General features: G+C 33.5%; 42 protein-coding genes and 1 tRNA gene. 14 read left to right on the top strand and 29 right to left on the bottom strand.

What is annotated here, in order from left to right; all coding sequences use genetic code 11:
• The coding region (locus VKY41_RS08820) for an FAD:protein FMN transferase (RefSeq protein ID WP_500814079.1) at positions 1–204 on the top strand (204 nt) is incomplete at its 5' end.
• A gap of 18 nt (positions 205–222) precedes the next feature.
• On the opposite strand, the gene VKY41_RS08815 is transcribed toward VKY41_RS08820, so the two are convergent.
• Both VKY41_RS08815 and map read right to left on the bottom strand, forming a co-directional pair.
• On the bottom strand, positions 223–987 hold the full coding sequence (locus VKY41_RS08815; RefSeq protein WP_500814078.1) for a class I SAM-dependent methyltransferase: 765 nt from the start codon (positions 985–987) through the stop codon (positions 223–225).
• A gap of 1 nt (position 988) precedes the next feature.
• The gene (gene map, locus VKY41_RS08810) at positions 989–1,807 is read right to left on the bottom strand and encodes a type I methionyl aminopeptidase (protein WP_500814077.1); all 819 of its coding nucleotides are present in this window, start codon (positions 1,805–1,807) and stop codon (positions 989–991) included.
• 121 nt (positions 1,808–1,928) lie between these two features.
• Between map and VKY41_RS08805 the strand changes: the two genes are divergently transcribed.
• Complete coding sequence (locus tag VKY41_RS08805; RefSeq protein WP_500814076.1) at positions 1,929–3,200, top strand: acetyl-CoA hydrolase/transferase family protein; 1,272 nt, start codon at positions 1,929–1,931, stop codon at positions 3,198–3,200.
• Positions 3,201–3,267: 67 nt separating this feature from the next.
• Here the strand turns inward: VKY41_RS08805 and VKY41_RS08800 are convergent, their stop codons facing one another.
• The 3 genes from VKY41_RS08800 to VKY41_RS08790 form a co-directional block, all read right to left on the bottom strand.
• Positions 3,268–3,681 (bottom strand): BT0820 family HAD-type phosphatase, encoded by a 414-nt coding sequence (locus tag VKY41_RS08800; RefSeq protein ID WP_500814075.1) that lies wholly within the window; start codon positions 3,679–3,681, stop codon positions 3,268–3,270.
• 59 nt (positions 3,682–3,740) lie between these two features.
• Positions 3,741–5,258 carry a 2,3-bisphosphoglycerate-independent phosphoglycerate mutase gene (gpmI, locus tag VKY41_RS08795; protein WP_500814074.1) on the bottom strand — a complete coding sequence of 506 codons (1,518 nt, stop codon included), beginning with the start codon at positions 5,256–5,258 and terminating at the stop codon, positions 3,741–3,743.
• A gap of 107 nt (positions 5,259–5,365) precedes the next feature.
• Entirely contained in the window at positions 5,366–5,809 is a 444-nt protein-coding gene (locus tag VKY41_RS08790; RefSeq protein WP_500814073.1) for a GNAT family N-acetyltransferase, read from the bottom strand.
• 160 nt (positions 5,810–5,969) lie between these two features.
• Between VKY41_RS08790 and VKY41_RS08785 the strand changes: the two genes are divergently transcribed.
• Positions 5,970–6,042 (top strand) — tRNA-Gly (locus VKY41_RS08785).
• A 31-nt stretch (positions 6,043–6,073) separates the two neighbouring features.
• Here VKY41_RS08785 and pepE read toward each other — a convergent pair.
• Positions 6,074–6,781, bottom strand: a complete 708-nt coding sequence (gene pepE, locus VKY41_RS08780) for a dipeptidase PepE (RefSeq protein ID WP_500814072.1) — start codon at positions 6,779–6,781, stop codon at positions 6,074–6,076.
• Between the two features lie 94 nt (positions 6,782–6,875).
• Between pepE and VKY41_RS08775 the strand changes: the two genes are divergently transcribed.
• The 5 genes from VKY41_RS08775 (at position 6,876) to VKY41_RS08755 (ending at position 11,859) form a co-directional block, all read left to right on the top strand.
• Positions 6,876–7,670: a BamP family beta-assembly machinery protein gene (locus tag VKY41_RS08775; RefSeq protein WP_500814071.1), complete on the top strand. Its 795-nt coding sequence runs from the start codon at positions 6,876–6,878 to the stop codon at positions 7,668–7,670.
• 125 nt (positions 7,671–7,795) lie between these two features.
• Positions 7,796–8,560: a hypothetical protein gene (locus VKY41_RS08770; protein ID WP_500814070.1), complete on the top strand. Its 765-nt coding sequence runs from the start codon at positions 7,796–7,798 to the stop codon at positions 8,558–8,560.
• A gap of 60 nt (positions 8,561–8,620) precedes the next feature.
• Positions 8,621–9,124 (top strand): DUF6702 family protein, encoded by a 504-nt coding sequence (locus tag VKY41_RS08765; protein WP_500814069.1) that lies wholly within the window; start codon positions 8,621–8,623, stop codon positions 9,122–9,124.
• 56 nt (positions 9,125–9,180) lie between these two features.
• Positions 9,181–11,487, top strand: a complete 2,307-nt coding sequence (locus VKY41_RS08760; RefSeq protein WP_500814068.1) for a M1 family metallopeptidase — start codon at positions 9,181–9,183, stop codon at positions 11,485–11,487.
• Between the two features lie 87 nt (positions 11,488–11,574).
• Positions 11,575–11,859 (top strand): Sec-independent protein translocase subunit TatA/TatB, encoded by a 285-nt coding sequence (locus VKY41_RS08755; protein WP_500814081.1) that lies wholly within the window; start codon positions 11,575–11,577, stop codon positions 11,857–11,859.
• 50 nt (positions 11,860–11,909) lie between these two features.
• Here the strand turns inward: VKY41_RS08755 and VKY41_RS08750 are convergent, their stop codons facing one another.
• The 9 genes from VKY41_RS08750 to VKY41_RS08710 all read right to left on the bottom strand — a co-directional run bounded on the left by VKY41_RS08750 (position 11,910) and on the right by VKY41_RS08710 (position 20,824).
• A complete protein-coding gene (locus tag VKY41_RS08750; protein ID WP_500814067.1) occupies positions 11,910–12,551 on the bottom strand; it encodes an O-methyltransferase in 642 nt (213 codons plus the stop codon).
• A 54-nt stretch (positions 12,552–12,605) separates the two neighbouring features.
• A complete protein-coding gene (locus VKY41_RS08745) occupies positions 12,606–13,694 on the bottom strand; it encodes an amidohydrolase family protein (RefSeq protein ID WP_500814066.1) in 1,089 nt (362 codons plus the stop codon).
• A gap of 48 nt (positions 13,695–13,742) precedes the next feature.
• Positions 13,743–14,276, bottom strand: a complete 534-nt coding sequence (locus VKY41_RS08740; RefSeq protein WP_500814065.1) for a 3-hydroxyanthranilate 3,4-dioxygenase — start codon at positions 14,274–14,276, stop codon at positions 13,743–13,745.
• Between the two features lie 30 nt (positions 14,277–14,306).
• A complete protein-coding gene (locus VKY41_RS08735; RefSeq protein ID WP_500814064.1) occupies positions 14,307–15,089 on the bottom strand; it encodes an SDR family oxidoreductase in 783 nt (260 codons plus the stop codon).
• A 116-nt stretch (positions 15,090–15,205) separates the two neighbouring features.
• Complete coding sequence (locus VKY41_RS08730; protein WP_500814063.1) at positions 15,206–16,645, bottom strand: aldehyde dehydrogenase; 1,440 nt, start codon at positions 16,643–16,645, stop codon at positions 15,206–15,208.
• Positions 16,645–17,049 carry a RidA family protein gene (locus VKY41_RS08725; RefSeq protein ID WP_500814062.1) on the bottom strand — a complete coding sequence of 135 codons (405 nt, stop codon included), beginning with the start codon at positions 17,047–17,049 and terminating at the stop codon, positions 16,645–16,647. The genes VKY41_RS08730 and VKY41_RS08725 overlap by 1 nt, the downstream gene beginning before the upstream one ends.
• Before the next feature lie 6 nt (positions 17,050–17,055).
• A complete protein-coding gene (locus tag VKY41_RS08720) occupies positions 17,056–18,468 on the bottom strand; it encodes an FAD-dependent oxidoreductase (protein WP_500814080.1) in 1,413 nt (470 codons plus the stop codon).
• Positions 18,469–18,564: 96 nt separating this feature from the next.
• Positions 18,565–19,833 (bottom strand): kynureninase, encoded by a 1,269-nt coding sequence (gene kynU, locus VKY41_RS08715; protein WP_500814061.1) that lies wholly within the window; start codon positions 19,831–19,833, stop codon positions 18,565–18,567.
• A 316-nt stretch (positions 19,834–20,149) separates the two neighbouring features.
• Complete coding sequence (locus tag VKY41_RS08710; RefSeq protein ID WP_500814060.1) at positions 20,150–20,824, bottom strand: hypothetical protein; 675 nt, start codon at positions 20,822–20,824, stop codon at positions 20,150–20,152.
• A gap of 222 nt (positions 20,825–21,046) precedes the next feature.
• Here VKY41_RS08710 and VKY41_RS08705 point away from each other — a divergent pair, with 222 nt between their 5' ends.
• Positions 21,047–21,844, top strand: coding sequence for a class I SAM-dependent methyltransferase (locus tag VKY41_RS08705; RefSeq protein ID WP_500814059.1), 798 nt, complete (start codon positions 21,047–21,049; stop codon positions 21,842–21,844).
• Between the two features lie 26 nt (positions 21,845–21,870).
• Here the strand turns inward: VKY41_RS08705 and msrA are convergent, their stop codons facing one another.
• From msrA to VKY41_RS08690, 3 genes are all read right to left on the bottom strand, one after another.
• Entirely contained in the window at positions 21,871–22,539 is a 669-nt protein-coding gene (gene msrA / locus VKY41_RS08700) for a peptide-methionine (S)-S-oxide reductase MsrA (RefSeq protein ID WP_500814058.1), read from the bottom strand.
• Positions 22,540–22,664: 125 nt separating this feature from the next.
• A complete protein-coding gene (locus tag VKY41_RS08695; protein ID WP_500814057.1) occupies positions 22,665–23,444 on the bottom strand; it encodes a zinc ribbon domain-containing protein in 780 nt (259 codons plus the stop codon).
• Between the two features lie 3 nt (positions 23,445–23,447).
• On the bottom strand, positions 23,448–24,542 hold the full coding sequence (locus VKY41_RS08690; protein ID WP_500814056.1) for a Nif3-like dinuclear metal center hexameric protein: 1,095 nt from the start codon (positions 24,540–24,542) through the stop codon (positions 23,448–23,450).
• Between the two features lie 52 nt (positions 24,543–24,594).
• On the opposite strand from VKY41_RS08690, the gene lpxK reads away from it, so the two are divergent.
• Positions 24,595–25,599, top strand: a complete 1,005-nt coding sequence (gene lpxK, locus VKY41_RS08685; RefSeq protein ID WP_500814055.1) for a tetraacyldisaccharide 4'-kinase — start codon at positions 24,595–24,597, stop codon at positions 25,597–25,599.
• Here lpxK and VKY41_RS08680 read toward each other — a convergent pair.
• The 10 genes from VKY41_RS08680 to VKY41_RS08635 all read right to left on the bottom strand — a co-directional run bounded on the left by VKY41_RS08680 (position 25,596) and on the right by VKY41_RS08635 (position 35,478).
• The gene (locus tag VKY41_RS08680; RefSeq protein ID WP_500814054.1) at positions 25,596–27,821 is read right to left on the bottom strand and encodes an ATP-binding protein; all 2,226 of its coding nucleotides are present in this window, start codon (positions 27,819–27,821) and stop codon (positions 25,596–25,598) included. The two genes, lpxK and VKY41_RS08680, sit on opposite strands and share 4 nt — an antisense overlap.
• A 49-nt stretch (positions 27,822–27,870) precedes the next feature.
• Complete coding sequence (gene gap / locus VKY41_RS08675; protein ID WP_500814053.1) at positions 27,871–28,869, bottom strand: type I glyceraldehyde-3-phosphate dehydrogenase; 999 nt, start codon at positions 28,867–28,869, stop codon at positions 27,871–27,873.
• On the bottom strand, positions 28,869–29,747 hold the full coding sequence (gene lipA / locus VKY41_RS08670) for a lipoyl synthase (protein WP_500814052.1): 879 nt from the start codon (positions 29,745–29,747) through the stop codon (positions 28,869–28,871). Before lipA ends, gap begins: the two co-directional genes overlap by 1 nt.
• Positions 29,748–29,849: 102 nt before the next feature.
• A complete protein-coding gene (locus tag VKY41_RS08665; RefSeq protein ID WP_500814051.1) occupies positions 29,850–30,404 on the bottom strand; it encodes an RNA polymerase sigma factor in 555 nt (184 codons plus the stop codon).
• A complete protein-coding gene (locus tag VKY41_RS08660; protein WP_500814050.1) occupies positions 30,395–31,513 on the bottom strand; it encodes a glycosyltransferase in 1,119 nt (372 codons plus the stop codon). Before VKY41_RS08660 ends, VKY41_RS08665 begins: the two co-directional genes overlap by 10 nt.
• A gap of 9 nt (positions 31,514–31,522) precedes the next feature.
• Complete coding sequence (locus VKY41_RS08655; protein WP_500814049.1) at positions 31,523–31,726, bottom strand: membrane or secreted protein; 204 nt, start codon at positions 31,724–31,726, stop codon at positions 31,523–31,525.
• A gap of 150 nt (positions 31,727–31,876) precedes the next feature.
• Positions 31,877–32,674, bottom strand: coding sequence for an anti-sigma factor (locus VKY41_RS08650; protein ID WP_500814048.1), 798 nt, complete (start codon positions 32,672–32,674; stop codon positions 31,877–31,879).
• A gap of 9 nt (positions 32,675–32,683) precedes the next feature.
• Positions 32,684–33,217: an RNA polymerase sigma factor gene (locus VKY41_RS08645; protein WP_500814047.1), complete on the bottom strand. Its 534-nt coding sequence runs from the start codon at positions 33,215–33,217 to the stop codon at positions 32,684–32,686.
• Between the two features lie 60 nt (positions 33,218–33,277).
• The gene (gene murB / locus VKY41_RS08640; protein WP_500814046.1) at positions 33,278–34,288 is read right to left on the bottom strand and encodes a UDP-N-acetylmuramate dehydrogenase; all 1,011 of its coding nucleotides are present in this window, start codon (positions 34,286–34,288) and stop codon (positions 33,278–33,280) included.
• On the bottom strand, positions 34,288–35,478 hold the full coding sequence (locus tag VKY41_RS08635; protein ID WP_500814045.1) for a pyridoxal phosphate-dependent aminotransferase: 1,191 nt from the start codon (positions 35,476–35,478) through the stop codon (positions 34,288–34,290). Before VKY41_RS08635 ends, murB begins: the two co-directional genes overlap by 1 nt.
• Before the next feature lie 219 nt (positions 35,479–35,697).
• On the opposite strand from VKY41_RS08635, the gene VKY41_RS08630 reads away from it, so the two are divergent.
• On the top strand, positions 35,698–37,026 hold the full coding sequence (locus VKY41_RS08630; RefSeq protein ID WP_500814044.1) for an aspartyl protease family protein: 1,329 nt from the start codon (positions 35,698–35,700) through the stop codon (positions 37,024–37,026).
• A 57-nt stretch (positions 37,027–37,083) separates the two neighbouring features.
• Here the strand turns inward: VKY41_RS08630 and VKY41_RS08625 are convergent, their stop codons facing one another.
• Positions 37,084–37,509, bottom strand: coding sequence for a DUF1573 domain-containing protein (locus VKY41_RS08625; RefSeq protein ID WP_500814043.1), 426 nt, complete (start codon positions 37,507–37,509; stop codon positions 37,084–37,086).
• Between the two features lie 185 nt (positions 37,510–37,694).
• On the opposite strand from VKY41_RS08625, the gene VKY41_RS08620 reads away from it, so the two are divergent.
• The 3 genes from VKY41_RS08620 to VKY41_RS08610 form a co-directional block, all read left to right on the top strand.
• Positions 37,695–40,331: a valine--tRNA ligase gene (locus VKY41_RS08620; protein WP_500814042.1), complete on the top strand. Its 2,637-nt coding sequence runs from the start codon at positions 37,695–37,697 to the stop codon at positions 40,329–40,331.
• 50 nt (positions 40,332–40,381) lie between these two features.
• On the top strand, positions 40,382–41,191 hold the full coding sequence (locus tag VKY41_RS08615; RefSeq protein WP_500814041.1) for a DNA/RNA non-specific endonuclease: 810 nt from the start codon (positions 40,382–40,384) through the stop codon (positions 41,189–41,191).
• Between the two features lie 180 nt (positions 41,192–41,371).
• Positions 41,372–42,335: hypothetical protein (locus tag VKY41_RS08610; RefSeq protein ID WP_500814040.1), on the top strand; the 964-nt coding region annotated here is incomplete at its 3' end.

The following is a 42,335-nucleotide window of genomic DNA, read 5'->3' as shown; positions in this document are numbered from 1 at the left end:
AGTAAAACCAATTTATTAAGTATTTCTGTAATAGCTAAGGATTGTATGACAGCGGATGCTTATGCAACAGCTTTTAAGGCTATGGGAATTGAGAAAATTAAAGAGTTTTTAAAGACACATCCAGAGCTAAAAGTATTTTTGATTTTTGAAAATGACAAAAAGGAGTTCGAAACCTTGGCTTTAAATGGGTTTCCTGAAAATTAATTATTTCCAACCGAAATATTATTTATATACCACCGGAATAATTTCTCCATTAGCAAGGCAATATTTCGTTATTTCATTTTCAGAAAGTTTTGAAGTGTAATCTACTTCTTCAACTTTAAAGCCAATATCTCGAAGTTTATCAAAGTAATCACGACCATAAATTCTTACATGGTCGTATTGTCCAAAAATTTTAGCACGTTCTTTTTTATCTGTTATACTATTGTCTTCAAAAGTTTTTTCTCTACTTAAGTCCTGAGGAATTTGAAACACACCATAACCTCCTGGTTTTAGTATTCTGTATAATTCCTTCATGGCTTTTGTGTCGTCCGGAATATGTTCTAAAACATGGTTACACAGAATTACGTCAAACTCATTGTCCGTAAAAGGAAGGTCACAAATATCTGCTTTTACATCTGCTAATGGAGAATTTAGGTCAGTTGTAACGTATTCCAAGTTTTTAAGCTTTCTAAAGCGTTTATAAAAAGCTTGTTCAGGCGCAAAATGAAGGACTTTTAGATTTTTAGTAAAGAAATCTGTGTCGTTTTTTAAATATAACCACAACAACCTATGTCTTTCCAAACTTAAGGTAGAAGGAGAAAGAACATTGTTTCTTTGTTTGCCATAGCCATAGGGTAAAAAGCTTCTAAAGCCTTTTCCGTCTATAGGATCTTTAAACGTGTTTCCTTTTAAAAATAATTCTAAAACAGGTTTTGCCACATAACTTAATCTAATAAGTAATGGCCTTGGAATGGTGTTTAGGATAAGTTTAAAAAGGCGCTTCATTTTAAAGCACTAATGCTTTCTTACGAAATTCATCCTCTTCATTACTTTCTATTCCTAGTGCTTGGTAGATATAAGCAAATGTTGAAAGTAACTCTGGTTTTCCATCAACTATAGCTACGTCATGCTCAAAATGTGCACTTGGTTTATTATCTAAAGTAGTTATTGTCCAACCATCTCGATGCTGCCTGATTCTTTGTGTTCCCATATTTATCATCGGCTCTATGGCTACAACCATACCTTCAATAAATTTCTTTCCACGACCACGTTTTCCGTAGTTTGGCATTTCTGGGTCTTCATGCATTTTTCTTCCTAAACCATGACCAACTAATTCTCTTACCACGCCATAGCCATGATCTTCACAATATTTCTGAATTGCATAACCAACATCTCCTACACGATTACCAACTTTAAATTCGCGAATACCTATGTATAATGATTCTTTGGTTACGTCTAGTAGTTTTTGTGTTTCTGGAGCAATCTCACCTACAGAAAAAGTGTAAGCATGATCTCCATAAAAGCCATTTTTAATAGCACCACAATCAATGGAAATAATATCTCCTTCTTGTAGGGGTTCATTTGTTGGAAATCCGTGAACAACTTGAGAGTTTGGACTCATGCACAGTGTGTTCGGGAAATCGTATAAGCCTAAGAAACCAGGAATAGCTCCTTGTTCTCTTATAAAGTCTTCTGCTAATTTGTCTAATTGTAAGGTGGTAACTCCAGGTTTTACTTCTTTGGCAAGCATTCCTAAAGTTTTTGAAACAACTAAAGCGCTTTCACGCATTAATTCGATTTCTTCTTTTGTTTTTACTATTATCATCTTGAAAAAAAATATGAGCAAAGATACTTAAAATTAAATGGAATTCTTTTTTCTGAAAGATGACTTTTAACAGTATTTAGGTAATAAATATTAGATATTTTTGCGTTTAAATTGAAACATTATGTATAAAGCAATAAGCGCAGAAGATGCCGTAAAACTTATTAAGTCAAATAGTAAAATTTATATCCAAGCAGCAGCAGCAGCTCCCCAAGTGCTAATTAATGCAATGACTGCAAGACATGAGGAGTTACGAAATGTTGAAATTTGTCAGTTACACACCGAAGGTGATGCTCCATACGCAAATCCGGAATTGAGAGACAGTTTCCATGTTAATTCTTTTTTTATTGGTAAAAATGTAAGACATACTTTAAAGGCTGGTAATGGCTCGTATACTCCGGTTTTTTTAAGTGAAGTTCCCTTGTTGTTTGAAAGAAACATCGTGGATATACATACAGCTTTAATCCATGTATCTGTACCAGATAGACACGGATATTGTTCTTTGGGTGTTTCTGTAGAAGCTACTTTGGCCGCTATTGATAATGCAGATGTTGTAATCGCTCAAGTAAATAAGCAAATGCCAAGAACCCACGGAGCCGGGATTATTCATGTTTCAGAAATAGATGCTTTTGTGGAATGTGATGTGCCATTGCCAGTTCATTTAAATCCTGAGCCATCAGAAATTGAAAACAAAATTGGAAATTATGTTGCGGGCTTAATTGAGGATAGAAGCACGTTACAAATGGGAATAGGAAGCATACCAAATGCTGTGTTGTCTAGACTTACAAATCATAAGGATTTAGGTTTACATACAGAAATGTTTTCTGATGGTGTAATTGATTTAATATTAAATGATGTAATTAATGGTAATTATAAAGGAGTAAATAAAGGGCGAGCTTTAGCTACTTTTTTAATGGGTTCTAAACGTTTGTACGATTATGTAGATGACAACCCATTTATAGAAATGAGGGCGTCCAACTATACCAATGATGTTTCCATCATTAAATTAAATCCTAGAATGGTTGCTATAAATTCAGCAATAGAAGTAGATGTAACCGGTCAAGTTTGTGCAGATTCCATTGGGTCTCACATGTATTCTGGAGTTGGTGGTCAGATGGATTTTATTCGCGGTGCTTCCTTAAGTGAAGGAGGAAAAGCTATTATTGCTTTGCCTTCTGTTACAAAATCTGGAATTAGTAGAATTGTACCTACTTTAAAACCTGGTGCTGGAGTTGTTACTACGCGTGCTCATGTTCATTATGTGGTTACTGAATACGGGATTGCTAATTTATATGGGAAAAACATTAAACAACGCGTTAAAGCTTTGGTAGATATTGCACATCCAGATCATAGAGAAGAAATAGATAGACAATATTTTGAACTGATAGGATATTAATTAATCCGTTTACAAAAATAAGCCACGAGTTCATAAATGTTTTAATGAATGAATTCGTGGCTTTTTATTATTTTCTAAAAAACGAAAACAAGCCTTTCTTTTTTACTTCTTCTAAAGGTTTAAAATTCGGGTCGGATAGTTTTTGATACACTTCTCCCCATCCAATAAACCCACCAATATTTCGGTCGTCAATAAATACATCGGCATGGATTTTTCTACTTTTAGTATCGTCGAATTGCTCTTCAGGAAAACTTTTGTTTACGGCATAAAAAGTGATGCCATTTTCTTTACAAAAATTAACTGCATCATCTAATTTACTACCACTTCTATAGGTCCATAAAATTAGTCTATGTCCATCTTTTTGCAATCTTTTTAATGTTTCGAAAGCAAAAATTTTTGATTTTCCAATTTTCGGGTAGGCATCATCAACGATGGTTCCATCAAAATCTACTGCTATAATAAGTTTGTCGTTAAAATTCATACCAAGTAATTAATTGCAAAAATACATAATTTAAAATGTAATAGTTTCTACCCTTAAGTTTAGATTAACGAATGTCGCGTCATTTTTGCTGGTTGTTCAATGCCCATAAGTTTTAAAATGGTTGGGGCAACATCTCCTAAAACGCCATCTTGGATGGCTTTTAAATCTTTATCAATTAAAATTATAGGAACAGGGTTGGTAGTGTGAGCCGTGTTAGGTGTTCCGTCTGGGTTTATCATGGTTTCGCAATTTCCATGATCGGCAATTAAAATGGTAGTATAATTATTTTCTAAAGCTGTTGTAATTACATTTTTCGCGCAAATATCAACTGCTTCACAAGCTTTTATAGCGGCTTCCATAACGCCGGTATGTCCCACCATATCGCCATTTGCAAAGTTAAGACATACAAAATCCACCTTTCCTTTTTTTAATTCAGGAATTAAAGCATCTGTTAATTCAAAAGCACTCATCTCTGGTTTTAAATCGTAGGTAGCCACTTTCGGTGAATGTCTTAAAATTCGGGTTTCACCATTAAAAACTTGTTCTCTTCCACCAGAAAAGAAAAAAGTAACATGTGGGTATTTCTCTGTTTCGGCAATTCTGATTTGGGTTTTATTGTGTTTTTCTAATACTTCACCAAGCGTTTCTGTTAAATTGTCCTTGTTGTAAACTACGTGGATGTTTTTATAGGTTTCATCGTAATTGGTCATCGTAACATAATACAAGTCTAGCGTGTGCATATTTTGCTCATGAAAATCTTGTTGCGTTAAAGCTTGTGTTAGTTGTCTGCCTCGATCTGTACGGAAATTAAAGAAAACAACCACATCACCATTTTTTATTTTCGCAACGGGTTGATTAGTTTCATCTACCATAACAATAGGTTTGATAAACTCGTCTGTAATATCGTTTTCGTAACTGCTTTGAATGGATTTTAAAGCATTTTTAGAAAGTTCTCCTTCGCCATTCACCAAAGCATCATAAGCTAATTTTACTCTTTCCCAACGTTTATCTCTATCCATAGCGTAATAACGCCCAGTTATTGTAGCAATTTTGGTAGGAGCGTTTTCAATAAATTCTTTAAGGTGTGTTATAAAACCGTAACCCGATTTCGGATCTACATCACGACCATCTGTAAAGGCATGTATGTAAGATTCTGTTACCCCTGAAGTTTGGGCAGCAGTAATTAACCCTTTTAAATGATTGATGTGAGAATGGACACCGCCATCACTTACTAATCCTAAAAAATGTATGGGTTTTTTATTCGTTTTCGCATAGTTAAACGCGTCTATTAACGCAGGTTCTTGGGCTAAAGTGTTGTTCTCTACAGCTAGATTTATTTTAACTAAATCTTGATATACAATACGTCCAGCACCTAAATTCATGTGGCCAACTTCACTGTTTCCCATTTGACCAGCTGGAAGTCCAACATGTAATCCATCCGTTCGTAATTGCGCATTTGGATATTCACTATATAACGAATCGATAAATGGTGTTTGTGCATGGTCTATGGCTGAAACTTTTGGGTCGGGCGATTTTCCCCAACCGTCAAGAATCATTAAAATAACTTTTTTGTTCATGGTGGATAACTTTAACAGTCAAAGATAAAAGTTTAAAAGGCTTTGAGTTTAAAATTGAATAAAAAATTAATGGGGTCCTTAAATGGTTTGTTAGAATTACTGCTTTTTTAAGAAGTTAATTTTTTTGTCATAACATAATGGACTCCAATATCTGGTATGTTAAACGCATCACCAAAAATTAAGTATCCATTGCTTTTGTAGAACTCAAGTGCAACTTCACGAGCATTAAACCAAAGTAAATCTGCTTTTCTTTCATTTAATATGTTTTCACCTTCTTGAATTAATCGTTTTCCCAATCCTTGATGTTGAAAATTTTTTAAAATAGCCATTCCACGTAGTTGATATTGTTTGTCTTCTGAAAATAAATGGAATTTATTGTTCATAAAGGAAGCTACTCCAATAAGTTCTGATTTACAAAATAAGCCAAGATGAAAGGTGTTTTCTTCTAAATCGCCATCAAATATGCAAGTATTTATTGGTTTGCCTTTGCGTAAAATGGATTGCCTTATAACATAGGTTTCTTGTGCTGAAATTTGTTTTATGAGGTGCATAATAGTCTAATTAATATTTGTTTTATAAAAAAAATAAAATTTTCACTACATAAATAGTGCTCATTTTTAAGTGGTTAGTTTAAAATTATTTTTTTTTATTTAAACTTCTAATTTTTTTCTTTTATTAGATGAAATTCTTATTTATATTTGCACCGGAAATGCGAGAGTAGCTCAGTTGGTAGAGCGTCAGCCTTCCAAGCTGAATGTCGCCGGTTCGAACCCGGTCTCTCGCTCTAAAAGCTTCATCTAACCGATGAAGCTTTTTTATTTTAGGGTATTTAGCTCGGTATTTCTTTCAATTTCATAAGGAGTTTTGTTGTATTCAAAAACTCTAGCCGATAATTCGCCTTTTAAAACTATAGAGCTTCCTTTAACTTCTAACCAACTACCTTCTCTTAGTCCAATAACTGGTTGGGTGTTGAATGCATGAAATTCTTTAATTCTAGTTTCTCTGGTTTCTCCCATATGCTTGTTGTCAGGTATGGGATCCAAATAATGAGGGTTTATGTTAAATGGTACTAAACTTAGAGCTTTAAAGCTAGGCGGATAGATTATTGGCATATCGTTCGTTGTATTTATGGTTAAACCACAAATATTACTACCAGCACTTGTACCTAAATATGGAGTTCCTGTCTGAACTGCTTTTTGTAAGGGTTCAATTAATTTGTTTTTATATAATTGATTAAGCAATAAAAAGGTGTTTCCACCTCCAGTAAAAATGGCTTCAGCTTGATTTATCGCCTCAATTGGGTTTGAAAATTCATGAATCCCTTTTAAGTTTTTGTTTATTTTTATAAATGCTTCTTTTGCCTTTTCAGTGTATTCGTTATGAGAAATGCCACTTGGTCTTGCGTAAGGAATAAAAACAATAGATTTTACACCCTTAAAAAAAACAGCTAACTCTTCTAATAAATATTCTAGATAGGTACTTCCGTGTATGGTTGAAGTACTTGCTATGATTAAGTTTTTCATTTACATTAATTTGTTGTAAATTTAAGTAAATACAGTTTCTAACAAAAGTTAATACATCTGTATTTTGTTTCTCTAACCTTCAAAAAAACAACTTATGAAAAATGTATTTTCAATTATTGCTTTTTTTGCATTCATATCTTTTGGTATGGCTCAAAATGACAACAGAATAGAGGTTTCTGGAAAAGTTATTGTGGTTGCTAACGATGTAGAAGGTCTAACTGTAAGTAATTTAACTTCAAATAGAATTGCAGTGACTGATATAGATGGGAAATTTAATATTCGCGTTAAATTAAACGATAAAATTAGAATCTCTGCATTGCAATTGAACAGTGTACTTGTAATAATAACTCAACAAATATTGGACTCGAAAGAGATGACTGTATTTCTTGACGAACATTTAACTCCTTTGGATGAGGTTGTAATCTTACCCTTTAGTTTAACAGGCGATTTGGTAATTGACTTATCAAAAGTGAGATCTTATAATCCAAAATTTGAATCTATTTATTTTGGAGAAATTGATTTTGAACACAATCCCAACGCAGATATATATTATCAAAAAGTGGAAAACACTATTTTAAATCAAGGAAAGTTTTATAATGGGGTAGACTTTGTAAAGATTACCAACTGGTTAATTAAGCCATTATTTGCTACTGAAAAGGTCGTAGACATTGAGGCCTCAAGCTACGAAGCTTTAAGAGATACCTACACCAAGGATTTTATTAGTTCAAGTTTTAATATACCTGAAGATAAAGTAACAGAGTTTATTGGTTTTGCAACTATTAATAATACTGATCCTACTTTATACAATAAAGGAAAAGACCTTGAATTAATTGAATATTTAGTTAATCAGAGTAAATTGTTTCTAGAAGTCGATCCAGGAAAAAAATAGTAAATAGGATTGTGTTTTGATTTGTTTGCCTTTAAAAGAACTTTCATATTTAACATAAGTTTAGTTTGTTGTTATATGGTTTTTAAGATTTGAAATGTTTTCTTTATCAAACTAAATTTCACTATTTGAAGCATTATATAATTTTTACTATCCTTTTATTAACTCTTCATACAGCAATCTCACAGACTGTTGAAATTACAGGAAGAGTTACCACTTCCTTAGATGCCGAAAATATTCATGTGATCAACAAAACAGCCCAAGTTTTCACAACCACCAATGCTTTTGGCGGGTTTAGGATGACAGTTAATCTAAATGACACTTTACAGTTTACATCTATTCAACATAAATTAAAAGAAGTTATAGTGGATGCTAGTATTATAATCCATAAACAACTAGATGTTCATTTAGAAGAATTTACTTATTCTTTAGATGAAGTTGTTGTAGGACGCATGTTAACTGGAGATTTGTTTCAAGATTTGAGTAATGTTGAAGGAGAGCCTATAACTGCTAAACAATTAGGCATTCCGAGTTATCAAGGAAAACCAAAAACACAAAGTGAAAGAAAACTTAATGAAGCCACAACTGGAGGCGGGTTTATCCCGATAAATCCCATTATTAATGCTATTTCAGGAAGAACAAAGAGATTAAAAAATTATATAAAATTAGAGAGAAATGACGACTTGCTTTACACTATTAGAAAAAGAACAGAAGCCATGTTGTTTTCCATGGAAACACTTCCGGAAGTATCAAGGAATGAATTTTTCTATTTCTGTTCTGAAGATGTCAATTTTGTAGCTCGTTGTAAAAATAAGAGCGACCTTGAAATATTGGAGTTTTTAAATGAAAAACTTATTCAATTCAAAAGTAACTCCAAATATGAAACTAATTAAATGTTTATCTTTTCTTATTTACATCTACAAATCCTTAAATTTGCTTAATTAATTTTTTATATGCATCGTTTAAAAACCCTGTTATTAATACTTGTTTTACCTTTATTGTCTTTTTCGGCCGTACATAAATATTATGTAAGTGTTACTCAAATAGAATATGTAAAAGACAAGCAATCGGTGCAAATAATTACAAGAATTTTCATGGACGATTTTGAAGATGTTCTACAACTTCGATACGATGACAATTTACTTCTTGGACCTCAATTGGAAACTAGTCAAGCCGATTATTTTATAGAACGATATTTAAAAGCCAAATTAATCATCAGTATTGATGGTGAAGAAAAGGCCTTTAACTATATTGGGAAAAAATACGATAACGATATTGTTATCTGTTATTTAGAAATTGAAGGAGTAACGGATATTAAGAATATTAAAATTGAAAATTCAGTGCTTTTCGATTTGTTTCCTGAGCAACAGAACATGATAAAAACCAAAATCTATTCAAAAAATAAGAGCTTCATTTTAATAAAAGAAAATGATAAAGCTATGTTAAACTTTAAATAATGGGCTTTCAAAATCTTAAAAATTCGTTAAATTTCAGACTTAATCAAATTATTCCAATGAAAACATTAAAGTATCTTTTTCTCTCGGTTTTGTTTGTTTCTGTTAGTGCCTTTTCGCAAGAACAAGACAAACCAGCACGTAAACCCGGACACACAAACAACAATAAGTTTAAGCAACTATACGACGAGTTTTCTACACCAAACATGTTTCGTACAGCTTCTGGAGCTCCAGGTCCAAATTATTATCAGCAACAGGCCGATTATAAAATGGATATTGTTTTAGATGATAAAAATGCAAGAATATCAGGTTTTGAAACCATTACTTACTCCAACAACTCTCCAGATCAATTAAAATATCTTTGGGTACAATTAGATCAGAATATGAGAGCCAAGGATTCTAAATCTCCGTTAATTGAAGAGGATGGATTTGCTCCAGCGCAACAAGCTTCAACTTTTGCAAGTACCTATATGGCTGAAACTTTTGATGGCGGTTTTAAAATCCAAGAGGTAAAGGAAACTAGTGGGAAGGACTTACCATACATGATTAATCAAACTATGATGCGTGTGGAATTACCTAAGGCTTTAAACCCAGGCGAAAAATTCTCTTTCACCATAAAATGGTGGTACAATATTAACGATCACTTAGTAGATAGAGGTCGTTCAGGTTACGAGTATTTTCCTAAAGATGGTAACAGATCTTATGTAATAGCTCAGTTTTACCCAAGAATGGCTGTTTATAATGATGTGGAAGGATGGCAAAACTCTCAGTTTTGGGGACGTGATGAATTTGCACTTCCATTTGGGAACTTTGAAGTAAATATTACAGTTCCGGCAGATCATATTTTAGATGCAACAGGCAAGCTAATAAATAGAAAAGAAGTCTTTTCTAAAAAGATGATGGAGCGTTTTGAGAAAGCTAAAAAGACTTATGATAAACCAGTGCTTATTGTAACTCAAGAAGAGGCTGAAGCTGCTGAAAAGGGCTTTTCAAATAAAACAAAAACGTGGAAGTTTCATGCAGAGAATGTACGTGACTTTGGTTTTGCTACATCAAGAAAGTTTATTTGGGACATGATGGCTGTAAAAATAGGAGATAGAGATGTTATGGCCGTTTCTATGTATCCAAAGGAAGGAAATCCACTTTGGGAAGAGTGGTCAACTTATGCTGTTGCCTCTACCCTAAAAACTTACTCTAGAATGACTTTCGATTACCCATATCATAAAGCTATTTCGGTTCATGCTAAGGAGCAGGGAATGGAATATCCTATGATTTGCTGGAACTATGGACGACCAGATGAAAATGGAAAGTATAGCGATAGAACGAAATACGGAATGATAAGTGTGATTATTCATGAAGTTGGACACAATTATTTCCCGATGATTGTAAATAGTGATGAGCGTCAATGGACGTGGATGGATGAAGGTTTAAACACATTTTTGCAATTTGTAGCTGAACAAGATTTTGGAGAATGGTATCCAGCAGCCTTGTCTCCTGGACATGACAAGTATCCTTCACGTCGTGGACCAGCAGTAAACATTATCCCTTATATGGGAGGAGATCAAGATTATATTGCTCCAATTATGACCAAAGGGTTAAATACTTACCAATTTGGACATAATGCCTACGGAAAACCAGCTACAGCTTTAAATATTTTACGTGAAACTGTTATGGGACGCGAGTTATTTGACTATGCTTTTAGAGAATACTCAAACCGTTGGATGTTTAAGCATCCAACCCCAGAAGATTTCTTTAGAACTATGGAAGATGCTTCAGCCTTCGATTTAGATTGGTTTTGGAGAGGGTGGTTCTATACCACAGATTACGTTGATATAGGAGTGAAAGATGTAAAGAAATACTACGTGTCATCAGAGCCTAACCAATATGCTAAAGATTTAGCAAAACGTTATGGTATGGAATTATCTGATTTACCTCCATTAGTATTTATGGTTGAAGAAGGTAGTGATGAATTTAATGAGTCGTTGAAAAAAGGAACTTTATTAGATAACTCTAAGCCTTTAAAGGAGTACGTTATGGATAATTTTACAGAAGCAGAGCGAAAAAATATAAAGTCGCCTAAATATTTTTATAATGTAACATTTGAAAAACCGGGAGGTTTGGTAATGCCAATTATTGTAGAATATACCTATGCTGACGGTACCTCTAAAACAGAACACTACCCAGCACAGATTTGGAGATTAAATGACAAAGAAGTGAATAAAGCTGTAGCCTCAGATAAGGAGATTGTAAAAATTACGGTCGATCCTAATTTAGAAACGGCAGATGTGGACACATCTAACAATTCTTGGCCTAGAGAAGTTCAACAAAGTGACTTCGATAAGTTTAAAGAAAAGGTGAATGAATAATTGAAAAGTTAAATTATTGAAAGCCGACCATAAAAATGAGTCGGCTTTTTTTATTCTCATGAATCATCTTACTATATTTGCAATGTGATACAAGCAAGCATATATTTATTCATAGGGACTACTGAAGTCATGTTTATACTATTTATAGTAATCATGGTCTTTGGTGCCGATAAAATTCCTGAAATAGCTAGGGGATTAGGGAAAGGCATGCGTATGCTTAAAGATGCCTCAAACGACATTAAAACGGAGATTACCAAGAGTGCCGAAAAGAATGGTATTGATACAAGTATCACCAAAGATGTTCAAGACGAACTGAACAAGGTTAAAAACGAATTAGAAGATTTTACAGGTTCTGTTCGAAGAAAAATGTAAACGGACGATACTTCTTTATTAATATAAAAATTCCTGCCTAAGCAGGAATTTTATTTTTTTCTACTAATTGTTAATCCGTCTCTAATTGGAAGCATTACGCTTTCTACCCTTTCATCACTTTTTAGTAGTGTGTTATATTCTAATAAGGCTTTGGTTGAGACATCCTTAGGGTTTAACTCTTCAATTACTTTTCCATGCCAAAGAACGTTGTCGGATATAATGATGCCTCCAGGATTTAGTTTTTCTATAATTAAGTGAAAATAATTAGAATAGTTAGGTTTGTCAGCATCTATAAAAACTAAATCAAAGGTTTTGTCCAAGGTTGGAATGATGTCTAAGGCATTTCCTAAATGCTGATAGATTTGTTGGCCATAACTTGATTTATCGAAATATTTCCGTTGAAAATCTACGAGTTCTTCGTTGACATCAATGGTATGGATTTCGCCTTCAGTTTGTAACCCTTCAGCTAAACATAAAGTAGCATAACCAGTGAAAGTACCTAATTCTAAAATAGTTTTTGGCCTTATTAATTTTGAAATCATACTTAAAACGCGCCCCTGATAAGGGCCGCTAAGCATGATGGGTTGTAATATTTTTTGATAGGTTTCACGAGTTAATTGCTGTAGTAATTCTGGTTCAGTTTCTGAGTGTGCAACTACGTATTCGTCTATTTTTTCAGGTAGGAAGTGCATAATGTATTTGAGACCTTTCAGTTGTGTAAAAAAAACTGAAGGTCTATTTTAATCTTATGATAAAATTCTATTAATTAATTTCTGTTTGGCAGCTTCATCATCTCCACATAACCACTGGATTACGTTGTCTTCCCAAATGGCATCTCGTTGGTCATCATTAATGATGTTTCTTTCTACGGCTAAATCCAAGATTTTTCCCGGATAAGATGATTGCTTGGAGCTTTCCATTTCACCTAAAGGATAAGGATCGTCTAAGCCCATTAAAACTTGTTTATAACCTTGGTTTTTTATTAATAATTCTAATCCTCCAGTGTCGTGTACCAAAGTGTCAAAAAAGATGTTTTTATGGCCTACAGCTTTTCTTGGGTGACTTTTTCCTTCAAACAAATCTGGTCTACCATCAAACCCTTGAATTCGTCTTCCTAGGTTAATTTGGGCTAATTGTCCGCCATGAGCAAAACAGGTTCGCATGTTTGGATATTTGTCTTGATATCCATTTAGTGTTAAGAAATGATAGGCGTCAGCACATTGAGCTAACATCCATATTAAGTGAAAACGCCAAGAAATATTTTCTAATTTAATAAATTTTTCACCATCGTATGGATGAATCTCTACGGCTAAATTGTACTTGTTTGCCAATTCAAAAATGGGTTCATTTTCTTCATCAAAAATACAACGCCACGTTCCAATGGTGTCCATGTAGTGTGTTGGTAAGCAAAGTAGTTGCATGCCTAATTCTTCTACACAACGTTCAATTTCCCAACATGCGCCACGTACAAATCCGGGATGAACCACAAAACCACAAGTAAATTTGCTTGGATTTTCACGTTGGATTTTCGCATTAAAATCGTTTTGAAATCGTAAAGCCTGCTTCATTTCCTCTACACGTAACCCGTTTCCGTATAATTGCGAAAGGTTCAGAACCACAGCATGATCAATCTTGAAACGTTCCATCCAAGTTAATTTGTCATCTAAAAAGAAACTTGAATCCGTTACAGGTCGGCTCCAGTCTTTTTGAAGCATGTATTTTCGGTCTTTATCTACCCAAAAAATCCCTTTATCTTTCATAAATTGAGGAATTTCTTCAGGGTAAGGAAGTAAGTGGGAGTGACCGTTTATTCTTAATTTACGTTTTTCTTTCATATATCTAAAGTGCTTTTACAGCATGTCTTCCTTTTAATTTATCCTCTTTTACTCTATCTGTACCTTTTGAGGTGGTTGCATTACCTTACCGCAGTTTGGACAGCTTCGCTTGTCTTTATCACCATAATATTTATCGAAAATTTTAGGCATATCTGTTTCAATATTTTCAACAGTAAAATCTTCTTCGTAAAGTTTTGTAACGCAGTTTTCGCAGAACCAAAGTAGCGCATCTCGCATTCCTTCAGGTCTTTTGTATTCTATAACTAATCCTACCGTATTTGCTTCTCGTTGTGGGGAATGTGGCACCTTTGGAGGTAATAAAAAGATGTCGCCTTCCTTAATATGAATGTCTTTTGGTTTTCCTTCGTCAATGACTTTTAAAACCATGTCGCCTTCAATTTGATAGAAGAACTCTGGTGTTTCGTTGTAATGATAATCTTTTCTGCTGTTTGGGCCACCAACAACCATGACGATAAAATCACCATCTTTCCAAACAACTTTATTGCCAACCGGTGGTTTTAAAAGATGTCTGTTTTCTTCAATCCAGGCTTTGAAATTTAAAGGAGATACAAGTTTGCTCATGTTTTAAGGTTGTTGATTAATTATATAAAGTTACAAAGATTTTGTTCTACCACCATCAACAGGTAGGTTAATTCCGTTAATATAACTAGCACATTCACTAGCTAAAAACGTTACAGCATAGGCCAATTCTTCTGGTTTTGCAAAACGTTTGGCTGGAACTGCTTGCTTCATTGCGTGAGCAGCTTCTTCTTCAGTATTTCCTGTTTTAGCAGATTTATTTTTGATAATTTCTGTTAAGCGTTCTGTTCCTGTAGCTCCTGGTAACACGTTGTTAACTGTAATTCCAAAAGAACCAAGTTCATTGGCTAAAGTTTTACTCCAATTGGCTACAGCTCCACGGATGGTATTGCTAACTCCAAGTCCATCTAATGGTTGTTTAACCGAGGTAGAAATTATATTAATAATACGTCCGTAACCAGCTTCTTTCATAAAAGGAACAACGGTCTGTGCTAACACGTGATTGCATTTTAAATGCTGTGTAAAGGCGCTTTCAAATTCACTTAGGTCGGCTGAAAACACAGGTCCGCCTTTTGGTCCTCCAGTATTGTTTACTAAAATATGGAATCCGTGGTTTTTAGAAATAAATTCGGAAACTTTTAACTTTAACTCCTGTGGATTAGAAAAATCGGCCACGATATAGTCGTGGTTTCCTTGTTGAGGAAGTTCGGTTAAAACAGTTTTCAGTTTATGTTCATTTCTAGCAATTAAAGTAACTTTTACTCCTTCAGAAGCCAAAGACATAGCTATTGCTTTTCCTATTCCAGCTGTGCTACCACAGACTAATGCGTGTTTATTGCTTAATTTTAAATTCATATTTAATCCCAAGGATGTGGGAAACTCTTTTATGTGATTCTGAATTAATTTCAGAATTACGTTTGATTATAGTTTTTTAGTTTAATAAATAAGATTCTTATTTTTTCAGAAACTTATTAATATTTGATGCATACATTTTTTGCTTCAGTAAAAAAGCGTAAAGCTTCAAAACCACCTTCTCTACCAACCCCTGAAGCTTTTACACCTCCAAATGGTGTTCTTAAATCGCGCATCATCCAAGTATTTACCCAAACAATTCCTGCTTGCAATTGATTACTCATTCGCATGGTTCGTTTTAAATTGTTTGTCCAAAGGGTGGCAGATAATCCATATTTTACCTTGTTTGCCATTTGAAGCACTTCGTCCTCATGATTAAAAGGCATTATGGTAACTACAGGTCCAAAAATTTCTTCTTGGTTTACTCGGCATTCATCATTTGGAACCTCAATAATTGTTGGTTCTAAATAATAACCGCCTTCAAAACCATCAACACTTACTTTATTTCCACCACAAAGAATAAGTCCTCCTTCTTGTTTTGCAATTGCAATGTAATCCATTACTTTTTCAAGATGAGGTTTTGATACTAAGGCTCCTATATTTGTGGATTCTTGAGAAGGGTGCCCGACTTTTAGACTTTTAACTTTATTAATGAAATTTTTTTTAAATTTTTCATAAATAGAAGCTTCCACAAAAATTCTGCTACCACATAAACAAATCTGTCCTTGATTTGCGAATGATGACCGAACTGTGGTTTCTAACATATCATCATAATCACAATCGGCAAAAATGATATTTGGGTTTTTTCCACCTAATTCCAATGATAATTTTTTAAACATAGGAGCAGCTACTTTTGCAATATGAGCTCCTGTAGCTGTACCTCCAGTAAAGGAAATAGCTTTAATGTCTGGATGTTCTATTATGGCTTGACCAGTAGTAGTTCCTAATCCGTGAACGATATTCAAAACACCTTTAGGAAGACCAGCTTCGTTACAAATTTCACCTAATAAATAGGCTGTCATTGGTGTAATTTCACTTGGTTTAGCAACTACACAATTGCCAGCAGCAATGGCGGGTGCTATTTTCCATGTAAAGAGGTAGAGTGGAAGGTTCCACGGTGAAATACAGCCAACAACCCCTATAGCTTGTCTTAATGTGTAATTAACGGCATCTTGACCAATACTTTCATGGCTTTCGCTTGAAAACTGTGTAATGGCATTGCCGAAGAAACGAAAGTTACTTGCAGCTCTAGGAATATCGACCGCTTTAGCTAAACTAATTGGCTTGCCATTGTCCTTACTTTCTGCTTCTGCAAAACGCTGTAAATTTTTTTCAAGTAATTCTGAAATTCTGATAAGAATTCTACTTCGTTCTTCCAAAGTGGTTTGAGACCAACTTGGAAAGGCTGCTTTTGCCGCGATATATGCGTTTTCTACATCTTCCTTCGATGAGTTCGGTATTTGTCCGTAAACCTCACCATTTGCAGGACAATAGTTGTCTAACCACCCATTGGAAGCGGGAGGCAAAAACTTTCCATTTATGTAGTTTTTTATAGTCATTATAATTTCTTGTAAGCCATTACCTTAATTTCAACCACTAAATCTGGGTGAGGTAATTGGTGAACCGCAACTGTTGTTCTAGTTGGGCCAGTTTCCTTGTCAAAAAATTCTGCATAGGCTTTGTTGTATCCTGCAAAGTCGTTCATATTAACTAAAAACGAGGTTACGTCTACAACATCCTTTAAGGAAGCGCCTTCCTTAGCTAAATTTCTTTCAATATTTAATAGAACTTCACGCGTTTGAACTTCTGCATTTAAATGTTTAGTTCCCAAATTATCAATTATATCAACACCAGCAATGGTATTGTCTGTTCTTCTAGAACTTGTTCCAGATACAAAAATAAAATCGCCTACACGCTTGGTATGTGGGTAGGCTCCTCTTGGTGTTACAATTTTTTCGCTCATAATAAATTATTTTAAACCGGCAATTCTATCATCTTCTATAATAGCTTCGGTTACTGCTTTTACTTTATCCAAGGTCATTTTTAATTCGACATTGGTTAGGTTGTTAATATTTTGAATTTCTCCATCAGCCAACATGTTTAAGATGGCTTTGTCTTGTGCGCGACCTTTTATTAAGGCTTCACTATAGCTGATGTTTTCATTGAAAGTTACTAAAGAATATTTTGAAGAATATTCGTCCGGAAAATTCTTTTCAAAAGCCATTTCTAAATTGCGTTTTTCTCTGAAATTGGTGTGGTTTACGTGCCCTTTCATTTCGTGGAAATTATCAATTGCTAAATCGGCAATAGCATCTGTATCCTTTTTTCGTGATTTCTCATATACTTTAAAAATGGTTTCCCAATCGTCGTAATTCTCATCAAGAACTTTATCGAATTCTACCACGTCTTCAAAAGAAGCATTCATACCTTGTCCATAAAATGGCACGATGGCGTGGGCTGCGTCTCCCATTAGAAGCGTATTTCCTTTATAATGCCAAGGAGAACATTTCACGGTTCCTAGAGGTGACGTTGGATTTGCGAAAAAATCATCGATTAAATTAGGCATCAAATCTAATGCATCTTTAAAGTATTTGTTGAAGAATTCCAAAACACGCTCCTTAGTTGTTAGGTTATTGAAATTGTACTCGCCTTCATCAAAACTTAAAAATAAAGTTACGGTAAAACTTCCATCTAAATTAGGTAAAGCAATTAGCATAAATGCTTCTCGTCCCCAAATATGTAGCGCGTTTTTATAAGTTTTATAACCACCATTTTCTGTTGGAAGGAAACAAAGTTCTTTATAGCCGTGCGATAACCAATCTTGAGAAAAGCTAAACAGGAATTTCTTGCCTAAATAGTAACTGTTTCGCATGGCAGAACCAGCCCCATCCGTTGCAATTATTACATCGGCATCTTCTACAAACTGTGTATTGGTTTCAGTGTCTGTAAATAGCGCTGTGGTGTTTTCGAAATCAACAGTTTCACATTTTTTATTGAAATGAATGGTAACATTGTCGTGTTTTTCAGCTTCATCTAAAAGTAAACCGTTTAAAAGCCCTCTTGAAATTGAATTTATATATTCGTGGTCTCTACCGCTATAAGGCGCCAAGATTGTGTTGCCTTCTATGTCGTGAAGCATACGCCCATTCATAGGTATGCATAGGGGCTTTACTTTTTCTTCAAGACCAACAAGTTCCATAGCCTTAATACCTCGATCGGACAGTGCTAAATTAATAGAACGCCCAACACTGATGTCTACTTTTCGTAAATCTGGACGCATTTCCATAAGGGTTACGTTGAATCCTCTTTGACCCAAACGCAATGCTAGTAAGCTTCCGCATAGCCCAGCTCCAATGATTAATATGTTTTGTTGTTTATTCATATGTGTCATTCCCACCAAGATGAGATTTGTTTTTTTTTGCACGAACACAGTTTAAGTGATTTGATAGAGGCACTTTACTGCATTACATAAGATAAGTTATTTTAAAAGTTCCTTTAGTTTCTCAACCATTCTATAAACATCTTCAAAAGAATTATAAAGTGGAACTGGTGCACATCGTATTACATCTGGTTCTCTCCAATCTGTAATAATATTTGCTTCTAATAATTTTTTATGTAAACTTTTATCAGCATCTTTTAGTTGAATGGAAAGTTGACAACCCCTTTCTTTTGGATTTGAAGGTGTGATGATTTTAATTTTAGGATTATTTATTTCGTTTATTAAAAACTCGAAATAACCTGTTAATTTTTCAGACTTTTGACAAAGCATATCCATACCAACTTCATTAAACATATCTAAAGAAGCTTTAATAGCAGCCATAGATAAAATAGGCGGATTGCTAAGTTGCCAACCTTCTGCTCCTGGAATAACATCCAAAGGTTGACGCATATTGAAGCGAGTAGCTTTGTTATGACTCCACCAACCAGCAAAACGCTTCAGTTTTTTGTTATGAGCATGTTTTTCATGCACAAATAAACCTCCTAAACTTCCTGGTCCAGAATTTAAATATTTGTACGTACACCAAGCGGCAAAGTCTACTCCAGAATCATGAAGTTCAAGTTTAATATTTCCGGCTCCATGTGCTAAATCTATTCCAACCATACAGTTTTTGGAGTGGCCTAGTTGAGCAATCTTCTTTAAGTCTAAACTTTGTCCTGTATAATAATTAACACCACCAATTAACAGTAGAGCAATTTCATCTCCTTGCTCTTGTAGGATGTTCTCTAAATCTTCTATATTTAAAAGACTTTCTCCTTTTCTAGGTTTCCATTCAATTAATCCGTCATTTGCATCAAAACCATGAAATTCTAATTGGGTTTGAACGGCATACCTATCTGAAGGAAAGGCATCACTTTCAATAACAATTTTGTATTTGGTTTTTGTTGGTTGGTAAAAGGATACCATTAACAGATGTAAATTTGTTGTTAAGGTATTCATGGTAACTACCTCTATTGGTTTTGCACCAACAATTTTAGCCATAGATTCAGTTAAGAATTCGTGGTAGGGCATCCATGGGTTTTTAGCTTCAAAATGTCCTTCTACACCCAAATTAGCCCAGTCGTCCAATTCCTGTTGAATGTATTTTTGAGTACTTTTTGGTTGTAAACCAAGGGAGTTTCCCGTGAAGTATAACCAAGGGTTTCCGTCCTTGTCTTTTGGAATATGAAATTGATTTCTGTAAGTAGATAATACGTCGTTTTGGTCTTGCTCCTGTGCGTATTGTAGACCTAGTAAATAGTTGGACAAAGTATGTTGTTTTTCTGTTTACAACAAAAATAAGAATTATAATTTTAGGAATGAAGTATTAGATAATGACAGTTAAAATTAATTTTGAAGTGTTATTTTATGCTATTCCTGATTGTTTTAAACAGAAGATTTTAAATAAAACTCTAATTTTATAAGTGTTTATTTTCCTATATAAGGTTTTGCGGCATGTAGATGAAAGTTTTATAAAAAGAGAAAGCGCTTCAACTTAAATTAGGTGAAGCGCTTTAAATATATAGACGCATATAGCGGGATATTTACACTATATATACGTGTTAATTGATGGTTTTGGATGTTTCTATTCTAACTTTATAGATACATTGGTGAAAAATAGTTCCCAATTATCCTCTGGTTTTTTATGATTTAAAGAAAGTGTGATATTATGGAATTGGTTATTGTTTTCCCAAGTAGTAGTTAACGTTGGGGTCTTAGCATTTTCTTTTCTATAAACCCATTCCTCAATTAGGTAATTGTTGTTGAAATAAAAGTCGTAAGCATCTCCGGGAGTGTAACCACCCTCGTTGGAATAAGTAACAGTTATTTTGTTGAGTTTTCTTTTGTTTATTGGACTTATTTCTTCCACTGGATTGGAAATTGTTTTCCCCTGGTCCCAAACTAAATTAAAGGGAGCTAATAGCCAAAACTTGTCGTTTATAAAAGCTTTGTCCGAATCTATATTCGTACTATCTAATTGCAATCTGTTGTATTGAATGGTATCCTTTTCTGTAATTAAAGTTACTTGGTTTGTTTTTGGAAGCCAAACCCATGAGCGTTCAAAATGTGTACTATCTCTATCTACATTAAATGTATAGGAGATTTCTTTAACTTTATTCCAATGATCTAGGCCGTAGGCTTGGGCAATTTTATCTGTGGCTGTAAGCGTTGTTTCTTGCTCTTGTACTATATTTATTTTATCCGATTTGCATGCAGAAAATAGTATTAGGATGGCTAGAATGAGGTTTATGTTTTTCATGAAATTAGTTAGCTAATAAGTTAATAAGCTGTTTAGGTTTTTTATTGAATGGTTTGAAGATTTTTTGGTGTTTGTAACTTCAAAAAGAAAGAACCTTAATCTAACATTTTCTTCTAAGTTTTTTTTTTTTTTTTTCAATGATCAAGGATTAGTGTAGTTAGACTATAAATATAAATAATCTAAAGAAGAAATGATATCTTCGTTTTAATAATTAAAAATCACGTGAGCAAATACGATCCTTATTTTAATGCAAATAAAGCTACTTGGAATGAAAAAGTGAAAATTCATTCAAAAAGTGCCATGTATCAACTTGAAGCTTTTAAGAAAGGTAAAACTTCATTAATGCCTTATGAATTAAATGCTCTTGAAGATGTTACAGGAAAAAGTCTGTTGCATTTACAATGTCATTTTGGACAAGATACCTTGAGTTGGAGTAGGCTAGGTGCGACGTGCATTGGAGTTGACCTAAGCGATGAGGGCATTAAATTAGCGAAATCTCTTAATGAAGAACTAAAATTAGATGCTCAATTTGTATGTTGTAATGTTTTAGATACTTCAAAACACATTAAAGAAACATTTGATATTGTTTTTACTAGTTATGGAGTGATTGGTTGGCTTCCAGATTTAAAACCTTGGGGAAAAATGATTGCTGAACGATTGAAAACGGGAGGTGTCTTTTATATGGTTGAATTTCATCCCATAGTTTGGATGTTCGATTACTTAGGGGAAAAACCTGCTATGAAATACGGGTATATGCAAGATGAGGTTATTTATGAAGAATATGAAGGTACTTATGCCGATTCTGAATCAAAAATGATAAGTAAGGAATATGGCTGGAATCATGGATTAAGTGAAGTAATTAACGCCTTAACAGCGGCTGGTTTGCATATTGACTACTTGAATGAGTATGATGAAAGTCCTTACAATGTCTTGCCCAATTTAATTGAAAGTGAATCAGGATTGTTTGTATCAAAAGACAAGCTCTACCCTTTGATTTTTGAGATTAAGGCAACAAAATAAGTTGGGCCTAAAACGCTTGGATAGCTTTATTTTTTATTCTCTTTCAGCAATTCTGGAAATTTTGCTTTAAACTTCTTTAGTCTTGGGATGGATACATTTTGTATATACGCATTTTCAGGATGAAGCTTTTCGTAGTTTTGGTGATAGTCTTCCGCTTTCCAAAATTTCGTGAAAGGATATACTTCTGCGGAAATAGTTGTATTTAGTTTTTTAGCTAAAGTTTCTTTTTTTGTTTCTATAATTCGTTTCTGCTCATCATTTTGATAGAAAATAATAGAACGATATTGTGAACCTTTATCTGGACCTTGTCCATTTACTTGTGCTGGGTTTTGCGATCCAAAGTACACATCTACTAAAGTAGAAAAACTAACCATTTTTGGATTGTAAATTACTTCAACAGTTTCTGCGTGTCCGGTACGTCCAGTGTTGCTGGAAGCATAGGTAGGGTTTTTTGTGTGTCCTCCAGCATAACCGGAAATAACTTCTTCTACACCATAAACACTTTCGTAGATGGCCTCTACACACCAAAAGCAACCGCTAGCGAAATAAGCTTTTAATTTTCCGTTTTGTAAGGGTTCCTCAATTGGGCTTGCATTTATTACAGCTTCTTGTTCTGAGTTTTGTTGCGCCATGTTGTTGCAACTAAAAAATAGTACAATTAAGAAAGTAGGGAAAATGGTTTTTATGTTTAGCATTATTTTTTCTTTGTTAGTATGGTCGGAATTAGATTAAGAACCTTAAGGAAAAAGGCTGTAGATTTTTAAATAAAAAAAGCCTTCATAAAAATGAAGGCTTTTAAATATATAAATTTTAAAATGAATTATAGTTTAGAGAACATTTTTTCCATTTTTTCTCTTTCTTCTTCAGCTAAAAGAGCATCAACAAGAATACGACCACTGTGCTCATCAGTAATGATTTTTTTACGTGCAGCAATTTCCATTTGTACTTGTGGTGGAATAGTAAAGAAAGATCCTCCAGAAGCACCTCTCTCGATTGGCACAACAGCAAGTCCATTTTTAACATTTGTTCTAATGCGCATGTAAGCTTTTACCAAACGCTCATCAATACTTTCTCTGTATTCTTCTGACTTTTTAATTAAAGCAACTTCTTCTTTTTCAGTTTCTGCTAAAATTGCATCTAATTCACCTTTTTTGTGTTTTAAGTGCGATTGACGTGCTTTTAAACGCTCTTTAGTTTCAGCAATAACAAGTTTTTTCTGATCGATTTGAAATTTGAATTCTTTAATGTGCTTTTCAGCAAGTTCAATTTCTAATTCTTGGAATTCTATTTCTTTAGTGATAGAGTTGAACTCTCTGTTATTTCTAACGTTTTTTTGTTGTTCGTTGTATTTTTTAATTAACGATTTAGATTCTTCAATAAGATTCTTTTTACCGGTAATTTGACTGTCTATAGACTCTAAACTAGATTCTAATTTCTCTAATCTCGTGTTTAGTCCAGCAACTTCATCTTCTAAATCACGAACTTCTAAAGGAAGTTCTCCACGAACATTTCTAATTTCATCGATACGAGAGTCGATAAGTTGTAAGTCGTATAAATCTCTTAAACGCTCTTCTACAGTTGCTTCTTTCTTTTTTGCCATAGTTTAAAAATACTTAACAGGATTGGTGTTTGTCCTTGATAAAACGATTGCAAAATTAGTAATTTTTTTTGTAAGATATGCAACTAAAAGGTTTTTTGTGAATTGTTCACTTTCATAATGACCAATATCTGCCAAAACGATTTGGTTTTCAGCTGTAAAAAAGTCGTGGTACTTTAAATCTGCAGTTACAAAAACATCAGCTTTTGCAGCTTTTGCAGCTTCAATAGCAAAACTGCCTGAACCTCCTAAAACAGCTACTTTTTTGATGCTTTTTCCAAGTAAATTGGAATGCCTTATTGCTTCGGTATTCATGTTCGTTTTAAGGAATTTTAGAAAGTCAGATTCAGACATTTTGTTTTCTAACTCTCCAATCATTCCCATACCAATATTTTGGTTTTTATTTTCCAAAGTTGTTATCTCATAAGCGACTTCTTCATAAGAATGTGTTTTAAATAGTGCTTTTAATATATGAGACTCTAAATGTTTTGGAAAGGTTACCGAAATTTGAGTTTCTGCTTCTTGGTGAGTTTCTCCTTTAATACCTATTACTGGGTTGGAGTTTTCGTTTCCTCTAAAAGTGCCTTGACCTTCTAAGTTAAAGCTACAATGGTCGTAATTTCCAATGCTTCCTGCTCCAGCTTCAAATAATGCATTTCTAAGCGTTTCTGCTTCGTTTTTTGGAACAAATGTGATTAGTTTTTTTATGGTTTGTGCTTGTGGTATTAAAATGTTTCGGTTTTTTAGACCCAATTTTTCACAAATCATATTATTGACTCCTAAAACAGAATTGTCTAATGCGGTATGCATGGCATAAATGGCAATATCGTTTTTTAGGGCTTTCATAACAACTCGTTCCACATAGGATTTTCCCGTTAGTTTTTTTAGGCCTTTAAAAATAATTGGATGAAAACTAACAATTAGGTTGCACTTGCTATCAATAGCCTCATCTACTACTGTTTCTAATGTGTCTAGGGTCACCAAAACACCTGTTAATTTACTGTTTTTATCTCCTACAAGTAAACCAACATTGTCGAAATCTTCGGCATAAGCTAAAGGTGAAAGTGCCTCGATATGATTTATGACATCTTGAACAATCATAATTTTATGTTATTAAGTTTCAAACAAAGATAAAATTTTTAAATTCGCTTCAATGAAATTCTTACGATACATCTTGTTTCCTATTGTTCCAATATACTATTTAGTTACTTGGACTAGAAATAAACTATACGATTTAGGCTGGAAGAAAAGCAAGTCTTATCCAATTCCTGTTATTTGCGTAGGTAATTTAAGTGTTGGGGGTACCGGGAAATCACCCATGATTGAATATTTAATTCGTTTATTAAAAACCAACTACAATTTAGCGACATTAAGTAGAGGTTACAAACGTGAAACGAATGGCTTTAAACTGGCAGATGTTAACGACTCTGCAAGAAGTTTAGGTGATGAACCATTTCAGTTTTATAATAAATTTGGTGAAGATATTTTAGTGGCTGTTGATGCAAATAGACAAAATGGAATTGAAAGTTTACAAAGTTTAAATAATAAACCAGAAGTTATTTTGTTGGATGATGCCTTTCAACATAGAAAAGTAAGGGCTGGTTTTAATATACTTTTAACGGCTTACGGTGACTTGTACTGCAGTGATATTGTTCTTCCAACCGGGAATCTAAGAGAGCCTGTTAGTGGTGCTAAACGCGCTCAAATAATTGTCGTAACAAAATGCCCTATAAATTTAAGTAGAGAAGAAAAGGAAGAGATTAAAACAAAATTGAGGCCTGACGAAAATCAATTGGTATTTTTTAGTTCTATTATCTATTCTAATGAGGTTTTTTCGGCCACTAAGCATATAAAATTAACTGAATTAAATAATTTTACTTTGGTTACTGGAATTGCAAACCCTAGTTCGTTGGTGGAATATTTAAAGGTGAATAAACTTGAGTTTAAACATTTAAATTTTAATGATCATCATAGCTTTTCAGAGAAGGAAATTGACGATTTGTCAAAGTTAGACTGTATACTGACTACTGAAAAAGATTATATGCGTTTAAAGGATGAAGTTCTGCTAAAAGATAAATTGTTTTATATTCCTATTGAGGTTCAAGTTGATGATTCAGCAATCTTTAATAGTGAAATTTTAAACTTTGTTAATTCTTAGGCCGTTCCTGAATCTTGTTGAATTAAGGCGTTATAAAGTTTCTTTTCGAAATCCTCCTGTTTGAATGGTTTTGAAATAATATCGTCGAAACCAGCATCTTCAAACTCTTGCATTTTGTCTTCTAAAGTTACTGCCGTAAGGGCAAAAATTGTAATATCTTTATTAAAAGTACGTATAATTCTAGTGGCTTCAAGACCACTAATTCCCGGCATATGAATGTCCATTAGTATTACATGAAATTGTTTTTGTTTAACAATCTCTACTGCATCTTCACCATTGTCTACAACCTCGCTATTTAGTCTCATTTTAGTAAGGATTTTTTTGGTAATCATCTGATTGATTTTATTATCCTCAACTATTAAAATGTTAATGTCTTTCAGATCAATTTCATTTATATCTTTAAAGTATTTTATTTCTTCAATTTTTTCTACGTTTTCAGCGTATTTCATTGGTAATTCAATAATGAATTTAGAGCCTTTTCCAAGTTCGCTTTCTAAAAATATGGTTCCTTTTAGAATATGAATCAACCCTTTAACGATAGATAAACCTAATCCTGTTCCACCGTATTTTCTGTTAATTTGGATAGAGCCTTGAGAGAAGCTTTCGAAAAGTTGGTTCTGCTTTTCTTGGCTAATTCCAATTCCATTATCTTCTATTTCAAATTTCACTTGGTAGATATCGTTTGTTTTTCCTGCTAGACTTGTTCGTACCCAGATATCTCCATCTTTTGTGAATTTAATTGCATTTCCTATTAAATTGATTAAGATTTGAGAGATTTTGATTTGGTCTGCCATAAAGTTTGATGGAAGATTGGAATCATATTTAAAATGTATTTTAACATTATTATCTGCTGCCGAATTGTTGAGTGCCGCAATAATATTGGTTATTTTCTTTTTTAAACTAAAAGCTTCTGGATCTATATCGACTTTGTTGGCTTCAATTTTGTTGATTTGTAGGATGTCATTTATGAAGGTTAGTAAGTAATCTCCAGAGAATTTAAGCGATTTTAAATGTTGAACTTGATCTGGTTTTGGATCTTCTTCTAATAGCATGTTGGTTAATCCTGTTACAGCATACAGTGGTGTTCTTAATTCGTGCGTAACTGTAGATAGGAAGTTTGCTTTGGTCTTGGAGGCAAGTTCGGCTCTTTCTTTGGCAACAATTAACTCTGCATTTTTTTTGTGCAGCATGTTATTTGTTTTTAACCTAATATTATTGTTTTTGTAAAGTGACAGTGTTAACAATGATAGGATGGTAATTAAGGCAATACTTAAAATGGTGGTTAGCTTATTTAAATTGTTAGTCGCTTTTTGATGTTCTAAATCGGCTAATTGCTTTTTTTGATATTCTGTTTGATTATCTATTAGTAGCTGAAGTCTTTTCTCCTGAGATAAATTACTACGCTTCATGGTTAATAGCGAATCCTTTAAAGCAATATGTTTTTTTAAATAGTTATTGGCTAATTCGTAGTTGCCAATTTCCTCATTTAATTTGCTTAAACTTAAATACCCTTCGTTTAATACGTTTTTAAAACTATTTGCTTTGGCAATATTTAATCCGGAATTTGCTTGTTCTAGTGCGTCTTCTTTTTCACCTAAGTAAAAAAGAGCTGTCCCTAAGTTGATTTTTGCACTGCTTAGGATTTTATCTAAATCGTATCTTTTAGCTATTGATATAGATTGTAATAAGTGCAATTTTGCCTTCTTATAGTCTTTTAAGGCCAAGTAAGTAGTTCCTTCTTGTAAAAGAACTTCGGCTTCAAAATCAACTAAACCTTCTTGATTGAAGAGTGCTTTGGAAGATTTGTAATAATCTAGAGCTTGTTCGTATTGTTTTTTAGTTATGTAAACATTGCCTAAAACTTTATAAGTTTCAGCAAGGTTAATATCATCTTTCGAAAAACGTTGAACTTCGTTGGCTTTAATTAAAGATTTTATAGCATCATCAGGCTCTTCAATTATATATTGAAGTTTTCCTATTTTGGAATAGATAATACCAATACTTTTCTTGTTATCAATTTTAGTAGCAAGTTCTAAAGCCTCATTGTATTTTTCTAGCGCTTCGTAATAAGCATTTTTTTCAATGTCCTTTTGAGCTTGAATAATACGGTAATCTATTGTATTTTGGATAGTTTCAGGGTCTTCTTCAATTAAAGTTTGGGATGAAGCGCTAAAGCTCATCAACAGTAAAATAACAGCTATGTAATTGATGAATCGGGACATTTTTTAAGTAAACTAGTAGTAACAAATATAAATATTTATTCGACAAAAGTTACTTAAAGGTCGACATATCACTAATTAAATCAATGATTCTGCTAGAATATCCAGTTTCATTATCATACCAACCAATTATTTTTACCATATTTCCAATAACAGAAGTCATTTGCGAGTCGAAAATGCAGGAATGTGTATTTCCTACAATGTCAATAGAAACTATTGGGTCTTCGGTGTATTCTAAAATGCCTTTGTAGCTGTTTTCTGAAGCGGTTTTAAACGCTTTGTTAATATCATCAATAGAAACAGTTTTTTCAACATTAAAAGTAATGTCTGTTAAAGATCCATTCGGAACAGGAACTCTAATGCCACAACCTCCAATTACTTCTGAAAGTTCTGGAAATATTTTTGTTAGTGCTTTTGCAGCTCCTGTAGTTGTTGGTACAATTGATTGACCTGCTGCCCTAGCTCGACGTAAATCTTTATGGGGTTGATCGTGTAAACTTTGATCTGTGGTGTAAGAATGAATCGTTGTAATGTACGCTTGTTTTACCCCACAAAGTTTATTGATAATATCAATCATTGGAGCAGCATTGTTCGTCGTACAAGATGCATTGGATACAATGTTTTCGTCTCCGTTAAGTATGTGGTTGTTAACTCCTAAAACAAGTGTTTTAATGTCGTCTTCTAACGGAGGAACACTTAAAATAACCTTTTTAGCTCCATTTTTAATGTGAAATTCTAGCTCTTCACGAGTTTTAAATTTCCCACTAGCTTCAATAACTATGTCTATATTATAAGGATTCCAATTAATGTCCTTTGGGTGGTTTTCATGTAAAAATGGGATTTTTCTATCATTTACAATTACATTTTCTTCATCGAAAGTAACATGATCTTTAAGAATACCGTGAATGCTGTCGTATTTTAGTAGGTGACTAAGAGTTCTAGTATCAGCAAGATCGTTAATAGCTACAACTTGAATATTTTTGTTGTCTTGCAATAATCTAAAAACACGTCTTCCTATACGTCCAAAACCATTTATAGCTACATGAATCATTAATTTATGTGTTTTTGAGCTTTGTATGATGAGCGAACTAAGGCGCTACTTTCCACATGTCTGAAGCCTAAATCTAATCCAATTTGTTTGTATTCTTCAAATTGGTCTGGTAAAATAAATTGTTTTACTGGTAAATGTTTTTTGCTTGGTTGCAAGTATTGACCAATTGTTACTACATCCACTTCATTTTCTTTCAGGTCGTGTAAAGTTTCTATAACTTCCTCTCTCGTCTCTCCAAGTCCAAGCATGATTCCGGATTTAGTTCGGCGTTGTCCTTGTTGTTTTAAGTATTTTAAAACACCAAGGCTTCTGTCGTATTTCGCTTGAATTCTAACTTCTCGTGTAAGGCGTCTTACGGTTTCAATATTATGTGAAACCACTTCAGGAGCTACTTCTATAATTCTATCGATATGTTGTTCTATTCCTTGAAAATCCGGAATTAAGGTTTCTAAGGTTGTTTCTGGATTCATTCTACGAACAGCTTTTACTGTTTCTGCCCACATAATGCTTCCCATATCCTTTAAATCGTCTCTATCAACACTTGTTAAAACAGCATGTTTAATTTTCATGAGTTTTATGGAACGAGCCACTTTTTCAGGTTCATCCCAATCTAAGGTTTCAGGACGGCCAGTTTGTACTCCACAAAACCCACAAGAACGGGTGCAGATATTACCTAAAATCATAAAAGTTGCAGTTCCTTCACCCCAACATTCTCCCATATTAGGGCAACTACCAGAGGTACAAATGGTATTAAGTTTGTATTTATCTACAAGACCTCTTAATTCTGTATATTTTTTACCTGTTGGTAGTTTTACCCTTAACCACTTAGGCTTGGCCTCTCTTGTAGGTAAGGTATTTGAAGCTGTTTTGCTGTCCATTTACAAAGTGTTTTTCAATGACAAAGATACAAAAGTAAGGAAGAACAACTACTGAAGCCTGATAAAATTGGTGGTAGAAAAGTCTTTATATTAAAACAGAATTTATTGGGATTTGGTTTTAATTATTGCAGCAAGTAGTTTTTTAGCTCTCAACAATTTTACTTTTACATTGTTTATTGGTTCATTTAGCTCTTCGGAAATATCTTTGTAGCTTAATTCTTGGAAGTATCTTAAATTTATTACTTCTTGGTAATGAGGCTTTAGTTTTTTTATGTCGCGAAGTAACTTGGCTAAATTCTGTTCCGTAATTAATTTGTCTTCAACGGAAGGGGTTTCATCTAAAATATCATAAAACGAGTTTTCATTGTCGTTAGAAATGCTATTAGAAGGTTGTCGTTTATCTTTTCTAACTAAATCAATATGAATGTTTTTTGAGATAGTAATTAGCCAAGTTTTAAAAGCATAGCTTTCGTTAAACGTAGCTATTTTGTCGAATGCTTTGGAAAAAGTTTGGATCGTTATGTCTTCCGCATCATTTTCATTTTCTACACGTTTAAGCTGGAAGCCATAAACATAATCCCAATAGGTATCCAGTAGGAAGTTAAATGATTTTTGATCGTTTTGTTTAGCTTTCTGTATCGCTTCTTTTATTTCCAATGTTTAGGTTTCGAGATCAAATTATTGATAAAAATACTTAATTGGAAAGCTATTAAAAAAAGTTCTAAAACTGGAGTGTAAATTAATAAATCTTTTTCGTTGAGTTTTCTTGAAGCTTTATGATAAACAATAAATTGAGCTATACTTCTTATTAAAAACAATCCAAGCACAACTTCCCATTTAAACAATGTAGATAGTAAAACAACGGTTAAAATCCAAAATAGAATATTAGTTAGGTAAAATAAAGCTAAATGTATTTTATGTTTTATTTTGTAATGGTTGGCCGTAGTTATATGTCTGCGTTTCTGTGTAATCCAGTCCTTGAATGTTTTTTTTGGTGTGGATTCAGTAAAGCTTTCCTCTGAAAAACAAATTTCAGTATTTTGAGAAGTGGCAACTTGATTAATGAATAGATCGTCATCTCCAGAGCGGATGTACATATGGCTCATAAATCCGTTAGTATTAAAAAACTCATCTTTAGTATAAGCTAGATTTCTTCCTACACCCATATATGGTATGCCAAGTTTGGCAAATGAAAAATATTGGATGGCTGTTAAAAAGGTTTCAAAGCGGATTAATTTATTTAAAAATGAGTTTTTAACTTTTGCATATGAGCCGTAACCTAATACTATAGATTTTCTTTCGCTAAAATGAGAGGCCATTTCGGAAATCCAATGTGGTGAAACTGGTTTGCAGTCGGCATCTGTAAAAAGTAAATGATTGTGTTTTGCCGCTTTAATACCTAGTGTTAGTGCGTATTTTTTATTGGCCCAGAACGCTTCGTTATTTGCAACATTAACAAGTTTGATATTGGTATGAAGCTCGGCAAACTCTTCCATTACTTCGAAGGTTTCGTCATAGGAAGCATCGTTAATCAATACTATTTGAAAATTTGGATAGTCTTGATTAATAATTGAAGGTAAGAAAACTTTTAAGTTTTCTGCTTCATTTTTAGCACAGATAATAACCGATACAGGTATAGCTGTGGCTGTGGAAGGTTTTTTGTTAGGTTTTAGAAAAGCGAATTTTCCGAAGAAAAATATAATGTATACAACTTGAATAATAACTACCACCAAGAAGGCGTAGAGTGCTACCTCTAAAATCATCATAATGTTGTATTATGAATGTGAGGTTTCGTTACAATCGCCGTATTGCTCAGGAGTTTTACCACAAAACCCACAAGATTCACCATTTTTATTAAGCGCAGGGTTTTGACTGGCACAAGTTCCAGCAAATTTTCCGTCTTTTTTCGCCCAAAGTTTTATAGCTATACCTGCAATGGCAAGACCTAATAAAATTAATGTTATAAAAAATAGTTTCATGAGTTTGTATTTTATTTAAGTTTAAGGCAGGTTTATTGAAGCCTCATACTATAATGCAAATTTACGAACTTTTAATGAGACATGATAAAAATAGAGCCTCACTTTTTTAAGGAAAAGTGAGGCTCTAAATTAAATAGTATATAGTACTTTTTAATTGTGTTTTTGAAGTGTTATTTCGGCAACGGCATTTTCTTTTGATCCAATTTGACTGCCTCCCTTTTCTTCTATGGTAATGCTTAAACCTAAAGCGTTTTCGGTGTAAGGAATTTGTTTTAATTGTCTATCAGTTTCACTTAAAATACCTAAACTAACCATTTTGTCTTGTACCTGTGCCCAAATTTGATATTGTTGGTCTTCTGGTAATTGAGGTAGCGATACTACGTCTATCATTGACGTTTTTTCTTTTGGGTTAATATAAGCTACTGTTTTAAGGTTTTTAGCTCGGTTGTTTCCGGTTATTATGTATTTCTCAGTTTCCGGATTGTTAAGCTGTTTAAACTGTTGCATGATGTCATTTAGCTTGTTGTTATTTAAGCTTATATCATTTCGTAAATCGTAGATTTCGTCAACAATTTTTTGGTTTTCTATTTTTAAACTTTGGTTTTGTGTAAAAAACAACAATGAACTTCCAGCAAAAATTAATGCTGCAAAACTAGCAGCGATACTCAAATGATGCCATTTTTTGTATTTTTTTACTGGCTTTATGTTAACAACTGGAGCTTCGTCTAACTCATTTAAAATATTACTTAAAATGTGTTTAGGGGCGTCAACAGCTTGACTTTTAGAAACAATTTCTAAGTTGTTTTGCAAGGTGTTGTAGGCATTCTGTACTTCTGGGTATTCAGAAAGATATGTTTCAACTTTTTCTGTTTCGGCAGAAGTAGTATCACCTAAAAGATACTTTTCTAATAGGTCAGAATTTAAAAATGTATTTATTTTATCATTCATGACTCGTTTTTATTCTGGATCGTAAATCTTTTTAAGTTCACGTAATCCTATTTTTAATCTTGATTTAATGGTTCCAAGTGGAATGTCTAATTCTTCACTTGCTTCTTGTTGTGTCATACCCTCAAAAAAGAGGGCATTTATTACTATTTGATATTTTTCATCTAAAGTTTTTAGATGGGTTTTAATGTCCATAACATCTTGGTTTAATCCCTCTGATGTTAACATATATACGTTGGAATCTTCAATTTGGATTTCCTTACCAGTTTTATTTGTTTGCGACCTTATTTTGTCTATAGCTGTATTGTAGGCTATACGATAAAGCCAAGTAAATAGTTTGGCTTTTTTGCTGTTATAAGACTTGGAGTTTTTCCAAACTTTAATGAAGGTTTCTTGTAGAGCATCTTGAGCAAGCTCCTCGTCGTTTAAAACTTTTAAAATGACACCAAACAAGGCATCCGCATAGTTTTCGTATAGCAAGGTGATGGCTTTTTTGTCTCCTTTTTGGAGTAGGCCAACTATTTCTATTTCGATAGGTGTGCTCAAGGTTGGTGAATTAATGTGTTTTTAATTAGTTGGGTGAAAACCAAAGTTAGAGTTTTTTAATTAAATAATGTTTACCTCGGCATCTATTGTAATGTCAAAAATCTGATGTACTGTTTTTTGGATTAATTGTGCCAATTGCAAAATTTCCTGTCCTTTGGCATTTCCGTAGTTTACTAAAACCAAGGCTTGCTCTTTATGAACGCCATAGTCGCCAAATTGTTTTCCTTTAAACCCAGCTTTTTCTATAAGCCACCCAGCCGGAACTTTTATTTCGGTATCAGATACGGTATAGCCAGGAATGTCTTCGAAATTTTCTTTTAATTTTAAGTAGTTTTCTTTTGAAATAACAGGGTTTTTAAAGAAACTACCGCTATTGCCTATTTTTTTTGGATCAGGAAGTTTACTTTGCCTGATTTTTATTACAGCCTGCGAAACATCTTGAATGGTTGGATGCTCAATTCCCATTTCAGTTAATTGATTAGCTATCGACCCATAGGATGTATGGAGTGTGTGGTTTTTTTTCGAAAGTTTAAAGGTGACATTGCAAATAATGTTTTTTCCTTTTTCTTCCTTAAAAACAGAGTTTCGGTAACCAAAATTACACTCTGTTTTGGTGTAGGTTTTCAAGGTTCTTGAAGCTATATCCAAAGCTTGGCAAGAAACAAAAGAGTCCTTTAATTCTACGCCATAAGCTCCAATATTTTGAATGGGTGCAGAGCCAACATTTCCAGGGATTAAGGAAAGGTTTTCAAGTCCGCCAAAGTTATTGTTTAAACACCAAAGTACAAATTCGTGCCAGTTTTCGCCAGCATTGGCCTGTACAATAGCAAACTCATCATCTTCAGAAATAATAGAGATGCCCTTGATGTTAAGATGTAATACAAGAGCATCTATATTTTTTGTTAGTAGCATATTGCTACCACCACCTAACACAAAAATACTGGGATATTCTTTTAGGTTTAAAGCTTGTTTTAGCTCGTCTACACTATTTATACCAATATAATGTTTGGCCAATGCATCAATGCCAAAGGTGTTGTATGGTTTTAAGGATATGTTATGTTTAATTTGCACTAATCTTTATAAACTTTAAGAGCTTCTTTTAAAATGCTAACCGCTTTTTTAAGACTATCCTGATTTAATACATAGGCAATTCTAATTTGGTTTACACCAACTCCTGGAGTTGAATAAAAACCAGCCGCTGGAGCAACCATTACCGTTTCACCATTTACATCAAAACTTTCTAGAAGCCATTGTGCAAATGCATCTGAGTTTTTTACAGGAAGTTCAACTATACAATAAAAGGCTCCTTTTGGTTTAGCAACTTTTACGCCTTCTATTTTTTCTAATTCAGAAATTAAGGTGTTTCTACGGGCTACATATTCTTCAATAACATCATCAAAATAACTTTGTGGTGTTTGTAAAGCAGCTTCACTAGCAATTTGAGCTAAGGTTGGAGGGCTTAATCTTGCTTGAGCAAATTTTAAAGCTGTAGAAATAACTTCTTTGTTTTTTGAAACCAAACAACCTATTCTTGCGCCACACATGCTGTAACGTTTAGATACAGAATCTATCATGATAGAGTGTTCTTCTAAACCTTCTTCTTGCATGATAGAGTAGTGCTTTTCTCCATCGTACACAAACTCTCTATAAACTTCATCTGAGATTAAAAAGAGGTCGTGTTTCTTTACTATGGTAGCTAGTTTTTTAATTTCCTCCTTAGAATATAAGTATCCTGTTGGGTTTCCAGGATTACAAATTAAAATAGCTTTGGTTTTTGGGGTGATTAATTTTTCAAATTCCTCTATTGGAGGTAATGCGAAATTGTCTTCAATTTTAGAGATTACCGGAACAATGTTCACGCCAGAAGCTGTGGAGAAACCGTTGTAATTTGCGTAAAAAGGCTCAGGAATAATAACTTCGTCGTCTGTATCCATAACACTTCCAAAAGCAAACAATAAGGCTTCACTTCCTCCAGTAGTTACAATTATATCGCTTTTATCAACTTGAATTTCATGTTGCGTATAATAATTGGCAATTTTTCTTCTGTATTCATCAGAACCTTCAGATCTGGTGTAGGCTAAAATATCTAAAGAATGCACTTTTACTGCATCTAAGGCAATTTCAGGTGTTTTAATGTCTGGTTGTCCAATATTTAAATGATAAACAGTTTTTCCTTGTTTATAAGCCATTTCAGCATAAGGTACTAGCTTTCTAATTGGCGATTGTGGCATGTGCTGCCCTTTTTTGGATATACTTGGCATGATACGATTTTATTAAAGGAGCAAAGGTCTAAAAATTATCTGAAAGGTTTGAAAATTTGTCTTAAAGTTTTAGGAAATAAATCTTAGAAATTTAAATTAATAATAAAAGAATTTGTAAATTCCGTAATAAGTGAATTTATATGCTCTGGTTCATCTATGCAGTAGTCATATTTGAGTTTGTAGAATTCGTTCTTTCATGCTTTTCTAATACTCGAATAAATGAAACAGTTAATTTTCTTTTTGTTTTTTGCATGCTGTCTTCACATTGTTGGTTTTTCACAAGGAAACTTTGTTATTCAGAATAAAAAAGAAACTGACAAAATAAGATTTAAACTTATAAATAACCTAATCATTATTCCAGTAGAAATTAATGGTGTAGAGTTGTCTTTTATTTTGGATTCAGGTGTAAATAAGACCATTATTTTTAACTTCTTAAATATTACCGATTCGCTTCAAATTAAAAACACTAAAACTATTTTCTTAAGGGGTTTGGGTGAAGGTGAAGCTATTAAAGCCTTACAGTCTACAAATAACATATCAAAAATTGGTGATGCCGTTAATCTGAATCAAGAACTCTATGCTGTTTACAGTCCAAACCTCAATTTTGCACCAAGATTAGGATTCCCAATTCATGGTATTATTGGTTACGATTTATTAAAGGATTTTGTAGTGGAAATAAATTATGATTCCGAGTACATTCGACTTACAAATCCCATGGTTTACAATTATAAAACCTGTCGTTCGTGCGAAACTTTAGAGATGGAGTTTTATAAAAACAAACCTTATGTTTATTTAAATGTTGAAATAAAAGGTAAACAAATTCCAGTAAAATTACTTATCGATTCCGGAGGAAGTGACGCCCTGTGGCTTTTTGAAGATGATAGTTTGGGCATTGTAACTAACAAGGTTTTTTTTGAAGACTTTTTAGGTCATGGTTTAACGGGAAGTGTTTATGGAAAACGTTCTAAAATTGAAAAAGTTCTAGTAAATAAATTCCAATTAAATAATGTGAATGTATCTTTTCCCAATCAGGAATCTTTAGTTTATGTTAAACAGCATAAAGGTAGAAATGGAAGTATTGCAGGAGATTTTTTAAAACGGTTTAATCTAATTATCGATTATCCTAATAGCGCAGTTACGTTTAAAAAAAACAAACGATTTAAAGAGGCATTCAGCTATAACAAAAGCGGAATAGAATTGGAACAGAATGCTGTACGGTTGACTAAGGAAAAGGATTATGATTATAGGTCTGATGACGATTTTATGGAAAATAACTCTATCGTTTTATTAAAGACTAAATATAAGTTTAGTTTAAAGCCTGCTTATTCCATAGTAGAGCTTCGGGAAAATTCTCCCGCAGAAAAGGCAGGGTTAATGTTGGGAGATGTTATTTTGTATATCAACAATAAATCTACTGATAGGTTTACCCTACAACAAATTTCACATATGTTTTATGATGAGCATGGGCAGCGTATAAAATTAGAGGTGGAAAGGAATGGTGTGGAACTAACCTTCGTGTTTTACCTTGACGATGTGTTTCAAAAATAAAAAAAAACCTTGAGGATTCCTCAAGGTTTTATTAAGCTTTAATTTTATACTGTGTAGTTATTTTTCCATAACACTTGTACTCTTTTTCTCAAGAACATTTGTTTTGCTAGAATCTATAACATCACCTTTAATTTTTAAGGCTACAGTTGGTGTGTCTGCATTAGATATTACTGTAATAGTTTTTCTAATTGGCATTACACGGTTTGTATCGTATTTTACCTGAATTTCACCAGATTCTCCAGGTTGAATAGGTCCTTCCGGTTTTTTCGGAACGGTACAGCCACAACTAGAGTTAACTTTAGAAATAATTAGAGGGGCATTACCAGTATTTGTAAATTCAAATACACGAACACCATCGGCTCCTTTTTCTATTGTACCATAGTCAATAACATCTGTTTTGAATTCAATTTTCGCCGTTTTTTCTTGAGCGGAAACAGATAAACTTAACATGCTGATAAATAATACTGTAAATAAATGTTTCATAATTTTATGATTTTATAAGATGGTAAACTTAGTTACTTTTTAATTATTTCGCAAAAAATTAGATGTATAACACACTTCTTAAAATGTTAAACTTATTTAAATAGACATTATACATGCATATAATTTTACCAAAAAAATAAATATAAGTACTTTTGTCTATTACATTTCAAAAACTATTCCAAAGTATGCAAATTCCATCAAAATATGATGCCAGTCAAGTAGAAAGTAAATGGTACAACTACTGGATGAAACATAATTATTTTCATTCTACACCAGATGAAAGAGAACCATATACCATTGTAATTCCACCGCCAAACGTAACGGGAGTCTTGCACATGGGGCATATGCTAAACAATACTATTCAAGATGTATTAATACGTCGTGCCCGATTAATGGGTAAAAACGCTTGTTGGGTTCCTGGTACAGATCACGCATCCATTGCTACGGAAGCTAAAGTGGTTGCTAAATTAAAAGAGCAAGGAATAGATAAAAACGACCTTACACGTGATGAGTTTTTGGCTCATGCTTGGGATTGGACACATGAATATGGTGGTGTTATCTTGGAGCAGCTTAAAAAACTTGGTTGTTCTTGCGATTGGGATAGAACCAAATTCACCATGGATGAGGATATGAGTGAAGCTGTTATTAAAGTTTTTGTTGACTTGCATAACAAAGGTTTAATTTATCGTGGTTACCGAATGGTAAATTGGGATCCAGAAGCTAAAACCACCCTTTCCGATGAGGAGGTAGTTTACGAAGAACGTCAAGGAAACCTATATTATTTACAGTACAATATAGAAGGAAGCGACGAAAAAGTTACTATTGCTACAACACGTCCGGAAACTATTTTAGGTGATACAGCTATTTGTATTAATCCAAACGACGAGCGTTTTTCACATTTAAAAGGAAAAAAAGCCATAGTTCCATTGTGTAACCGAGTTATTCCAATTATTGAAGATGAGTATGTGGATGTTGAATTTGGTACAGGTTGTTTAAAAGTTACTCCAGCTCATGATGAAAATGATAAGAATTTAGGAGATAAACACAATTTAGAGGTTATCGATATTTTTAATGACGATGCTACTTTAAATAGTTTTGGATTGCACTATGAAGGAAAGGATCGATTTGTTGTAAGAAAAGAAATCTCAAAAGAATTAGAAGAAAAAGGCTTTTTGGTGAAAACCGAAACGCATGTTAATAAAGTAGGTACTTCAGAACGTACCAAAGCCGTTATCGAACCAAGATTAAGTGACCAATGGTTCTTGAAAATGGAAGACTTGGTTAAGCCTGCTATCGAAGCTGTTTTAGGTGAAGATGCAGAAATTAAATTGTTTCCAAAAAAATTCGAGAATACCTACAGACATTGGATGGAAAATATCCGCGATTGGAATATTTCAAGACAATTACTTTGGGGACAACAAATTCCAGCTTACTATTTTGGCGACGGAAAAGAAGATTTTGTAGTTGCAGAAACTATCGAAGAAGCGCTTAAGCTTGCCAAAGAAAAATCTAATAACCAGCAATTAAAGGTTACCGACCTACGTCAGGAAACCGACGCTTTAGACACTTGGTTTTCTTCTTGGTTATGGCCAATGAGTGTGTTTGATGGAATTAGAAATCCAGAAAACGAGGACATTAAATATTACTATCCAACTAACGATCTTGTTACAGGTCCAGATATTTTATTCTTTTGGGTAGCGCGTATGATTATTGCTGGTTATGAGTACAAGGACGAACGACCATTTAACAATGTGTACCTAACAGGATTGGTTCGTGATAAGCAACGTCGTAAAATGAGTAAATCTCTTGGGAATTCTCCGGATGCTTTAAAATTAATTGACGATTATGGAGCAGATGGTGTTCGAGTAGGTCTTTTATTAAGTTCAGCAGCTGGTAACGATTTAATGTTCGATGAAACTTTATGTCAACAAGGAAAAGGCTTTGCCAATAAAATTTGGAATGCTTACCGACTGGTTGAAGGATGGGAGGTTGATAATTCCATTCCACAACCTAAATCAAGTGAAATTGCTATAGAATGGTTTGAATCAAAATTCCAAAAAACATTAATAGAGCTTGAAGATCATTATGGCAAATACCGTTTGTCTGATGCTTTAATGGCGACTTATAAGCTAATTTGGGACGATTTTGCTTCGTGGTTATTAGAAATTGTAAAACCGGCCTATCAGCAACCAATTGACGCTAAAACATTAAAAAGCGTTGTTGCTATATTCGAGGATATTTTAAAAATATTACATCCGTTTATGCCATTTCTTACTGAAGAAATTTGGCAATATATTTCTGAGAGAACACCAGAAGAAGCATTAATAATTTCTAGATGGCCAGAAACCAAACCGGTTAATGAGTCCTTAATTTCAGAATTTGAGTTTGCTCAAGAGGTGGTTTCTGGAATTAGAACAATTAGAAAAGAAAAGAACATTGCTTTTAAAGACGCTATCGGTTTTTCAGTAATCAATAAAGAAAACACAACAAGCACTTTCGATGAGGTTATTGCTAAATTAGGAAATCTCGAAGGCGTGGAGTATACCACTGAAGCTGTAGAAGGCGCGTTAACCTTCAGAGTGAAATCCAACGAGTACTTTATACCAATTGTTGGAGCTATCGATATAGAAGCTGAAATAAAGAAGTTAACAAACGAGTTAAATTATACAGAAGGTTTCTTGAAATCCGTTCAAAAGAAATTAGCTAACGAACGTTTTGTAGCTGGTGCTCCAGAACAAGTTATTGCTAACGAACGTAACAAAGAGGCAGACGCCTTGGCGAAAATTGAAACTTTAAAAGCTAGTTTAGCATCTTTACAATAAACAAATCAACCTGCAAATCTTAAATAATTGGGATTTGCAGGTTTTTTATAATGAAAAAAAGAAATATATATTCTATAATTGCCATCCTCATTTTTTGTGGCGTTCTTTATGTGGAGTTTTATTTAGAAGAAAACGAACAGCAAGAGTTTGTAGCTTCAGGTAAAACAGTAAAAAGTGCTACCAACGAGTTTTTTTTGCCTACAAGTACTACAGGTCAAGTTATTCACCATGAAGGTTATTCTTTATCCTATAGCGAACCTCATGAACAAGCAGAATGGGTAGCCTACGAATTAAAAAAGGAACATCTTACCAATACCAATTATACAAGACCTTATTTTGAAGTTGATCCAGCAGTAAAAACTGGAGCTGCACATTGGAGAAATTATAAAAAGTCAGGTTTTGATAGAGGGCATTTATGTCCAGCAGGTGACAGAACTTATAGTCAGGAGGCATTTAATGAAACTTTTTTAACAAGTAATATCAGTCCTCAGGACCATGAATTTAATTCTGGAATTTGGAATACTTTAGAACAAAAAGTTAGGTATTGGGCAGACAAATATAATGGTGTTTTTGTTGTAACAGGAGGTGTGTTAGAAGATAACCTTGAAACTATTGGTGAAGAGCGAGTATCTGTGCCTAAACAATTTTATAAGGTTTTGATAGATACAAATTCTGGCAAGACAAAAATGATAGCCTTTTTAATGCCTCATGAAAACTCCAGGCTTCCTTTGTACAAGTTTGTAGTTCCTGTGGATTCTATAGAGAAACTTACTGGAATAGATTTCTTCCCTGAATTAGAAGATAGTTTGGAGGAAAGACTCGAGGCTTCAGCAGATTATAAGAACTGGAGTTTTAATTAGATAGGTTTTAAGTGCTTTAACTCCAAAAAGGCTCTATTTTTCTATAATTTTAACAATATTTTTACTATTAAAATTCTGTTGTCGTTGAAATATGCATTTCAGCTAAATCCAGGCTAAACCTGTTCTAAATCAGTCTTTTCATGTTATCTTTGCAGGCCGAAAAAAAAGGTCCAAATCAACATGATAAAATATTTACAATTCTTCGCTTTTACTATAATAAGCATTTTTATTAACCCATTGTTTTCTCAAGCCCAAGTTCCAAACGGACCTGGTGGGGTAGGGTCTACTAATGGGGCTTCAGATTTAGTGTTGTGGTTGGATGCTGATAGAGGCAATAATACCAATACTAAATGGACAGATCAATCAGGAAGAGGATTTGATTTTAGAGAAGGAAATGGGGCTGCTTTTCAAGCGAATTCAGTTAATGGATATAGTACTTATAATTTTGATGGGGAGACTAACTATTTTCAAAAACCTTTTGAACAAGAATTAAACCCTGATGAGTTTAGTGTCTTTACTGCTAGTAAAGTTAAAATTAATGATGATTACCAGGCAGTTATTTCTAGTCGTAATGAGTATTACGAATTTCCTAATTTTAATAAAAAAGGGTTTGTTTTATACTCTAGTATAAATAGTAATCATTGGTTATATTGGACAGGTTCAGGTAGTGATTGGCGTGTTTATAATGTGGTTTGGCATCATACAAATAGTAATATTTCTACATTAAATCAATGGTCTATTCAAAATATAAATTACAAACATAGTGGGAGAAATAACACTAGTCTTTTTGTTGATAGTGACTACAGCGTTAAAACAAGCCATCCAATGGTGGCAGTTACGAGTGATAAACCAGCCCCATTTAGAATCGGTGCAGGAGCAAATGAGGGAGCAGCTAGATATCATTTTAAAGGTGATATAGGAGAAGTTATTATGTATAAAAGTGCTATAAATGAAGCACAGAGAATTATTATAGATAACTACTTATCGGCAAAATATAATATTCCACTTGCAGAAAATAATTATTATACTCACGATGATGGTAATAAGGTTTTCGACCACCATGTAGCTGGAATTGGTAAAACTACTGGTAGTAATGTACATAATGATTCTAAAGGAACCGGAATTGTAAGAATGAAGAGTCCTT

This window comes from Xanthomarina sp., from assembly GCF_035306605.1.
Lineage (GTDB): Bacteria > Bacteroidota > Bacteroidia > Flavobacteriales > Flavobacteriaceae > Xanthomarina.
The sequence above is the reverse complement of the archived record's forward strand: the minus strand, read 5'-3'. Positions and strand labels throughout refer to the sequence as shown.

What these genes read in the sequence shown, in the direction of transcription:
- VKY41_RS08625 (WP_500814043.1), bottom strand. Translation starts at nt 37,509, where the DNA reads ATGAAACATTTATTTACAGTATTATTTATCAGCATGTTAAGTTTATCT.
- VKY41_RS08740 (WP_500814065.1), bottom strand. Translation starts at nt 14,276, where the DNA reads ATGAGCAAACTTGTATCTCCTTTAAATTTCAAAGCCTGGATTGAAGAA.
- VKY41_RS08800 (WP_500814075.1), bottom strand. Translation starts at nt 3,681, where the DNA reads ATGAATTTTAACGACAAACTTATTATAGCAGTAGATTTTGATGGAACC.
- lpxK (WP_500814055.1), top strand. Translation starts at nt 24,595, where the DNA reads ATGAAATTCTTACGATACATCTTGTTTCCTATTGTTCCAATATACTAT.
- VKY41_RS08720 (WP_500814080.1), bottom strand. Translation starts at nt 18,468, where the DNA reads ATGAATAAACAACAAAACATATTAATCATTGGAGCTGGGCTATGCGGA.
- VKY41_RS08695 (WP_500814057.1), bottom strand. Translation starts at nt 23,444, where the DNA reads ATGGCAAAAAAGAAAGAAGCAACTGTAGAAGAGCGTTTAAGAGATTTA.
- VKY41_RS08815 (WP_500814078.1), bottom strand. Translation starts at nt 987, where the DNA reads ATGAAGCGCCTTTTTAAACTTATCCTAAACACCATTCCAAGGCCATTA.
- VKY41_RS08805 (WP_500814076.1), top strand. Translation starts at nt 1,929, where the DNA reads ATGTATAAAGCAATAAGCGCAGAAGATGCCGTAAAACTTATTAAGTCA.
- VKY41_RS08635 (WP_500814045.1), bottom strand. Translation starts at nt 35,478, where the DNA reads ATGCCAAGTATATCCAAAAAAGGGCAGCACATGCCACAATCGCCAATT.
- VKY41_RS08745 (WP_500814066.1), bottom strand. Translation starts at nt 13,694, where the DNA reads ATGAAAGAAAAACGTAAATTAAGAATAAACGGTCACTCCCACTTACTT.
- map (WP_500814077.1), bottom strand. Translation starts at nt 1,807, where the DNA reads ATGATAATAGTAAAAACAAAAGAAGAAATCGAATTAATGCGTGAAAGC.
- VKY41_RS08630 (WP_500814044.1), top strand. Translation starts at nt 35,698, where the DNA reads ATGAAACAGTTAATTTTCTTTTTGTTTTTTGCATGCTGTCTTCACATT.
- lipA (WP_500814052.1), bottom strand. Translation starts at nt 29,747, where the DNA reads ATGGACAGCAAAACAGCTTCAAATACCTTACCTACAAGAGAGGCCAAG.
- VKY41_RS08725 (WP_500814062.1), bottom strand. Translation starts at nt 17,049, where the DNA reads ATGAGCGAAAAAATTGTAACACCAAGAGGAGCCTACCCACATACCAAG.
- VKY41_RS08710 (WP_500814060.1), bottom strand. Translation starts at nt 20,824, where the DNA reads ATGAAAAACATAAACCTCATTCTAGCCATCCTAATACTATTTTCTGCA.
- VKY41_RS08750 (WP_500814067.1), bottom strand. Translation starts at nt 12,551, where the DNA reads ATGCACTTCCTACCTGAAAAAATAGACGAATACGTAGTTGCACACTCA.
- gpmI (WP_500814074.1), bottom strand. Translation starts at nt 5,258, where the DNA reads ATGAACAAAAAAGTTATTTTAATGATTCTTGACGGTTGGGGAAAATCG.
- msrA (WP_500814058.1), bottom strand. Translation starts at nt 22,539, where the DNA reads ATGCTAAACATAAAAACCATTTTCCCTACTTTCTTAATTGTACTATTT.
- VKY41_RS08655 (WP_500814049.1), bottom strand. Translation starts at nt 31,726, where the DNA reads ATGAAACTATTTTTTATAACATTAATTTTATTAGGTCTTGCCATTGCA.
- VKY41_RS08680 (WP_500814054.1), bottom strand. Translation starts at nt 27,821, where the DNA reads ATGTCCCGATTCATCAATTACATAGCTGTTATTTTACTGTTGATGAGC.
- VKY41_RS08690 (WP_500814056.1), bottom strand. Translation starts at nt 24,542, where the DNA reads ATGATTGTTCAAGATGTCATAAATCATATCGAGGCACTTTCACCTTTA.
- pepE (WP_500814072.1), bottom strand. Translation starts at nt 6,781, where the DNA reads ATGAAAAACTTAATCATAGCAAGTACTTCAACCATACACGGAAGTACC.
- VKY41_RS08620 (WP_500814042.1), top strand. Translation starts at nt 37,695, where the DNA reads ATGCAAATTCCATCAAAATATGATGCCAGTCAAGTAGAAAGTAAATGG.
- gap (WP_500814053.1), bottom strand. Translation starts at nt 28,869, where the DNA reads ATGATTCATGTAGCTATAAATGGTTTTGGACGTATAGGAAGACGTGTT.
- VKY41_RS08765 (WP_500814069.1), top strand. Translation starts at nt 8,621, where the DNA reads ATGCATCGTTTAAAAACCCTGTTATTAATACTTGTTTTACCTTTATTG.
- VKY41_RS08735 (WP_500814064.1), bottom strand. Translation starts at nt 15,089, where the DNA reads ATGAATTTAAAATTAAGCAATAAACACGCATTAGTCTGTGGTAGCACA.
- VKY41_RS08650 (WP_500814048.1), bottom strand. Translation starts at nt 32,674, where the DNA reads ATGAATGATAAAATAAATACATTTTTAAATTCTGACCTATTAGAAAAG.
- VKY41_RS08760 (WP_500814068.1), top strand. Translation starts at nt 9,181, where the DNA reads ATGAAAACATTAAAGTATCTTTTTCTCTCGGTTTTGTTTGTTTCTGTT.
- VKY41_RS08730 (WP_500814063.1), bottom strand. Translation starts at nt 16,645, where the DNA reads ATGACTATAAAAAACTACATAAATGGAAAGTTTTTGCCTCCCGCTTCC.
- VKY41_RS08775 (WP_500814071.1), top strand. Translation starts at nt 6,876, where the DNA reads ATGAAAAATGTATTTTCAATTATTGCTTTTTTTGCATTCATATCTTTT.
- VKY41_RS08790 (WP_500814073.1), bottom strand. Translation starts at nt 5,809, where the DNA reads ATGCACCTCATAAAACAAATTTCAGCACAAGAAACCTATGTTATAAGG.
- VKY41_RS08660 (WP_500814050.1), bottom strand. Translation starts at nt 31,513, where the DNA reads ATGATGATTTTAGAGGTAGCACTCTACGCCTTCTTGGTGGTAGTTATT.
- VKY41_RS08615 (WP_500814041.1), top strand. Translation starts at nt 40,382, where the DNA reads ATGAAAAAAAGAAATATATATTCTATAATTGCCATCCTCATTTTTTGT.